This window comes from Mycetocola sp. Y442, assembly GCF_056898615.1.
Window position 1 is genome coordinate 1 of record NZ_JBXHBV010000002.1, and the last position, 57,671, is coordinate 57,671.

52 protein-coding genes, 3 tRNA genes and 1 rRNA gene are annotated in these 57,671 nt (G+C 63.7%); 35 read left to right on the top strand and 21 right to left on the bottom strand.

Going from position 1 to position 57,671, the window contains the following annotated elements; all coding sequences use genetic code 11:
- The first annotated feature begins 2 nt into the window (after nt 1-2).
- A 5S ribosomal RNA gene (gene rrf / locus AC1X6S_RS06685) occupies nt 3-119 on the top strand.
- Between the two features lie 472 nt (nt 120-591).
- Here the strand turns inward: rrf and AC1X6S_RS06690 are convergent.
- Nucleotides 592-2,010: an MFS transporter gene (locus AC1X6S_RS06690; protein ID WP_483404991.1), complete on the bottom strand. Its 1,419-nt coding sequence runs from the start codon at nt 2,008-2,010 to the stop codon at nt 592-594.
- Nucleotides 2,011-2,015: 5 nt separating this feature from the next.
- Nucleotides 2,016-2,441, bottom strand: coding sequence for a MarR family winged helix-turn-helix transcriptional regulator (locus AC1X6S_RS06695; protein WP_483404992.1), 426 nt, complete (start codon nt 2,439-2,441; stop codon nt 2,016-2,018).
- 96 nt (nt 2,442-2,537) lie between these two features.
- Between AC1X6S_RS06695 and AC1X6S_RS06700 the strand changes: the two genes are divergently transcribed.
- A complete protein-coding gene (locus tag AC1X6S_RS06700) occupies nt 2,538-3,428 on the top strand; it encodes an alpha/beta hydrolase (protein ID WP_483404993.1) in 891 nt (296 codons plus the stop codon).
- On the opposite strand, the gene AC1X6S_RS06705 is transcribed toward AC1X6S_RS06700, so the two are convergent.
- On the bottom strand, nt 3,422-4,045 hold the full coding sequence (locus tag AC1X6S_RS06705) for a histidine phosphatase family protein (RefSeq protein WP_483404994.1): 624 nt from the start codon (nt 4,043-4,045) through the stop codon (nt 3,422-3,424). The two genes, AC1X6S_RS06700 and AC1X6S_RS06705, sit on opposite strands and share 7 nt — an antisense overlap.
- Nucleotides 4,046-4,117: 72 nt before the next feature.
- Between AC1X6S_RS06705 and lplAB the strand changes: the two genes are divergently transcribed.
- From lplAB to AC1X6S_RS06720, 3 genes are all read left to right on the top strand, one after another.
- Nucleotides 4,118-5,167, top strand: coding sequence for a lipoate-protein ligase LplAB (gene lplAB, locus AC1X6S_RS06710; RefSeq protein ID WP_483404995.1), 1,050 nt, complete (start codon nt 4,118-4,120; stop codon nt 5,165-5,167).
- 80 nt (nt 5,168-5,247) lie between these two features.
- Complete coding sequence (locus AC1X6S_RS06715) at nt 5,248-6,093, top strand: DNA-methyltransferase (RefSeq protein WP_483405875.1); 846 nt, start codon at nt 5,248-5,250, stop codon at nt 6,091-6,093.
- Nucleotides 6,090-7,016: an LLM class F420-dependent oxidoreductase gene (locus tag AC1X6S_RS06720; protein WP_483404996.1), complete on the top strand. Its 927-nt coding sequence runs from the start codon at nt 6,090-6,092 to the stop codon at nt 7,014-7,016. Before AC1X6S_RS06715 ends, AC1X6S_RS06720 begins: the two co-directional genes overlap by 4 nt.
- 22 nt (nt 7,017-7,038) lie before the next feature.
- Here AC1X6S_RS06720 and sufU read toward each other — a convergent pair whose 3' ends face one another.
- The 7 genes from sufU to AC1X6S_RS06755 all read right to left on the bottom strand — a co-directional run bounded on the left by sufU (nt 7,039) and on the right by AC1X6S_RS06755 (nt 14,867).
- The gene (sufU, locus tag AC1X6S_RS06725) at nt 7,039-7,482 is read right to left on the bottom strand and encodes a Fe-S cluster assembly sulfur transfer protein SufU (RefSeq protein WP_483404997.1); all 444 of its coding nucleotides are present in this window, start codon (nt 7,480-7,482) and stop codon (nt 7,039-7,041) included.
- Nucleotides 7,482-8,792: a cysteine desulfurase gene (locus AC1X6S_RS06730; protein WP_483404998.1), complete on the bottom strand. Its 1,311-nt coding sequence runs from the start codon at nt 8,790-8,792 to the stop codon at nt 7,482-7,484. Before AC1X6S_RS06730 ends, sufU begins: the two co-directional genes overlap by 1 nt.
- Nucleotides 8,793-8,968: 176 nt before the next feature.
- Nucleotides 8,969-10,012: a LacI family DNA-binding transcriptional regulator gene (locus tag AC1X6S_RS06735; protein WP_483404999.1), complete on the bottom strand. Its 1,044-nt coding sequence runs from the start codon at nt 10,010-10,012 to the stop codon at nt 8,969-8,971.
- Between the two features lie 27 nt (nt 10,013-10,039).
- Nucleotides 10,040-11,446: a GH1 family beta-glucosidase gene (locus AC1X6S_RS06740; protein WP_483405000.1), complete on the bottom strand. Its 1,407-nt coding sequence runs from the start codon at nt 11,444-11,446 to the stop codon at nt 10,040-10,042.
- On the bottom strand, nt 11,446-12,342 hold the full coding sequence (locus tag AC1X6S_RS06745; RefSeq protein ID WP_108389933.1) for a carbohydrate ABC transporter permease: 897 nt from the start codon (nt 12,340-12,342) through the stop codon (nt 11,446-11,448). The genes AC1X6S_RS06740 and AC1X6S_RS06745 overlap by 1 nt, the downstream gene beginning before the upstream one ends.
- Nucleotides 12,339-13,490: a carbohydrate ABC transporter permease gene (locus AC1X6S_RS06750; protein ID WP_483405001.1), complete on the bottom strand. Its 1,152-nt coding sequence runs from the start codon at nt 13,488-13,490 to the stop codon at nt 12,339-12,341. Before AC1X6S_RS06750 ends, AC1X6S_RS06745 begins: the two co-directional genes overlap by 4 nt.
- Nucleotides 13,491-13,550: 60 nt before the next feature.
- Nucleotides 13,551-14,867 carry an ABC transporter substrate-binding protein gene (locus tag AC1X6S_RS06755; protein WP_483405002.1) on the bottom strand — a complete coding sequence of 439 codons (1,317 nt, stop codon included), beginning with the start codon at nt 14,865-14,867 and terminating at the stop codon, nt 13,551-13,553.
- Between the two features lie 222 nt (nt 14,868-15,089).
- Here AC1X6S_RS06755 and AC1X6S_RS06760 point away from each other — a divergent pair, with 222 nt between their 5' ends.
- Nucleotides 15,090-16,010 carry an amidase domain-containing protein gene (locus tag AC1X6S_RS06760; protein ID WP_483405003.1) on the top strand — a complete coding sequence of 307 codons (921 nt, stop codon included), beginning with the start codon at nt 15,090-15,092 and terminating at the stop codon, nt 16,008-16,010.
- A 25-nt stretch (nt 16,011-16,035) separates the two neighbouring features.
- Nucleotides 16,036-16,710: an SGNH/GDSL hydrolase family protein gene (locus AC1X6S_RS06765; protein ID WP_483405004.1), complete on the top strand. Its 675-nt coding sequence runs from the start codon at nt 16,036-16,038 to the stop codon at nt 16,708-16,710.
- 85 nt (nt 16,711-16,795) lie between these two features.
- On the opposite strand, the gene pgm is transcribed toward AC1X6S_RS06765, so the two are convergent.
- On the bottom strand, nt 16,796-18,415 hold the full coding sequence (gene pgm / locus AC1X6S_RS06770; protein ID WP_483405005.1) for a phosphoglucomutase (alpha-D-glucose-1,6-bisphosphate-dependent): 1,620 nt from the start codon (nt 18,413-18,415) through the stop codon (nt 16,796-16,798).
- Nucleotides 18,416-18,447: 32 nt separating this feature from the next.
- Nucleotides 18,448-19,842: an alpha/beta hydrolase gene (locus tag AC1X6S_RS06775; protein WP_483405006.1), complete on the bottom strand. Its 1,395-nt coding sequence runs from the start codon at nt 19,840-19,842 to the stop codon at nt 18,448-18,450.
- Nucleotides 19,843-20,022: 180 nt separating this feature from the next.
- Between AC1X6S_RS06775 and pheA the strand changes: the two genes are divergently transcribed.
- From pheA to gdhA, 4 genes are all read left to right on the top strand, one after another.
- Nucleotides 20,023-21,006 (top strand): prephenate dehydratase, encoded by a 984-nt coding sequence (pheA, locus tag AC1X6S_RS06780; RefSeq protein WP_483405007.1) that lies wholly within the window; start codon nt 20,023-20,025, stop codon nt 21,004-21,006.
- Nucleotides 21,007-21,042: 36 nt separating this feature from the next.
- Entirely contained in the window at nt 21,043-21,588 is a 546-nt protein-coding gene (locus AC1X6S_RS06785; protein WP_483405008.1) for a hypothetical protein, read from the top strand.
- A gap of 7 nt (nt 21,589-21,595) precedes the next feature.
- Entirely contained in the window at nt 21,596-22,051 is a 456-nt protein-coding gene (locus AC1X6S_RS06790) for a hypothetical protein (RefSeq protein WP_483405009.1), read from the top strand.
- 176 nt (nt 22,052-22,227) lie between these two features.
- Complete coding sequence (gene gdhA, locus AC1X6S_RS06795; protein ID WP_483405876.1) at nt 22,228-23,553, top strand: NADP-specific glutamate dehydrogenase; 1,326 nt, start codon at nt 22,228-22,230, stop codon at nt 23,551-23,553.
- Nucleotides 23,554-23,743: 190 nt separating this feature from the next.
- Here the strand turns inward: gdhA and AC1X6S_RS06800 are convergent, their stop codons facing one another.
- Both AC1X6S_RS06800 and AC1X6S_RS06805 read right to left on the bottom strand, forming a co-directional pair.
- Nucleotides 23,744-24,646: a hypothetical protein gene (locus AC1X6S_RS06800; protein ID WP_483405010.1), complete on the bottom strand. Its 903-nt coding sequence runs from the start codon at nt 24,644-24,646 to the stop codon at nt 23,744-23,746.
- A 261-nt stretch (nt 24,647-24,907) separates the two neighbouring features.
- Nucleotides 24,908-25,879: a diacylglycerol/lipid kinase family protein gene (locus tag AC1X6S_RS06805; RefSeq protein ID WP_483405011.1), complete on the bottom strand. Its 972-nt coding sequence runs from the start codon at nt 25,877-25,879 to the stop codon at nt 24,908-24,910.
- A 37-nt stretch (nt 25,880-25,916) separates the two neighbouring features.
- Here AC1X6S_RS06805 and serS point away from each other — a divergent pair, with 37 nt between their 5' ends.
- The 11 genes from serS (at nt 25,917) to AC1X6S_RS06860 (ending at nt 37,253) form a co-directional block, all read left to right on the top strand.
- The gene (gene serS / locus AC1X6S_RS06810) at nt 25,917-27,179 is read left to right on the top strand and encodes a serine--tRNA ligase (RefSeq protein ID WP_483405012.1); all 1,263 of its coding nucleotides are present in this window, start codon (nt 25,917-25,919) and stop codon (nt 27,177-27,179) included.
- Entirely contained in the window at nt 27,176-27,976 is an 801-nt protein-coding gene (locus AC1X6S_RS06815; RefSeq protein WP_483405013.1) for an HAD family hydrolase, read from the top strand. Before serS ends, AC1X6S_RS06815 begins: the two co-directional genes overlap by 4 nt.
- A 123-nt stretch (nt 27,977-28,099) precedes the next feature.
- A tRNA-Ser gene (locus AC1X6S_RS06820) sits at nt 28,100-28,187 on the top strand.
- 29 nt (nt 28,188-28,216) lie between these two features.
- A complete protein-coding gene (locus AC1X6S_RS06825; RefSeq protein WP_483405014.1) occupies nt 28,217-29,506 on the top strand; it encodes an LCP family protein in 1,290 nt (429 codons plus the stop codon).
- Nucleotides 29,507-29,560: 54 nt separating this feature from the next.
- On the top strand, nt 29,561-30,847 hold the full coding sequence (locus AC1X6S_RS06830) for an LCP family protein (RefSeq protein WP_483405015.1): 1,287 nt from the start codon (nt 29,561-29,563) through the stop codon (nt 30,845-30,847).
- Nucleotides 30,848-30,936: 89 nt separating this feature from the next.
- Nucleotides 30,937-31,028, top strand: a tRNA-Ser gene (locus tag AC1X6S_RS06835).
- Between the two features lie 142 nt (nt 31,029-31,170).
- A complete protein-coding gene (locus AC1X6S_RS06840) occupies nt 31,171-31,911 on the top strand; it encodes a DedA family protein (protein ID WP_483405016.1) in 741 nt (246 codons plus the stop codon).
- 146 nt (nt 31,912-32,057) lie between these two features.
- Complete coding sequence (locus AC1X6S_RS06845) at nt 32,058-33,134, top strand: extracellular solute-binding protein (RefSeq protein ID WP_483405017.1); 1,077 nt, start codon at nt 32,058-32,060, stop codon at nt 33,132-33,134.
- 103 nt (nt 33,135-33,237) lie between these two features.
- Nucleotides 33,238-34,251: an ABC transporter ATP-binding protein gene (locus AC1X6S_RS06850; protein ID WP_483405018.1), complete on the top strand. Its 1,014-nt coding sequence runs from the start codon at nt 33,238-33,240 to the stop codon at nt 34,249-34,251.
- A 9-nt stretch (nt 34,252-34,260) separates the two neighbouring features.
- Nucleotides 34,261-36,084 carry an ABC transporter permease gene (locus AC1X6S_RS06855; RefSeq protein WP_483405019.1) on the top strand — a complete coding sequence of 608 codons (1,824 nt, stop codon included), beginning with the start codon at nt 34,261-34,263 and terminating at the stop codon, nt 36,082-36,084.
- Between the two features lie 275 nt (nt 36,085-36,359).
- Entirely contained in the window at nt 36,360-37,253 is an 894-nt protein-coding gene (locus tag AC1X6S_RS06860) for an LPXTG cell wall anchor domain-containing protein (RefSeq protein WP_483405020.1), read from the top strand.
- Between the two features lie 173 nt (nt 37,254-37,426).
- Here the strand turns inward: AC1X6S_RS06860 and AC1X6S_RS06865 are convergent, their stop codons facing one another.
- A complete protein-coding gene (locus AC1X6S_RS06865; RefSeq protein ID WP_483405021.1) occupies nt 37,427-37,843 on the bottom strand; it encodes a DUF5997 family protein in 417 nt (138 codons plus the stop codon).
- Nucleotides 37,844-37,949: 106 nt separating this feature from the next.
- On the opposite strand from AC1X6S_RS06865, the gene AC1X6S_RS06870 reads away from it, so the two are divergent.
- Nucleotides 37,950-38,717: a LysR family substrate-binding domain-containing protein gene (locus AC1X6S_RS06870; protein ID WP_483405022.1), complete on the top strand. Its 768-nt coding sequence runs from the start codon at nt 37,950-37,952 to the stop codon at nt 38,715-38,717.
- Nucleotides 38,718-38,723: 6 nt separating this feature from the next.
- On the opposite strand, the gene AC1X6S_RS06875 is transcribed toward AC1X6S_RS06870, so the two are convergent.
- Complete coding sequence (locus AC1X6S_RS06875) at nt 38,724-39,809, bottom strand: VIT1/CCC1 transporter family protein (RefSeq protein ID WP_483405023.1); 1,086 nt, start codon at nt 39,807-39,809, stop codon at nt 38,724-38,726.
- A gap of 273 nt (nt 39,810-40,082) precedes the next feature.
- Between AC1X6S_RS06875 and AC1X6S_RS06880 the strand changes: the two genes are divergently transcribed.
- Together AC1X6S_RS06880 and AC1X6S_RS06885 are read left to right on the top strand one after the other, a co-directional pair.
- Entirely contained in the window at nt 40,083-40,334 is a 252-nt protein-coding gene (locus tag AC1X6S_RS06880) for a hypothetical protein (protein WP_483405024.1), read from the top strand.
- 10 nt (nt 40,335-40,344) lie between these two features.
- The gene (locus AC1X6S_RS06885; protein ID WP_483405025.1) at nt 40,345-40,731 is read left to right on the top strand and encodes an MmcQ/YjbR family DNA-binding protein; all 387 of its coding nucleotides are present in this window, start codon (nt 40,345-40,347) and stop codon (nt 40,729-40,731) included.
- An 82-nt stretch (nt 40,732-40,813) separates the two neighbouring features.
- On the opposite strand, the gene AC1X6S_RS06890 is transcribed toward AC1X6S_RS06885, so the two are convergent.
- Nucleotides 40,814-41,314 carry a MarR family winged helix-turn-helix transcriptional regulator gene (locus AC1X6S_RS06890; RefSeq protein WP_483405026.1) on the bottom strand — a complete coding sequence of 167 codons (501 nt, stop codon included), beginning with the start codon at nt 41,312-41,314 and terminating at the stop codon, nt 40,814-40,816.
- Complete coding sequence (locus AC1X6S_RS06895) at nt 41,311-42,993, bottom strand: MDR family MFS transporter (RefSeq protein ID WP_483405027.1); 1,683 nt, start codon at nt 42,991-42,993, stop codon at nt 41,311-41,313. Before AC1X6S_RS06895 ends, AC1X6S_RS06890 begins: the two co-directional genes overlap by 4 nt.
- Before the next feature lie 254 nt (nt 42,994-43,247).
- Here AC1X6S_RS06895 and AC1X6S_RS06900 point away from each other — a divergent pair.
- Nucleotides 43,248-43,320 (top strand) — tRNA-Arg (locus AC1X6S_RS06900).
- Between the two features lie 189 nt (nt 43,321-43,509).
- Here the strand turns inward: AC1X6S_RS06900 and AC1X6S_RS06905 are convergent.
- The gene (locus AC1X6S_RS06905) at nt 43,510-44,289 is read right to left on the bottom strand and encodes an SDR family oxidoreductase (protein WP_483405028.1); all 780 of its coding nucleotides are present in this window, start codon (nt 44,287-44,289) and stop codon (nt 43,510-43,512) included.
- 475 nt (nt 44,290-44,764) lie between these two features.
- Between AC1X6S_RS06905 and AC1X6S_RS06910 the strand changes: the two genes are divergently transcribed.
- Nucleotides 44,765-45,352 carry a TetR/AcrR family transcriptional regulator gene (locus AC1X6S_RS06910; protein ID WP_483405029.1) on the top strand — a complete coding sequence of 196 codons (588 nt, stop codon included), beginning with the start codon at nt 44,765-44,767 and terminating at the stop codon, nt 45,350-45,352.
- A gap of 319 nt (nt 45,353-45,671) precedes the next feature.
- Here AC1X6S_RS06910 and AC1X6S_RS06915 read toward each other — a convergent pair whose 3' ends face one another.
- The gene (locus tag AC1X6S_RS06915) at nt 45,672-46,703 is read right to left on the bottom strand and encodes an NAD(P)-dependent alcohol dehydrogenase (RefSeq protein ID WP_483405030.1); all 1,032 of its coding nucleotides are present in this window, start codon (nt 46,701-46,703) and stop codon (nt 45,672-45,674) included.
- 1,727 nt (nt 46,704-48,430) lie between these two features.
- On the opposite strand from AC1X6S_RS06915, the gene AC1X6S_RS06920 reads away from it, so the two are divergent.
- From AC1X6S_RS06920 to AC1X6S_RS06950, 7 genes are all read left to right on the top strand, one after another.
- The gene (locus AC1X6S_RS06920) at nt 48,431-49,435 is read left to right on the top strand and encodes a LacI family DNA-binding transcriptional regulator (protein ID WP_483405877.1); all 1,005 of its coding nucleotides are present in this window, start codon (nt 48,431-48,433) and stop codon (nt 49,433-49,435) included.
- 155 nt (nt 49,436-49,590) lie between these two features.
- Nucleotides 49,591-50,400, top strand: a complete 810-nt coding sequence (locus AC1X6S_RS06925; protein WP_483405031.1) for an ABC transporter permease — start codon at nt 49,591-49,593, stop codon at nt 50,398-50,400.
- A 7-nt stretch (nt 50,401-50,407) separates the two neighbouring features.
- Nucleotides 50,408-51,388, top strand: coding sequence for a carbohydrate ABC transporter permease (locus AC1X6S_RS06930; RefSeq protein ID WP_483405032.1), 981 nt, complete (start codon nt 50,408-50,410; stop codon nt 51,386-51,388).
- Between the two features lie 43 nt (nt 51,389-51,431).
- Nucleotides 51,432-53,045, top strand: coding sequence for an ABC transporter substrate-binding protein (locus AC1X6S_RS06935; protein WP_483405033.1), 1,614 nt, complete (start codon nt 51,432-51,434; stop codon nt 53,043-53,045).
- Between the two features lie 90 nt (nt 53,046-53,135).
- Nucleotides 53,136-54,539 (top strand): glycoside hydrolase family 32 protein, encoded by a 1,404-nt coding sequence (locus AC1X6S_RS06940; protein WP_483405034.1) that lies wholly within the window; start codon nt 53,136-53,138, stop codon nt 54,537-54,539.
- 28 nt (nt 54,540-54,567) lie between these two features.
- The gene (locus tag AC1X6S_RS06945; RefSeq protein WP_483405035.1) at nt 54,568-55,488 is read left to right on the top strand and encodes a carbohydrate kinase family protein; all 921 of its coding nucleotides are present in this window, start codon (nt 54,568-54,570) and stop codon (nt 55,486-55,488) included.
- 261 nt (nt 55,489-55,749) lie between these two features.
- The gene (locus AC1X6S_RS06950; RefSeq protein WP_483405036.1) at nt 55,750-56,418 is read left to right on the top strand and encodes a DUF4166 domain-containing protein; all 669 of its coding nucleotides are present in this window, start codon (nt 55,750-55,752) and stop codon (nt 56,416-56,418) included.
- A gap of 146 nt (nt 56,419-56,564) precedes the next feature.
- Here the strand turns inward: AC1X6S_RS06950 and AC1X6S_RS06955 are convergent, their stop codons facing one another.
- Nucleotides 56,565-56,840 (bottom strand): hypothetical protein, encoded by a 276-nt coding sequence (locus tag AC1X6S_RS06955; RefSeq protein WP_483405037.1) that lies wholly within the window; start codon nt 56,838-56,840, stop codon nt 56,565-56,567.
- A gap of 85 nt (nt 56,841-56,925) precedes the next feature.
- Here AC1X6S_RS06955 and AC1X6S_RS06960 point away from each other — a divergent pair, with 85 nt between their 5' ends.
- Nucleotides 56,926-57,555: a MerR family transcriptional regulator gene (locus tag AC1X6S_RS06960; RefSeq protein WP_483405038.1), complete on the top strand. Its 630-nt coding sequence runs from the start codon at nt 56,926-56,928 to the stop codon at nt 57,553-57,555.
- Nucleotides 57,556-57,671: the final 116 nt, after the last annotated feature.

Here is a 57,671-nt window from a genome sequence, read left to right on the forward strand (position 1 = left end):
GTTTCGGCGGCCATAGCAAGAGGGAAACGCCCGGTCACATTCCGAACCCGGAAGCTAAGACTCTTTGCGCCGATGGTACTGCAGGGGGGACCCTGTGGGAGAGTAGGACACCGCCGGACTTAACTCAGAAGAGCCCACCCCTCGGGGTGGGCTCTTCGTCTTTAACCCACACCCCGCGAAGAACAGCCGCCACGCAATACCCGACCACCAGAGCCACCCACCGGGTGGCTTTTTCTCGTTAACCCAGCTGCCCGGACAGAAATGGCTGCTCGGCCGCTGCCCGGGCAGAAACGGCTGCACAATCGCGCGAACTCCCGCCATTCCTGGCCGAGCAACGTCCTGGGGCACCGCGACCCGCCATTTCCGGCCGAGCAATGCGCCCACACACCCAGCCCAGAGGACGACGCCGCACCGCTCCCAACACGACGGCTGCCCGGACAGAAACGCCCGCTCGGCCGCTGCCCGGGCAGAAACGGCTGCACAACCGCGCGAACTCCGGCCATTTCTGGCCGAGCAACGCCCTGGAGGCACCGCGACCCGCCAATTCTGCCCGAGCAGCCCCGCCAGCACCGATAGCTGCCCGCGGGGTGGCTAGCGCCGGCTGCTCGTCGCCGGGGTGGCGCGTTCGGCCGCGGAGCTCTTGTCGCCCGGCCGCTTTGACTCGCGCCGCGGCGTACCGGTGAGGTCGGGCAGTGAGATCGGTGAGGTGAGCGCGACCTCCTCCGAAAAGTCCTCTGGCACGATCGACGACACGGGGAGTGGGCGACCGGCGTGCGTGACGACGAGGCGCCAGCGAGAGTCTGGGTGCACGCGCAACCTCAGCTGCCGTGCCGCCACCGCCCAGGTCAGCGCGAACGTGCAGGCGATCAGCGCCGCAACTCCGGCTGCGGCAAGTGCCCATCGAGGGCCCCACGCGTTGGCGATGCCGCCCACGATCGGGGCTCCGAGCGGAGTGCCACCCATCAGGACCGCCATGTACAGCGCCATCACGCGGCCGCGCACCGCGGCATTCGTCGTGGTCTGTACGAATGCGTTTGCCGTCGTCAGCATGGTGACCGTCGCGAAGCCGATGAAAATGAGGGCGAACGCGAAGGTCCAGAACGTGGGCATAACGGATGCCGTAAACGCGGCGACCGAGAACAACCCGACGGCGGCGATGATGACACGCATCCGGGCGCGGTCGCGGCGCGCGGCGAGCAGGGCCCCGGTGAGCGAGCCGATAGCGAGGATCGACGACAGCAAACCGTAGTCGCCGGCGCCGCCGCCGAGCTCGACCGCCATCGTTGACGCGAAGATCGGGAAGTTCATGCCGAACGCACCCATGATGAACACGATGACGAAGATGACGCCGAGGTCGGGTCGGCTCAGAACGTAGCGGAAGCCCTCGGCGAGCTGTCCCCGCTGGCGCGGTGCGCGCGGGCGGGCGCGCAGCTGGCTCGAGCGCAGCTTGTAGAGCGCGAACAGCACAGCGAGGAACGTGGCGCCGTTGACGATGAACACCCAGCCGGAGCCGATCACGACGATAAGGAGACCGGCGAGGGCGGGGCCGATCATGCGCGCGGCATTGAATGACGCGGAGTTGAGGGCGACGGCGTTCGACATGTTGTGCTCGTCGACGAGGTCGGACACGAAGGTCTGGCGCGCCGGCCCGTCGACGGCGTTCACGATGCCGAGGAGGAGTGCGAAGACGTAGAGGTGCCAGAGCTCGGCGTGACCGAGGATGAGTAAGAGCCCGAGACCAACACCGAGAAGCATCAGTGCGCTCTGCGTGATCATGAGGATCTTGCGCCGGTCGAACCGGTCGGCGATGAGGCCGGTGATGGGCACGAGCAGCAGTTGCGGCCCGAACTGCAGGGCCATGGTGATTCCGACGGCCACGGCGTCGTTGTCGGTCAGTACCGTGAGAACGACCCAGCTCTGGGTGGTGGACTGCATCCACGCACCGATGTTGGACACGAGGGCGCCAATGAACCACAGGCGGTAGTTATAGCTCGAAAGCGATCGGAACATTGCACTCACTGGGTGGCGAGTCTCCTCATCAGGTCTGCGGCCTTGGCCAGGGTTTCTCTGTCGGCGGGATCGAGGGCGCGCATCTGGTGGTTAAGCCAGGCATCCCTCTTGGTGACTGTTGCTTTGACGATCGCGACGCCGGCATCCGTCAATTGGATGTTGGCTTTACGTTTATCGGTGGCGTCGGGAACCCTCGTCAGGTAGCCCGACTCTTCGAGGCAATTCACCGTGCGGTTCATCGACGGCGCAGACACGTGCTCACGTTCGGCCAGCTCGCCGAGGGTGTGGGTGCCCGCCGCGCGCAAGCCGAAGAGAACAGACAGTTGCCCGTCGCTCAGCTCGTTCTCTGCACGTTCGGCGCGAAGTCGACGCGCCAGTCGGAAGGTTGCCATTCGCAGGTCGGAGGCCTGCTCAGCGATAGTTTTTGCCACGAGAGTCCATGATAGCAAAGTAGTTAGCCAAGGTAAAGACCTCGTTAGTACTGCTAATAACCCCCTGGTGCGGTTCGCGACGGTTACAGTATGGAAATGACCGATGAGGATAAAACGCGAACGGATGCCACGGCGCCCGAGTCAAGGACGCTGGTCGACGCCGACGGCGTCACCATTTACTACTACACCTGGTCGGTGCCGAATCCGAAGGGCGTCATTCACCTGAGCCATGGAGTGGGTGAACACGCCCGCCGCTATGCGCCGCTCGCCAGGGAACTCAACGCGGCCGGCTACACAGTCATCGCTCACGATCAGCGCGGACACGGCCAGACCGGAATTCATCACCTCGGAATGGGCAAACTCGGCGATCGCAATATACGAGCCGCAATCGACACCGCACAGTTTGTCGGCGAGCGGATTCGGGATGAGCACTCAGAGTTGCCCCTGGTGCTGCTCGCGCACAGCTGGGGCTCGATGATGGCGCAAAAGATCATCAATCGTGCGAACATTTACGACGCTGTTGTTCTGTCCGGATCGTCGCTCGCCATCCCTGGCGTTGTCGGAGCCGGCAACTACAACCGCAGGTGGAAATCACCGACGGCGACCGGGCTGGAGTGGCTCAGTCGGGACGAGTCCGTGTGGGAGGGGTTCTCTGCCGACGAGTTCAACTTCGACATTGCCGTGACCCCGGTGTGGACGCCGGCGCAGGCCTTTTTTGTACTTGTCGGACTCCCGCCGAAAAAGATGCCCCGTGACATCCCGATGCTGATCCAGGGCGGTTCGGATGATCCCCTCGGCGGCACGCGGGGACTGACCCTGTTGCGCGACGCGTACGTCAAACGGGCGAAACTCAGCGACGTCACGCTGAAGATCTACCAGGGTGCCAGGCACGAGATCTACAACGAGACGAACCGGGACGAGATCATTGCAGACCTCGTGGGCTGGCTCAACGCGCACACCGGTGACGTCCTGTCCGGGCCTCAGTAGCGGTGGGCAGCAGCGCTCGCGGGGACGTTGAACGCATAGAGCCGCGCCTTCCCCGCTGTGTATTCGAGCGTGGTGACCGCGCCATTCTGAACGACAGGCATGAGCTCGCGGTAGCGGTTCGGGTCGATCCCCATCAGTGAACACAGTGTCAGCCGGAGCGCCGTGCCGTGGCAGCTGACGAGCACGCGGCCCTGGGGGAACGCGGCCTCGATCCGGTCGAACGCGCGAAGGTACCGGGTGATGCCGTGAAGGCCCTGCTCGCCGCCCAGCAGCACCGCCTCGGCGGGCCTGGCGACGAAAGCGTCCACCTCCGCGGCATACGTCGGTCGCAACTCGTCGAGCGTGCGTCCCTCGCCGACCCCGAACCCGACCTCGAGGAGATCCGGGTCTGTCTCGACGATCTGTCCGGTAACCCGGGCGCTCGGCTCGGCCGTGAGGATCGCGCGGCTCAGCGGCGACGAGTAAATCGCGTCGAGGCGGGCATCCTTCGCCCAGTCCGCGAGGGTCTCGGCCTCGCGCAACCCGTTTTCGTTGAGCTGCACATCGGCGGTGCCGGCGTATCGGTGGTCAGCATGCCAGACCGTCTCGCCGTGGCGGGCCAAAAACAGAGTAGTCATAGCCCCATTGTCACCCACGGTGCGCGATTCGGCGCCCTCTCCTCGTGCGCCTGCCACGGCTAGGCTGGACACATGCATGGTGAGTACAAGGTTCCCGGCGGCAAGCTCGTCGTTGTCGACCTCGATGTCGACGAGGGCCGGATCGCCAATTTCCGTCTCGCCGGCGACTTCTTTCTCGAGCCAGACAGTGCTCTCGAAGACATTAACAGGGCCGTCAACGGCCTTCCGGTCGAGACGGATGCCACGGCGCTGGCATCCGCAATCCGCCGCGGCCTTCCGGAAGGGGCGACGCTCCTCGGCTTCAGTCCTGAAGCCGTAGCGACAGCGATTCGCCGCTCACTCTCCGGGGCCGCAGACTGGCGTGACTTCCCGTGGGAGCTGATCCACTCGAAACCGGTTTCGCCACGGATGCACCTCGCCCTGGACGAGGTGCTCACCGCCGAGGTTGGCGCCGGGCGCCGAGGCCCGACACTCCGGATCTGGGAGTGGGAGGAGTCGGCCGTTGTTCTTGGCAGCTTCCAGTCGGTCAGGAACGAGGTCGACCTGGAACAGGCCAGGGCCAACGGATTCGACGTGGTTCGTCGCATCTCCGGCGGCGGCGCGATGCTCATGGGCAAGGGCCAGATCATCACGTACTCGCTCTACGTGCCTGCGGAACTGGTTAAGGGGATGACGTTCGCGGACAGTTACGCCTATCTCGACGACTGGGTGCTCAGCGCACTCCGCTCCGTCGGCATCGAGGCGACGTACCAGCCACTCAACGACATCACGAGCCCGAGCGGCAAGATCGGCGGGGCCGCCCAGAAGCGACTCGGCAACGGAGCTGTACTCCACCACGTCACCATGAGCTACGACATGGACGGTGAACTCATGGCGAAGGTGCTCCGCATCGGGCGCGAGAAGCTCAGCGACAAGGGCACGAAGTCGGCCGCGAAGCGCGTCGACCCGCTGCGCAGCCAGACCGGACTCAGCCGCGCCGAGATCATCGAGCGCATGAAGGCCACCTTCGTCAGTCTCACCGACGCGGTTCCCGGCGACATAACGCCCGAGGAATATGCCGAGGCCGAGGCTCTCGTCGAGTCCAAGTTCGCCACTGACGCGTGGCTGAATCGGGTGCCGTGACCGTGACCGCCGACGAGACGGCTGACGTCTCCGTCGTGAACGACCCGTCCGTCGTGAACGACCCCGCTCCAATGGCGAACATGGTCATCGAGGGCGACAATCTCCAGATCCTGCCCACCCTGCCTGACGCATCCGTCACCCTCGTCTACATCGACCCGCCATTCAACACAGGGCGGGAGCAACAGCGCCACGTGACCTCGAGCGTTCGCGTGGAGAACGGTGGCAGCACGGGGTTCAAGGGCAAGAGCTACGAACGCATCCGCGGAGAACTGCGCCGTTACGACGACACGTTCGACGACTACTGGACCTTCCTCGAGCCAAGGCTCCTCGAGGCATGGCGACTGCTCGCCGACGACGGCACCCTGTACCTGCACCTCGACTATCGTGAGGCGCACTACGCAAAGGTGCTGCTCGATGCCATCTTCGGCCGCGACTGTTTCCTCAACGAGCTGATCTGGGCTTACGACTACGGAGCGAAGTCCAAGAGCAAGTGGCCGACGAAACACGACACGATCCTCGTCTACGTGAAGAATCCGAAAGCGTACTACTTCAACTCGGATGCCGTCGATCGCGAACCGTACATGGCTCCAGGACTCGTCACGCCAGAGAAGGTGGAGCGCGGCAAGCTCCCCACCGACGTCTGGTGGCACACGATCGTCTCGCCCACCGGCAGGGAGAAGACCGGGTATCCGACCCAAAAGCCCGTCGGGATACTGCGCCGCATCATCCAGGCATCCAGCAGGGAAGGCGACGTCGTCCTCGACTTCTTCGCCGGCAGCGGCACGACGGGTGCGGTTGCGTCGACCCTGGGCCGGCGCTTCATCATGATCGACCAGAACCCCGAAGCGATCGCCGTCATGCGAGCCAGACTCGCGGCCGCTGACGTCGACTGGCGCACATTCAACGACAAGAAAGGCGATTTGTGAAGTTCAGGATTTTCACCGAACCGCAGCAGGGAGCAACCTACGACGACCAGCTCGCGGTGGCACAGGCCGCTGAGCGCCTCGGTTTCGACGCGTACTTCCGCAGCGACCACTACCTGAAGATGGGCGACCACTTCTCGGGGCTTCCCGGACCAACCGACGCCTGGACCACTCTCGCCGGATTGGCTCGCGAGACCTCGCGGATTCGCCTCGGCACCCTCGTGTCGAGCGTGACGTACCGACCGCCGGGCATCCTCGCCATCCAGGTGGCCCAGGTCGACCAGATGTCAGGCGGCAGGGTCGAGCTCGGCCTCGGAACGGGCTGGTACAAGGAAGAGCATGCTGCGTACGGAATACCCTTCCCGCCGAAGCGGTTCGGCATGCTCGAGGAGCAACTCGAGATCGTGACGGGGCTGTTCGGCACGCCGGTCGGCGAGAGCTATTCGTTCAGCGGCGAGCACTACTCACTCGAGAACTCGCCGGCCCTGCCGAAGCCAGTGCAGGACCGCGTGCCCGTGATCGTCGGCGGTGGAGGGCCCAGGCGCACCCCGGCGATGGCCGCTCGATTCGCTACAGAGTTCAACGCGCCGTTTGTGCCATTCGACAAGATCGCCGCCACGTTTGCCGGTGTTCGCGGGGCCTGCGAAGCCATCGAACGCGACCCCGACGACCTCACCTACTCCGCGGCGTTTGTCGCCGCCGTCGCGTCAGACGAAGCGGGGTACGCCGGGCGGGCTGCCGCAATCGGCCGGGAGACCGGTGAGCTGCGCGAAAACGGCCTGGCCGGAACCCCGTCCGAGGTCATCGACCGGCTCGGCGCGCTGCAGGACGACGGCGTCGAAACCGTGTACCTGCAGATTCTCGATCTGTCGGACCTCGATCACCTCGAGCTGATCGCCGCCGAGGTCACGCCGCACTTCGCGTAAGCCCTGAGTACCTCGCCCGGTTCTACTTCTGGAGCTGGGCGAGGTCGGCCTCGAGGGCAACCCACGCGAGCATGGCGCACTTGACTCGCGCCATGTACTTGGAGACGCCCTCGAGCACGACGGCGTCTCCGAGCGGCTCATCGTTGTCCACTCCAGCGCCCTTCGAGTGCATGAGTTCACGGAACAGCTCGATCCGTGATCGCATCTCGTCGACGGAGAGCCCCGGCGCCAGGTCGTGCAGCAGCGAGGCAGATGCCATTGAGATGGAGCAGCCCGCACCCTCCCAGCTGAGCGAACGAACCACGTCGCCGTCGAGGTGAAGCTGCATCGTCAGTTCGTCACCGCAGGTGGGGTTCAACTGGTGGCTCGAGGCATCCGCTTCTGGCTCCAGGCCGAAGCCGTGCTTCTCGCGCGAGTGCTCGAGAATGACCTGCTGGTACATCCCTGCCAGATCTCCGGATGCCATTACTTCACTCCGAAGAATGCGCGGACGGATGCCATGGCGTCGATGGCCGCGTCGACATCGGCGGTCGTGTTGTAGAGATACGCGCTCGCACGGGTTGACGCTGTCACGCCGAACCGGCGGTGCAGCGGCTGGGCGCAGTGGTGCCCGACCCGAACGGCGATGCCGCGGTCATCGAGGAACTGGCCGACGTCGTGGGCGTGGACCCCTTCGACGTCAACGCTCGCGAGGCCGGCGCGGTGTACGCCGGCGGCGGGCCCGAGCACGCGCACGCCGGGCAGCGTGCCGAATCCCTCGACGAGTCGTGCTCCGAGGGATGATTCCCACCGCTCGATCCGGTCCATGCCCACCGCCGTGAGGTAGTCGACGGCGGCGGCGAGTGCGATGGCCTGTGAGACTTTCTGCGTGCCTGCCTCGAACCGCTGGGGAGCGGGCAGGTAACCGGATGCCTCCATGGTCACCGTCGTGATCATCGATCCGCCGGTGAGGAATGGTGGCATCGCATCGAGCAACTCTGCCCGGCCGTAAAGCACACCGATCCCCGTCGGCGCGAGCATCTTGTGTCCGGAGAACACGGCGAAGTCCACGTCGAGGGCGGCGAGGTCGAGCGTGCGGTGCGGCACGGACTGGCAGGCGTCGAGTACGACCAGCGCGCCGACGGTGTGCGCCAGCCGGACCAGGGCGTCGACCGGGTTGATCACGCCGGTGACGTTGGAGACGTGGGTGAACGTGACGATCTTCGTGCGGTCGGTGATCAGGCGCTCCGCCTCCTCCATCCTGAGTGTGCCGTCATCGTTCACCGGGATGTAGCGCAGCGTCGCACCGGTGCGGGCGGCGAGTTCCTGCCACGGCACGAGGTTGGCGTGGTGTTCACCCTCTGTGGTCAGGATTTCGTCGCCGGCCTTCAGAACGAAGCGCGCGGCATCCGCACCGCCACGACCGAGGCTGGCGTTGGAGAAAGCGTAGGCGAGGAGGTTGATGCCCTCCGTCGCGTTGGAGGTCCAGATGATTTCGTTATCGCGCGCGCCGACGAAGCGGGCGACTGTGGCACGGGCGTTCTCGAACAGCTCGGTGGCGTTCGCGGCGAGGGTGTGCGCACCGCGGTGCACCGCTGAGTTGTCGTGCTCGTAGAAGGAGCGTTCGGCGTCGAGCACGCTCGCCGGCTTCTGTGAGGTGGCCCCCGAGTCGAGGTAGACGAGGTCGTTGCCGTTGACCTTCTGGTTCAGCGCGGGGAAATCGCGGCGGAGAACGAGCACCTCATCGTCGGTCAGAGAGCCGGTGAGCTCCGTCGTCGCTGCGAGAGGGTGGGACATGCGGAACTCACGATCTTGGGTTGGATTACGAAGGAGGCGAGGTAACGCGGTGCCTCGAGGCCTCTTTCAGTCAAGCGCAAACGGCGCCGGGCTATTCCTTCTATTGTGCTCCCCCGGGCCAGGAACAGCCACACCACCGGAAACGTGATCGCGCTGGGCGCTGGCGCTGTTCCCCGTCAGGCGGAGTCGCGTACGACAAGCTTCGTCGGCATGGTCGTCGCGGTGTCGATCTTTTCGCCGTCGATCAGCCGCACGACGATTTCTGCCATCTTTGCTCCCATCGCTGCAGGCGCCTGGTTAACCGTCGTGAGCGGCGGGTCGATGGTGCTTGCGTAGCGGTCGTCGTCATAACCGACGACCGCGATATCGCCGGGTATCGTCAGCCCTGCCTCGCGGATCACCGAGTACGCCCCTGCGGCGAGCTGGTCGCTGAATGAGAAGAGCCCGTCGATCGGCACGCCCCGTGCGAGCAGCCGTCGCATCGCTTCGGCGCCGTCATCCGGCGAGTAGTCGCCGTACTCGATGAGCGAGTCATCAAGGCCGGCGGAGGTGAGAGCCTCGCGCCACCCGGCAAGCCGGTCGATGCCGGGCGGCATGTCCTGCGGACCGGCGATCGTCGCGATCGAGCGACATCCCCGATCGATGAGCCGTTGGGTGGCGACACGGGCACCGGCGACGTTGTCGACGTCGACGTAGTGCCCCTCCGCGGTCTCGGGGTTGATCGGCCGGCCACCGAAAACGATCGGCAACTGCTGCCCAAGGCGGGTGTACGAGTGGTCACCTGAGTGGTGCGAAACCACGAGGGCGCCATCGACGTTTCCGCCGAGAAGGTAGCGTCTCGTCTTGTCTGACTTGGTCTCCGACGCGATCAGCAGGTTGAGCGTGTAGTCGGTGTCGGCGAGGTACAGCGCAACGCCCTGAACCACCGATGCAAAGAACGGGTCGTCGAAGACCTTCGCGGCCGACTCCGGAACCACGAGGGCGATGACCTGGGTCTTTCGACTGGCCAGCGACCTCGCGGCCCGGTTCGGCACGTAATTGAGCTCGGCAATCGCGTTCTGGACGAGCGCGACCACCTCCGCTGTCACCTTGGGGGATGAGTTGACGACGCGTGACACCGTCGCGCGCGACACCCCGGCGCGGGCGGCAACCATTTCGAGCGTCGGTGACTGCCCGGCGGATGCCGGCGCGCGTGTCGGTTCGATGTCTTGCGTTGTCATCCGCGTCACCCCCTCGGTCGTCCTACTCTAGTGCGCGAGCTCCGCCGTCTTGGCAGTAGCGATCATCTCTGCGTAGGCCAGTCCCGAGTCCTTGATCGTCCGCTCCTGGCTTGCATAATCGACGCGGACGATCCCGAATCGCTTGTCGTATCCCCATGACCACTCGAAGTTGTCGAGGAGGGACCAGACGAAGTACCCGCGAACATCCGCGCCGTCGGCGATGGCGTCCGACACGGCCTGCACGTGGTCAACGATGTATTGCGTACGCTCGGTGTCGTGCACGCGCCCGCCCTCGAGAACGTCCTGGTATGCCGAGCCGTTCTCGGTGACGAAGAGCGGTGGCATGTTCGGGTATTCGCGGCCCAGCCGAACCAGCAGCTTGTGCAGCCCGGAGGGGTTCACCTCCCAGTTCATGGCCGTACGCGGCAGGCCGCGGCTCGGGAACGTGATGTACTCGGAGCCGATCCAGCACGACTTGATGTCGCGCTCGGTCGCGCCGGAGTGACCGTCTGTTCCTGAATCGTCCGGGTGGCCCGAGACCTGATCGTCGTGGTAGTGGTTGACGCCGAGGAAGTCGATCTTCGTTCCGATGATCTCCATGTCGCCCGGCTGGATGATGTCGCGAAGACCGAACTGCTCGAGGTCGTTGAGCGTGTCATCGGCGTATGCGCCGGTGACGATGGGGTCGAGGAACACCCGGTTCTGGAGTACGTCGAACCGGCGAGCTGCTTCGACATCGACCGGGTCGTTGGCGTCGAGGGGGATCGCGTTCGACAGGTTGAGCGTGATGCCGATCTGCTCTGCACCGAGTTCACGCAGCCGGTTCACGGCGAGACCGTGGGCCAGGTGCTGGTGGTGAATCGCTGAAACGGCGTCCGTCGGGTTCTGTCGGCCGGGTGCGTGCACGCCCGAGGCGTACCCGAGCAGGGAGGAGCAGAACGGCTCGTTGAACGTCGTCCAGTTCTTCACCCGGTCGCCCAGGGTGCCATAGACGGTCGCGGCGTAGTCGGCGAAGCGCTCGGCTGTGTCGCGGTTGGCCCATCCGCCCTTTTCTTCGAGGGCCTGCGGCAGGTCCCAGTGGTAGAGGGTCAGCCAGGGCAGGATTCCGGCGCCGAGAAGTTCATCGACGAGCCTGGAGTAGAAGTCGAGGCCGGCCTGGTTCGGCTCGCGGTCGCCCGGCACAACGCGCGCCCAGCTGGTGGAGAACCTGTACGAGTCGAGGCCGAGCTTTTTCATGATTGCGACGTCACCGGCATAGCGGTGGTAGTGGTCGACGGCGACCTCGAGGTCATCGCCACCGGCGATCGCTCCCGGAACGCGAGCGAAAGCATCCCAGATCGAGTCTTCCTTGCCGTCCTCGTGGCCTGCCCCTTCGACCTGGGCCGCAGCTGTTGCCGACCCCCAGATAAAGGTGGGGGGAAAGTTGAGTGCCATTAACCTTTCACTGCTCCTTGCATGATGCCTGAAATGAGTTGTTTGCCCGCCACGATAAAGAGGATGAGCAATGGGACTGTAGCCATAATGGCCCCAGCGAGCACTATCGAGTAATCGACGTACCGCGCCGACTGTAGCTGGCTGAGTGCCGTCTGCAGTGTGGGGTTGCTCGCGTTGAGGACGAGGAGCGGCCAGAGGAAGTCGGTCCACGCCGTCATGAAGGTGAACAGGCCAAGGATCGCCATTGCAGGCCTGGCCGCGGGGACGGCGACGTGCCAGAAGGTCGAGATCATGCTCGCGCCATCCATGCGGGCCGCTTCGATGAGTTCATCCGGGATCACGTCCACCAGATACTGGCGCATGAAGAAGACGCCGAACGCCGTGACGAGGGTCGGGATGATCACCGCACCGATCTCTCCGGTCCAGCCGAGCGTCCTCATCACCATGAACAGGGGGATGATGCCGAGCTGGGTGGGAATCGCCATCGTCGCGATGACGAAGAGCATCAAGCCATCGCGGCCCTTGAAGCGGAGTTTGGCGAACGCATAACCGGCGAGCGTCGAGAAGGTGACGACGGACACCGTGATGATGCTCGAGATGAGCACGCTGTTGCCGAGCGCGAGCCAGAACGGCACCGTGTCGAAGACCTCACCGACGTTCTTCCAGAAGTTTCCTCCTGGCAGGAGCGGGGGCCAGGTCGAGCCGAACGCGGCGTTGCTCCGAGTGCCCATGACGAACGACCACCACAGGGGGTAGGCCGAGGAGAGGAAAAACACCCCGAGCAGGGTGTAGGTCAGCCACCCGGGACGCTTGTCGATTCCGAAGAACTTCGCTTTGCGTCGCGTTGGCAGGCTCGGAGGAGTCTCCGTCTGGCGGGTGAGGGTGTTCGCGCTCATCGGTTACCCCTCTCTTCTGTCGGTGCTGGTGGGTCTGTCGGATTGGCGGGGCCAGGCGCGGGGAGCGTCTCCGCCACGACCGAGGTCGCAGCGCCGCGCTTCACGGCGTCCCGCGCTTCGCGCTGGCGGACCTTGAGCAGCCGGCGCTGTGCTCGTGCTTTCGCACCTCTACCCTCTGCCGTCGCGATGCTGCGGGACAGGAGGAAGTTGATCAGGCCGAAGATCACGATGAGCAGGAACAGCAGCCAGGCAATGGCCGAGGCCTTGCCGAAGTTCTGGCGGAAGAAGGCCATTTCCCAGAGGTAGAGCACCGTGGTCTGGAACTGCCGCTGTGATCCGCCGGCGGTGACCGGGTCGAAGAGGCGGGGTTCCGTGAAGATCTGCAGGCCGCCGATTGTCGCCGTGATGATGACGAAGATCATCGTCGGGCGAATGGAGGGAAGGGTGATGCTGAAGAACCGGCGGAGAGCCCCGGCGCCGTCGAGAGCGGCAGATTCGTGGATGTCGCGGGGTACCGACTGCATCGCTGCGAGCAGGATCAACGCGTTGTATCCCGTCCACCGCCAGTTGACCATCGTCGCTATTGCGATGTGGCTTGGCAGCGTCTCGTTGCGCCACATGATCGGGTCAATGCCGAAGCTCTCGAGGATGTTGTTGATCAGTCCGTATTCCTCGCCGAAGACGTTCGAGAAGATCATGGCGACGGCGACCGGAGTGACGACGTACGGCAGGAGCACGCTCATCCGCCAGAACGTCTTACCCCGCAGGTTCTGATCCAGCACCGCGGCGATGATGACGGCGGCGGTGAGCTGCGGAATCGAGGAGAGGAAGAAGATGCTCACCGTGTTGAACAGCGAGTTCCAGAAGAAACGGTCTCCGAGGACCGCCGTGAAGTTTCCCAGCCCCACGAACTCGCCCTGCCCCTTGAGCAGGTGCCAGTCGTACAGCGATACAACGAACGTATAGACCAGAGGGAAGAGACCGACGATGGCGAAGAGGATGAAGAAGGGGGCGACGTACAGGTAGGGGGAGGCCTTCACATCGAGGGCACTCAACCGGTGCTTCATCGACATGGGCGCCTTCTTGGGGGTGCGCGACGCGCGGGGAGATGGACTCTCGACCGGCGGCCGGTTCAGTGTGCTTGTCATGTTCTCGCGTCCAGGTGGAGGCCCCCGGACGGATCCGGGGGCCTCTTGGTCGGGTGCTTGCTAGTTGTTGACTACCAGGTCGTTGAGGAGCGAGATGGCTTCATCCCATGCCTCGTCGGCGCTCGTGGTCTTGCCCGTGTCGAGCAACTTCAGTGCGGGGCCGAAGACGTTCTCCTGGATGAGCGAGTCGTCAGGTCCCTTGAACTGGGCTTCAACTCCCTCGGCGCGTGACGCGAGGATCGCTCCGGTCGGGGCGTTGTTGAACAGCTCGTTCGGAGTGGCCTCTTCTGCGAGCTTCTTCTGGGCCTCGATGGTGCTGGGGAAGTTACCGGCTGCTGCGGACTGCTTCACCTGCTGCTCGGGTGCGGTCAGCCATTCGGCGAGGGCCGCCGCTTCCTTGGGGTGTTCCGATGAGGTTGGGACCGAGAGGAAGGCGCCGCCCCAGTTGGACGCTCCGCCGGGGAAGACGTCGGCGAAGTCCCAGCCGGTCGAGGCGTCGCCGCCACCGGACTCGAGTGATCCCTTGATGGTGCCGAGCATCCAGCCCGGGCAGACGAACGTGGCGAAGGAGCCATCAACGAATGCCTTGCCCTTGCCCCAGTCCCACGCGGTCTGGTTGGCCGAGAGGCCGTTCGCCGTGCCGGCAGCGAGCTGGTCGAAACGCTCGCGCATTTCGGCGTTGTCCTCGATGTTGAGGTCGCCGTCCCTGGTGTAGTAACCCTCATCCATCTGGTTCACCATGGAGTTCCAGACGAAGCCCGAGTGGTCGTACCAGGCTTTGCCGGTTGCAGCCTTGTACTGCTCACCGAGTTCGAAGTACCGTTCCCAGGTCGCTTCGTCGCCTCCGAAGAGTTCCGCGACGGCTTCACGGTCGCTCGGCAGTCCGGCGGCTTCGAAGAGCTTGCCGTTGTAGCAGAGACCCTGCGGGCCGATGTCGGTGCCGTAGCCGATGACACGGCCATCGGGGTCTGTGCCCTGATCGAACTTCCAGGGCACCCAGTTGTCCTTGATGTCGGCTGCGCCGTACTCGTTGAGGTCGACGAACTGGTCGGAGACCCCCATGATCTGTCCGAGCCAGCCCTCCTCGATCGCGACAATGTCGGTGAGGCCGGAACCGGCGGAGATCTTGGTGAAGGCGTCCGTGCGGGCGTTTCCGCCGGTGTCGATGTTGTCGGCCTTGATCGTGATGTTCGGGTTGGCTTTCTCGTACTCCTTGTAGAGCTCGTCGTACCCGAAGGTGCCGAACGTGGTGATGGACAGTTCGATCTTGCCGTCAGGGGAGTCGGCGCCTCCTGAGGCGCAGCCGGTGGCGATGAGTGCAAAGGCTGCGGCGCCGGCGATGCCGGACGCGAGCCTGGTGCGGCGTGAGAGGTTCACGATCACTCCTTTGTGTGTGTGTGGACTGGTGCATCTGAGAGCGCTCTCATTTGCAGTGCTGAGAGCGCTCTCACGGATTAGTGGACAAGCTACGCGACCCTGCGCGCACGTGTCAAGCCTTTCTTTCGGGAGCACGGTCGGCCGACGTACGGGGGAGTGTCACGGTCTTCTTTCGACCGCGTCGATTACCATGGGAATCAGCTCTCAACCAAAGGATTTTTCGTGCAAAACCCGTTCCAGTCCGTCAGCCCCCGCGTCAGGAAGCGCCGCATCGCGGTGCTGGCGGGCATCGTGGCGATGGGAACTGTCGTTGCCGGATGCGCAACAGAGACGGGGTCCACCGGGGCAACGGGAGATCGCCCGCAACCGTCTGTCTCCGCGACCCCCGACGTGGTCAGCCAGGTGAGCGCAGTGGAGCCGGCGACCGGATCGGTCACCGGTGGCACGACGGTTTCCGTTTCCGGCACCGGCCTCAAGAGCGCAACGGCCGTGACGGTGGGAGGCGTCCCCGCGTCGGATGTGACGGTGAAGGATGACACGTCGCTGAGTTTCGTGGCTCCCGCGGCCGTCAACTTCCAGCCTGTTGCCGCTGATGTCGTCGTTCTCGACGGGGAGACGCCGATCGGATCACCCGTGCCGCTGACGTATGCGGTGGAGACCGGTATCGACGCCCAGATGTCATACGCGATGACTCACTGGAGCACGTACAACGAGGCCGAGTGGGGCAACCTCAACCCGGTCGGCGGTGACTGTGCCAACTTCGTCAGCCAGACGCTGATCGAACGCGGCTGGGAGCAGACGGATGCCTGGCACAACAAGCGGGCCGGTGCCGACTGGACCCCGGCGTGGGGATACGTCCCCGCCATGGACGACTGGTTCGCCAGTTCCGACGCGCCCGAGGCCACCCGGCTGTCCCTCGATGAACGCGACAAGGTCAAGGTCGGCGACGTCGCCATGTTCGACTGGAACCTCAACGACACTCCTGACCACGTGATGATCGTGTCGAAGGTGTTCGTCGAGGGGGATAAGACCGTGATTCAGCTCGTCGGCCACAACAAGGACTTCGACTACAGGGACCTCGACACCACCATCACCGTCGAGCACCCGGGCGGAACCGCGTGGTTCTGGAGTATTCCCGCCTAACCGCCCCCTCTGGATCGGACCGCGCATGCACCGCACGAACCGGACGCCTCACGTGCTCCTCGCGCTCGCGCTTCTGGGCGTTGGAGCAGGGCTCGTCGCGTGTTCTGCGACAGGTCCAGGGCAGCGGTCCCCGGATCCCGATCAGCCGGTAGCTGCCTTTTACGGTGATTCGTACACGCAAGGGGTTGGCGCCAGCGATCCATCACTCCGATGGTCGACGCTTATCGCTGCCGACCGGAACTGGACCGAGTTCAACCCCAGCGTGAGCGGGCTCGGCTTCGTGAACAATCGCGACGCTCTGGCCGACGACCTCGTCGGGCTCATCGTCGATGAGAAACCCGACATCGTCATCGTCACGATGGGGCTCAACGACAACTTTGCTCCGCCGAGTGCGGCCGACGGCCTCAGGCAGGCCATCGGGGACGACCTGGAAACTTTCGCCGAGGAGCTTCCCGACGCCCGCCTCGTGGTCGTCGAGCCGTTCTGGTACACCGACGAGAGGCCCGAAACGGTCGGCACCATCATCGGCTGGGTGCGGGATGCCGCCACCGCCGTCGACGCGGACTACATTGAGGGAGCCTCGCGGTGGCTGGAAGGCCACCCGGAATGGATGTCGGCCGACGGCATCCACCCCAACGACGCGGGATACGCCGAGATCGCCGAGCGCATGGACGAGGAACTGACCGCACTCGGTCTGTAGTCAGTTGCCGAGAGCATCAGTTCCGGCCCAAAGCATCAGTTGCGCCGGGTGTTCTCGACCGCAACTGATGCTCTCGGGGTAGGAGCTATCCGCCGAGCGCCGCGTCGACGATGAGCTTCGCCTCGGCCTGGACCTGCTTCAGGTGCTCGGCACCCCGGAACGACTCAGCGTAGATCTTGTAGACATCTTCGGTCCCGCTCGGCCTCGCGGCGAACCAGGCGTTCTCGGTCACGACCTTCACCCCGCCAACGGGCGCGCCGTTGCCTGGCGCTGTGCTGAGCTTCGCGACGATGGGATCGCCGGCCAGCTCGGTCGCCGTGATCGCCGCTCCATCCAGCTTGCCGAGTGCCGCTTTCTGGGCTTTCGTGGCAGCGGCATCGACGCGCTCGTACACCGGGTCGCCGTACTTGTCGGTGAGTTCCCGGTACAGCTCCGATGGGGTCTTGCCGGTCACCGCGAGGATCTCCGCTGCGAGCAGGCACAGCAGGATGCCGTCCTTGTCTGTGGTCCACACGGTGCCGTCCATCCGCAGGAAGCTCGCGCCAGCACTCTCCTCGCCGCCGAAGCCGACAGAGCCGTCGATGAGTCCTGGGACAAACCACTTGAACCCGACCGGCACCTCCCACAGGGTGCGGCCGAGCGAGTCGGCCACCCGGTCGATGATGGAGCTGGAGACCAGGGTCTTGCCGATCTTCGCGCCCTGATCCCAGCCGGAACGGTTGCGGTAGAGGTAGTCGATGGCGACCGCGAGGAAGTGGTTCGGGTTCATCAGCCCGCCGTCCGGCGTCACGATGCCGTGCCTGTCGGCATCCGCGTCATTGCCGGTGAGGATGTCGTACTCATCCTTGTGCGCAAGGACGGATGCCATCGCGAACGAACTCGACGGATCCATCCGGATCTTGCCGTCCCAGTCGAGAGTCATGAACCGCCAAGTCGGGTCGACGTGCGGGTTCACCACTGTGAGGTTGAGGTTGTACTTGTCTGCGATCGCCTGCCAGTAGCTCACGCTCGCCCCGCCGAGCGGATCGGCGCCGATCTTGATTCCGGACTCACGAATCGCGTCCATGTTGATGATCGTCGCGAGGTCATCGACGTAGTTTGTGCGGAAGTCGTAGGTTTCGACGGCGCTCGGTTCGGCCATCTGGACATCGATCATTCCGTTCGCGATGATTTCGTTCGCACGGTTGGCGATCCAGCTCGTCGCATCGCTGTCGGCTGGCCCGCCGTGCGGCGGGTTGTACTTGAAGCCGCCGTCTGCCGGAGGGTTGTGGCTCGGCGTGACGACGATGCCGTCCGCCTGTTCCTCGGCGCCGGAGTTGTTGTACTTGAGGATCGCGTGGCTGAGCGACGGGGTTGGGACGAAGTCGTCGAACTCGTCGACCAGGACGCGCACGTCGTTGCCCACAAGCACCTTGAGTGCCGTGGTCTGCGCAGGGTGGCTCAGCGCGTGGGTGTCTGACCCGATGAACAGCGGACCGGTGATGCCCTGGTCTGCCCGGTATTCGACGATCGCCTGTGTGGTCGCGGCGATGTGATGCTCGTTGAAGGCCGTGTTGAGGGATGACCCCCTGTGCCCGCTGGTTCCGAAGACCACGCGTTGCTCCGGAATCGACACGTCGGGCTGCAGCTCGAAGTACGCCTCGAGAAGCGCCGTGACGTCGACGAGATCGGATTCAGCTGCTGGGGTGCCTGCTCGCTCATTCATGAGCCCATTGTGGCATCAGCGCCCCCTGCTCGTCAGGGCCTTGCGCCGGAGCCCTCGGCGAGGAGGGTGGTATCGGCCGCAAGAGTTCCCGAGCCAGGCGTGATGCCGTGGCGCTCCCCGGTGATGATCTTCCGGATGTCGTAGAGGCTCTCTGTGCCGTCGCCGAGGTACTTGTCATGGTCGAAGTGGTGGGATGCTCCAACCGCGTCGTGCGCTTTCACCGCTGCCAGGATGGTTCCGTCTGCGAGCGTTGTGCCGTCGCTGCCGAAGAACTGAGCGCCCCATCCCGGTTCTGCTGGATTGGCTCGGCCTGACCAGAACCGCCCGGTGTCAGCGAGCGCGTCCTCGCGTGCCTGGGAGACGTACACCCGTTCGGGCTGCACGTGGAGGTCGGTGATCGTCAACCCGGCAGGAACGCCGGCGGAACCGATGATGACGAACGAATTCACCCCGTAGTTGCCCGTAGCGAGAGCGAGGGCCGCGGTCGTCGAGCCGTAGGAGTGGCCGATGACCGTCACCTCGGCAAGCGGGTCGGCTTCGTCCCGCACGGCGTCATACCCGGCGAGGGCGGCGGCGAGCCGCACAGACCCCGCCTCGGCGTGTTCGGTCGAAACCGTGTCGACGGGTCCCGGGCTCGCGTAACCGAGCCAGAGCACGGCGGCGCTGTCGGCCGATGCCTCCTGCATCCGTTCGACGCCACGCAGGTAGTCCGACAGCTGGAGCACGCTCGAGTCCATGCCCGGCACGAAGAAGCTCGCGAACTTCGCACTGTCGAGATCTCCGACCGCAACGGCAGCGAGCGGGGGGCCGGCCACCGTTCCATCGAGCTCGATGAGGTAGTGCGGCACCGAGTCGGACAGATCGGCCCCGGACCCGAATCGTTGAACGAGGAGATCGACGCCGCGCAGCCTGTCGGTCGCCTCCATGGTGCTGTGAGCGCTCTCGGCGTCGCCCGAAGAAAGGCTGTGCCCAAGCGCGAGCCGCAGGTCCGCTTCCGCCTGGTCTTTTAGATCGGCGAGCCGCGCCACGTTTGCGCTGCTGCGGTCGACATACGAAACCCCGCCGAGGTTGCCGATTGCGTCCGGCCGATCCTCGACCAGGCGGTTCCGGAAGTCGTCGGGCAGGTCGGTCCAGAGCGCTGCGACCTGGCGCGGCTTGAGCGCCTGCAGTGCACCGACGGCGGCGTCGAGATCGCCGGAGAACTCGGTGGCGAAACCGAGGCCGGACAGGGAGCCGATGACGCTCATGGACGGGGAGTCGGATGCCTGTGACCTGGCATCCTGACCGGTGAACGAATGGTGAACCTGGCTGGCGAGCCCCGGGCCGGTGATGAGCAGCGCGAGTGCCGTTGTCGCACCACCGAGGCGGGACAGTCGGGACGCGCCACGAAGCGCCGACTTACCACTGTTGACCGCGGATGCGACCACCCTCAACGAATACAACCGACTACTCCCCGCACAACGACCGGAATGTCGCTCCCCCTGGTACGCGCGCGTAGCCAGCGTCGAAAGCATATCGATTCGTGCAGGCCGTGCACAGTCCCACATTCGGGGCGTTTCACCGATACTCCACCGTTGGTGGAGAGACTGGCCGGTAGGCTCGATTCTATGGCACAGACCCGCGACCCGGTTTCGCTCCGCACGTACAGCTACCTGGGGCCCCGCGGAACGTTTACCGAAGCCGCCCTCGCGCAGGTGCCTGAGGCGGTCGGCCAGAACTGGCGGTCGGTCAACAATGTTGGTGAAGCGCTCGGAGATGTCATCGCCGGGCGAAGCGATGGAGCGGTCATCGCCATCGAGAACTCCATCGAGGGTGGTGTTTCCGTCGCCCAGGACGCCCTCGCAACAATGCCGGGGCTCCGCATCGTCGGCGAGTACCTCGTGTCGGTGAATTTCGTCCTCGTCGCCCGACGCGGAACGCGGCTCGAGGATGTCAGGGTTGTCAATGCGCACCCGGTTGCTTACGCGCAGTGTCACCAGTGGATGGACGCAACGCTCCCTGATCACGGGCACATTCCCGCCACGAGCAACGTGGCCGCAGCATCCGCCCTGTTCGAAACCGAACTGGCAGACGCCGCCATTGCGCCGCCAGGAATCGTGGACTCGTACGACGTCGACGTGCTCGCCGAGGCGATCGGTGACAACCCGAACGCCGTCACGCGGTTCCTCCACGTGAGCAGGACAACCCGGATTCCCGACGCAACCGGGGCAGACAAGACAAGCCTCGTCGCCGAGCTTCCCGTCGACCGTGCCGGTGCCCTGCTCGAGCTGCTGCAGCAGTTTTCGACGCGCGGTGTAAACATGAGCCTCATCGAATCGAGGCCGATCGGCGATGAGCTGGGCAGGTACCGATTCATCATCGACGCCGACGGTCACATCAGCGACGAGCGGGTTGCGGATGCTCTTCTCGGCGTCAGGCGGTTCAGTCCCGGTGTCATGTTCCTCGGTTCGTACCCTCGTGCGGACAAGTCCCCGATCGTCTTCGATGAGAAGTACTCGGACGAGGTCTTCGTCGACGCACGCGAATGGTTGCGGGAACTTCTCGCCGGTGAGTCCGACGGAACCGCGGCGGCGGCTTCGTTCGCTGGCTAGAATCCGAGTCAGGCATTCCGCGCGAAGGAGCATCGGATGAGCGACGAAGGCGGGTTCGACCCCAGGTACAGTCCGGAGTTCCAGCGTGGCTACGAGCCCAGCCGACGCGATCGGGCCGGTGAGTCGCCGCAGGCCCCAGCCCGGGTAGCGCCGATGCCCGTTGCCCCGGTTCCCGACCTGGTTGTTCGGCCAGCCGACGGGCCGGACCGGATCGAAACGTTGCTTTCCGGCGGCACGGATGCTGCGGGCGATGCCGAGGACGTGGCCCCACCCGCTGAACCGCGCCCGTGGCGAAACCCCTACCTGATCAGCCTCGCCGTCATCGGGGCCGCGATGACGATCGCAGGGCTGGCGCTCTATCGCTGGGCGGTCACCCAGATGTACTCCGGGCAGATCGGCGGGGGACAAACCACTGAAGAAGCGCGCTTGGACTGGATTTGGGTCCAGGTCGCGTGGGGCATTGCCCCGCTCCTGTGTATCGCCGGAGTCCTGACCGTGATCGGCGTTGTTTTCTTCCTGGCGACCAGGTGGACGCCCGTGAGACACAAAACCAGCGGTTCGGACGGCGAGCTGGACGGATAGCTCGCTCATGGCATCCGTTCGGCACCGTCGTCGACGTCATCGGGCCCGCTGGATCGCCGGCGCGGGAGCCCTGCTGGTGATCAGCGGCCTTGGCCTGCTGCTTGGCGACGCGCAGTCAAGGCTGGACGCTGCTGAGCGGGTTATCTCGCTGACCGCGGAAGAGCGTGAATTTTTCGGCGAGGATGCGGACGCGATGGTCGGGTCATTTGTGGTGTCATCGCTCATTCAGAGTCTGGTGTCTGGCTCTGGCACGCCCACGTTCGACGTGACGGTGACGGAGGCGGGAATCGAGGGTCGTGAGGTCTCGATCATGCAGTCGTCATCGTCGATGGTCTCAGTCTTCGACGGGAGCTGGCACGCCGCTCCTGCCGCGATCCCGGTGATCGCCGGGATCGCGTTGCTCGTCGTCGCGCTCTTCGAGCGAGCGGACAGGTGGCGACCGCAGCCCGATGCTGAGCGGTGAAATTGACTGGCGCGCCCGGCGCGATCAAACTGTTCTCGGTCGAACAACGACCTTTCTCGCGCGTCGCACCCCTCCTCATCCGGAATCTGGCTGCCGTGCGTCGCCCGGGCGGTGTTGCCCGTTTTCCTGATCAGAAAGTTCTCCCCTTGTTCCAAACCTCACCCAGTTCAGAAGCCATTTCCGAGGTGTATGAGACCGCCGTCGCCCGCAACGCAGGGGAGCCGGAATTCCACCAGGCCATGCACGAGGTGCTCGAGTCGATAGCGCCAGCGCTTGACGATCACCCCGAGTTCCTCGAGGCGGGAATCCTCCAGCGGATCGTCGAGCCCGAGCGTCAGGTCATGTTCCGCGTGCCGTGGACCGACGACCAGAATCGCGTGCAGGTCAACCGGGGTTTCCGGGTGCAATTCAACTCAGCGCTCGGTCCGTACAAGGGCGGTCTCCGGTTCCACCCGACGGTGAACTTGTCGATCATCAAATTCCTCGGTTTCGAGCAGATCTTCAAGAACGCGCTCACCGCGCAGGGGATCGGCGGTGCCAAGGGCGGAAGCGACTTCAACCCGCAGGGCAAGAGCGACGCCGAAATCATGCGGTTCTGTCAGAGCTTCATGAACGAGCTCTACCGCCACCTCGGCGAGCACACCGATGTGCCGGCCGGTGACATCGGCGTCGGCGGCCGCGAGATCGGCTACCTCTTCGGCCAGTACCGCAAGATCACCAACCGCCACGAGTCCGGCATGTTCACCGGGAAGGGCACCGGATGGGGCGGCGCCGAAGTCCGTACGGAGGCCACGGGCTACGGCGCGGTGTTCTTCACCGAGGAGATGCTCGCGACCAGGGGTGAATCCATCGAGGGCAAGACCGCCGTCGTGTCCGGCTCCGGCAACGTCGCGATCTACGCCATCGAGAAAGTGCAGCAGCTCGGCGGACGTGCGATCACGGCATCCGACTCTTCCGGTTACATCGTGGACGAGGCCGGAATCGACGTTGACCTGCTCAAGCAGATCAAGGAAGTCGAGCGGCTGCGCATCGCCGAATACGCCGAGCGGCGCACGAGTGCACGGTTCATTTCGGGTGGAAGCGTGTGGGATGTGCCTGGCCAGATCGCCCTGCCGTGCGCCACGCAGAACGAGCTCTCGTTGCGAGACGCCGAGGCGCTCATCGCCAACGGCGTCGAGGCTGTCGCGGAGGGCGCAAACATGCCGTGCCTGCCAGACGCCGTACACGCTTTCCAGCAGGCCGGTGTGCTGTTCGGTCCCGGTAAGGCGGCAAACGCCGGCGGCGTGGCCACGAGCGCACTCGAGATGAGCCAGAACGCATCGCGTCAGCGCTGGAACTTCAGCGACAGCGAGGACCGCCTGCACAACATCATGCGCGGGGTTCACGCTGCGGCCTTCGAGGCTGCCGACCGTTATGGTCGCCCCGGCGACTATGTCGTCGGCGCCAACACGGCGGCGTTCGTGAAGGTCGCTGACGCGATGCTCGCGCAGGGCGTTATCTAGCGGCGGATGCCTGCGGGGCCGGCCGACGGCATCCGACCGTCCGCGGGGACGCGGACGCGCCCACCTTGCTCGGCCAGAAACGGCTGGTGACCCGGTTGCTCGGCCACAAACGGCTGGAGTTAATCGCGAGAAGCAACCGTTTTTGTCCGGGCAGAACGGGTGTGACCGTTTGTGGCTGAGCGCGCTGGGCCTAGCCGATCCAGCCGAGCATCCGCAGTCGTCGCTCGACTCGACGCCGCAGCCCGGGCAGGTCGGCGAGGTCGTCCCCGGTGAATTGCAGTGTCTGCCAGCCTTCGTCGCCGATGTCGTTGGCCCGGCGCACGTCACTTCGCCATTGGCGGATGTCGGTGCGGTGCTGATCGCCGTGGTACTCCAGCTCGAGCTTCTGTTCGGGGAACGCGAGGTCGAGATATACCGTGCGGCGCGCCAGTGTGAGGAACACTTCGTGGTTCGCGAGGGGAGTGGGAAGCCCGCTCAGCGCCAGGTCGACGCGAACCAGTGATTCGGGGCGAGACCGAGAGTGGTCGGAGGTGAGGGCGAGCGCTCGCCGCAGCACCCGGCGTCCTGCTCGCGAGGGGTATGCGTCGACAGCACTGGCGAGCTGCGCGGCGGTCGTGCGTTGTGCCTCGTGCCAGAGGAGGAAATCCGCCGCCGCGACCAGATCGGGCAGATCCAGCATGGCAGCGAGGTCGCACCAGGTGCGCTCAACGGTTGTGACGGGTAGGCCGGCGAGCGTGGTGACGTCGCCCGGTTTGATTACGGCGCTGTGCCCGTGGACCCCACGCCGACGCAGAGCGCGTCCTGGCGATCGGACCGTGACGTGGATCGCTGCGTCGGGTGACAGTGGCAGGGGCATGCCGTGGAGGAGCGCGGCGGTTCGGTGGCTGAGGGCCGCACCCGACGGCATCCGTGTTGCCATCGCCCGGCATGCCAGTTCGAGGCTGAGACTCGGCGTGGCGAGCACCCGGGTGCCGTGAAACGGCGCGACGAGCGACTTGTTCCGCATCTGTGCGCGCGTGAACCCGTGCTCGTATGCGTCTGCCACGGAGAACGCGGAGGGCAACGCGCACGGCAGTGGTTTACGGAAGGTCACGGCTCGAGGATGCCCCACGGCGCGGAGGCGCGGCGGTTTCGATCCGCGCGTGTGGGGGCCGAGGCTCACCCGACGGCCGGTTGAGGGATGGACGGGTTGCGCGGATCCCCCTTTGCTCGGCCAGAAAGGGCTGGCCGCGCGCTGCTCGGCCAGAAACGGCGGGAGCTTTCGCGAAAGTTCGACCATTTTCGACCGAGCAACGGGCGCAGCGCGTACGACCGCTTGCGGCTGAGCAACAGCTGCGGCGGCGGATGCCTGCGGCTAACGCACCCGGACGGCCAGCGCCCCCGGGTCGGTCGCGAACCGCACCCCGGCCACGATGCCGAACCCGTCGCCATCGAGCTCGATGGCGCGGGGTTTCTCGAGCGACACGGTGATGCCGGCGCTCCGCAGGTAGGTGATCGTCGACGAGTTTCCCGACGTCGCCTTGATGATGCGGCGGCCGATGACCGACTTGCGGAGCGGACCATTGTCGACCCGCAGCCTGCGCGCCACGTCGAGCCAGCCCACCGTTCCGCGGGGCTGCAACACGGCGACGTCGAGCAGTCCGTCATCGACGACGGCGTCCGGCATCATCTCGAGCCCGCCGGTCAGCGTTCCGCAGTTGCCGAACAGGATCGTCGAGACGTGGGCGCTGTGCACGGGCTTGCCCTCGAGCTGGTACCGAATACGGAACGGCTTTGCCCCCGGCAGCACCCGGATGCCGGCGTCGACGTAGGCAAGCCAGCCAAACGATTTCTTGAGCGCGTCGCTCGTGTTCGCCATGATGTCGGCGTCGATTCCCATGCCGGCCATCACGAGGAAGCCGTGCTCTTCGATGCTGCCGTCGGTGCGGCTGAGCGTCGCTATGCCGAGGTCTATGTGACGTGTGTTTCCCTCGAAAGCGATGCGGATGGCATCCGCTGTGTTGGTGATCGGCACGCCGATGTTGCGCGCGAGGACGTTGCCAGTGCCGCGGGGGAGGAGCGCGAGCGGAACGCCGGAATCGCGGAGGCCCTCTGCAACGCTTCGCACTGTGCCGTCTCCGCCTGCAGCGAGCACCATGGCCGCGCCGGCGTCGACCGCCTGCTGGGCGATGCCGCGCCCCGGGTCTTCGATGCTCGTCTCGAACCACAGCGACTCGCCCCACCCGGCGGCGGTGGCTGCCGCGTCGATCTGGCGACGCAACTCCTGGATGCGGCCCTTGGTCGGGTTGAAGATCACAGCGGCGCGAGGGGACTCTGTGCTCGTCATATCTTCAACGGTACCCCGCGCGGCTAGACTTGCCAGCGTGATTGATCCAGTGCTCCTCCGCGAAAACCCAGACCTCATCCGGCGTTCGCAGGAGGCGAGGCGATCGCCCGTCGACCTCGTCGACCAGGCCCTCGATGCCGACCGTGAACGCCGCACGGCGATCACCACCTTCGAGGAGCTGCGCGCCGAGCAGAATGCGTTTGGCAAGACCGTGGCGCAGGCGCCCAAAGACGAGAAGGCGGCGCTCGTCGCCCAGGTCAAGGGCCTGTCCGAGCGGGTCAAGCTCGCGCAGCAGCAGGTGACGGATGCCGAGACTCGCTTTAACGAGATCGTCGGCGCGATTCAGAACCCGATTATCGACGGCGTGCCCGCCGGCGGAGAAGACGACTTCGTCACGCTCCGCGAGGTCGGTGAGAAGCCGACGTTCGACTTCGAGCCGAAAGACCACCTCGAACTCGGCGAACTCCTCGGCGCCATCGACATGCAGCGTGGCACCAAGGTCTCCGGCGCGCGCTTCTACTACCTCCGCGGCATCGGTGCCCGCCTCGAACTCGCCATCATGAACATGGCACTCGATCGCGCGCTGACCGAGGGGTTCATCCCGCTCATCACGCCGACGCTCGTGAAGCCCGAGATCATGGCCGGAACCGGGTTCCTCGGTGCCCACGCCGACGAGGTTTACTACCTTCCCGCCGACGACCTCTACCTCACCGGTACGAGCGAGGTGGCGCTCGCCGGATACCACTCCGACGAGATCATCGACGTGGCGGATGCCCCGATCCGCTATGCGGGCTGGTCCACCTGCTACCGCCGCGAGGCCGGCTCGTACGGTCGGGACACCCGCGGAATCATCCGCGTGCACCAGTTCAACAAGCTCGAGATGTTCGTGTACACGACACCGGAAGAGGCAGAGGCAGAGCACCTCCGTCTGCTCGGCTGGCAGGAAGGCATGCTTCAGGCTCTTGGCCTGAGCTACCGCGTGATCGACACCGCCGCCGGCGACCTCGGCTCGAGCGCGGCACGCAAGTACGACGTGGAAGCCTGGGTTCCGACGCAGGACGCGTTCCGCGAACTGACCTCGACCTCCAACTGCACGACGTACCAGGCGCGCCGCCTCAACATCCGTTACCGCGGTGAGAGCGGCAAGACCAGTCCCGTCGCGACCCTCAACGGCACCCTTGCAACGACCCGCTGGCTCGTCGCGCTCCTTGAGACCCACCAGCAGGCCGACGGCTCGGTCGTTGTTCCCGAAGCGCTCCGCCCGTACCTCGGCGGGCTCGATGTGATCCGGCCGCTGTGAGCGAAGCCGGTCTCCTCGTCGCGCTCGACGTTGACGGCACCCTGCTCCACGAAGATGGATCGATGTCGGATGCCGTCATCGAGGCCGCTCGCGCGGCATCCGCCCGCGGTCACCGGCTGATGCTCGCAACGGGGCGCAGCTGGGAAACAACCCTGCCTGTCGTCGAGCAGCTGGGAATCGACCCGGAGTACGTCGTCTGCGCGAACGGCGCACTCGTCATGAAACGTGACCAGGGAGCGGTCGGTGGATACCACCGGCATCTCATCGAAACCTTCGATCCGAGCGACGTGCTGAAGACCATCCGATCCCACCTCGCCGACGGCCGATACATGGTCGAGTACCCGAGCGGATACCGCAGATACACGGTCGGAATGACCGACTGGAATCTCGAGAACGCCGAAGAGGTCGAGTTCGAGGGGCTGTTGAGCGAGCCGGTGACGCGAGTGGTGGTCGTCTCTCCAGAGCATGATGAACTCGAGTTCCTCAAGATCGTGGAGAGCATGGGCCTGCACCAGGTCGCGTATGCCATCGGCTGGACCGCGTGGCTTGACATCGCTCCGCTTGGCGTCAACAAGTCGACCGCCCTCGAGAGGGTACGTGGATGGCTCGACGTGCCGCGGGATCGCGTCGTCGCCGTTGGTGACGGCCGCAACGACGTCGAAATGTTCGAGTGGGCGGGAGCCCAGGGGCGAGCGATCGCCATGGGGCAGGCGCCGGACGAGGTCAAAGCGGCGGCAACCGAGGCGACCGGGTCGGTTGCCGATGACGGACTCGTGGCCGTTCTTGAGTCGCTCTGAAGCCCGGATTAGGGCTGCGGGTACTCGGTTCTCACTCAGGGACCGTCCAGAATGCCCTGTGAGTATGGACTTGCCCTGATCCGCTAGGATCGAGTGTTGCGTGCTGTCCCGACAGTGCGGCATGGAGGGCTGTCCGAGCGGCCGATGGAGCCAGTCTTGAAAACTGGTGGGCAGAAATGTCTCGTGGGTTCGAATCCCACGCCCTCCGCCAAAGCCCTGCCGACCCGAAAGGACCGTCGAGTGAGTGAGCCTTCACGCCGTACCCGGCGGACCGAACCGGTCTCAACGATCGCCAGGCACGGCCGGCTGAAGAAGTCACACCCGATCCGGACCATCATCAAGGTTCTCTCCGGCGCGCTTGCCGTTCTGCTCGTCAGCGGTACCGCCGTTTCGGCGTATGCGCTCTGGGACATCGCGAAAGACGTTCAGCCGTCCGTGACGCTCGCGAACGAGACGCCGGGAGTGACGCTCCCGAACATCGACGCGATCGAGGGCGGCGTCAATCTGCTTCTTGTCGGCAGCGACAGCAGGGCTGGCCAGGACGGCGTGTTCGGTGATCCGAACAAGGAAACCAGTGTTCTCAACGACGTCACGATGCTCATGCACATCTCGGAGGATCACACGGCGGCGACCGTCATCAGTTTCCCGCGGGATATGTTCGTCCCCATCCCCGCGTGCCCGAAAGAGGGCGGCGGCACGTATGACGCCAGAGCCTCGCAGAAGATCAACTCCACCCTGCAGTACGGCGGACTCGCCTGCACCGTGCTCACCGTTGAAAAGCTGACGGGCATGAGCATTCCATTCGCCGCCGAAGTTCAGTTCAACGGCGTTATCGAGCTGTCGAACGCCGTCGGGGGAGTCGATGTCTGTGTCGCCGAACCGATCGACGACGACTACACCCAGACCTACCTCGACGAGGGTACCCACACGCTTCAGGGCATGGCGGCGCTTCAGTTCCTTCGAACGCGCCACGGCGTTGGCGATGGATCGGACCTTGGACGGATCAGCAACCAGCAGGTGTTCCTCTCCTCGCTCGTGCGCCAGTTGAAGAGCAGCGAGACGCTCACTGACCCGACGAAGCTCTTCAGCATCGCCAAGGCAGCCGCCGGCAACATGACCCTCTCGAACAGCCTCTCCAACGTCAACACGATGGTGTCGATTGCCATGGCTCTCAAGAACATCCCGCTCGAGCAGGTCGTGTTCGTTCAGTACCCGAATGCGGAGGGCACGAGCGGCGGCCAGAGTGGGGTGCTCCCGCTTAAAGCTCCAGCGAAGCAGTTGTTCGATGCGCTTGCCTCCGATCAGCCGATCACGCTGACGGGTGACACCGGGGCGGGCTCTGTTCTCGACCCGAATGCACCGGTCGCCGAAGCTCCGCCTGCGGAGGCGCCGGTTCCCGACGCGCCTGCTCCGGATGCCACTCAGTCGGCATCCCCGGAGACCCCGGCCGCGCCCGATGTCGTCGAGCTCCCCGAGACTGTGCAGGGTCAGACCGCTGGCGATTACACATGCTCCAAGGGAAATAACTGACCCACCGGCTCCGGACGCTGTCGGCTCGAGTTGACGGCGGTTTAGAGTGGTGCTGTGAGCCCACGACCCGCACCCACGATGAAGCATGGGCAGCAATCTCGACGAGGTGCGACGGCGACGTTTTTCAAGACGACGGCCATCGCCCTCGCTGTGCTTCTCGTCAGTGGCGCGTCCGTCGCGGCCTGGGTCGTCTATGACCTGGCAACCAACGTTTCGTCCAACGCAGTTGACATCACGCAGCCGGGTGGTGCCGGCGGCTCTGCCCCAGCGGTGCCCAACATCGACGCCTTCGAGGGCGGGTTCAACATGCTCGTCGTTGGGGCTGACAATGACGAGAGTCAGGATAAGAACGCATACGGGAAGCGCGACGTCACTCTCAATGACGTCAACATGCTGCTGCATGTCTCCGAGGACCACTCCACGGCGGTCGTGGTCAGTTTCCCTCGCGACCTCGTTATCGCGCAGCCCAAATGTGTTGATCCGGAGACGGAGGAGACCGAGCGCGCCGTTTCGGCTCAGCCGCTTAACGTTTCCTTCGAGCGGGGCGGGTTGTCCTGTGTCGTCGCCACGATCTCGGAGCTGACGGGTCTCGAAATCGAGTACGCCGCCTTGATGTCATTCGACGCTGTCGTGCAGATGACCAATGCCGTCGGCGGGGTACCGGTGTGCCTTTCTGAGCGGGTGCGCGACAAGTATTCCGGTCTCGATCTGCCCGCTGGCACCACCACTATCTCCGGAGCGACGGCGCTTGCATTCCTGCGCACCCGGCATGGCGTCGGCGACGGTAGTGACCTTGCGCGCATCGCCTCGCAGCAGCAGTACATCTCGTCGCTTCTGCGCACGATCAAGAGCGATGACACGCTCACCGACATCACCAAGCTGTACGGGCTCGCCCAGGTGGCGGCCAAGCATGTAAAGCTGTCCACGTCGCTCACGAACGTGACGCAGATGGTCGCTATGGCCCGAACCTTCCAGACCATCGACCTCGACAAGCTCGCGCTTGTGCAGTATCCCGTTCAGGCTGATCCCGACAACCCCAACTGGGTCGTTCCGGACAAAACCGTCGCCAAAACACTGGTCGAGGCGATCGCCTCTGACGCCTCGTTCGTGCCGGACCCCACCGTGGAAAGGAACGGTGTTGAGGCTGACCCGAACGCGCCGGTGCCGCCTCCTGTAGCAGGTCCGCCCGCGACAGAATCGCCGGCTCCTCAGCCGCCGACGTCCACCCCATCGGCTCCGGGCACGGGTGCTACACCGACGCCGACGCCGACCTCGAACGTGATCGAAGGGCTTTCGGGTCAGACAGCCCTCGAACAGACCTGTTCCGTCGCGAATCGATAGCGGTCAGCTGTCGTTTTCGCCCGCGATTCGGAACACGGCAGATCACCCGTTATGATTGAGCCTGTGCATCCGCCCGTCGGCATGCACATGGAGACGTCGCATAGTTCGGCCTAGTGCACCACCCTGCTAAGGTGGAGTCCTCGTAAGGGGACCGCGGGTTCAAATCCCGCCGTCTCCGCCACCACCCCCACTCTTCGAGTGGGGGTTTTGTGTTGTCCGGCTCGCGCTCAGGAACCCCCCACGGCCGCTGTGACAGACTGGGCGGGAACCTTTGGCATCGCCGACGTGGTCGTTGCCGCAGTCCAAACCACTGTGGAGACTCTATGCATTCGCTTTCCCACGCCGCCAGTGTCATCGCGGCCTCGGCTGATTCGTCGTCGGCTGGCGTCGCAGACGGAATCGCCGGATGGGCGATCTCGGTCATGGAGGCCCTCGGCCCGATCGGCGCGGGAATCATCGTTTTCCTCGAGAGTGTGTTCCCTCCGATCCCCAGCGAGATCATTCTTCCGCTGGCCGGTTTCACCGCGAGCCAGGGAAACTTCAGCATTGTCGAGGCGATCGTGTGGACGACCGTCGGCTCGGTTCTCGGTGCTTTCCTGCTCTACGGGCTCGGCCGATTGCTCGGCCATGACCGCACGATGTGGCTCGCTGCCCGCATCCCGTTCGTCGACCCGGACGACATCACGAGAACCGTCGAGTGGTTCGGGCGGCACGGAAAGAAAGCCGTGTTCTTCGGACGGATGCTGCCCATCTTTCGGAGCCTGATCTCCATTCCCGCGGGCATCGAGAGGATGAACCTCGCCGTGTTCGCGGTTCTCACGCTCGCGGGATCATTGATCTGGAACAGTATTTTCGTGATCGCCGGATTCCTGCTCGGTGAGAACTGGAGCGCGGTCCTGCAGTACGCAGACATCCTCAAGTACCTCGTCGTTGCGGGTGTTGCCTGCCTCGTTGCCTGGTGGGTCGTGCGCACCGTCCTGCGATACCGTGCGCGCCGGGCAGCACTCGCCGAACAGCCCGAGGAGATGCCAGCGCCTGATCTGGACCAAACGCAGCAGCGATAGAGTCCTCGTCCTCCGTGCGCGGCTAACCTCTGGTGAACATTTCTCGCTGAGCACCCCTTTGGGGCGCGCTGTCCCCTAGGTTGGAGTGGTCAACCACATGCCAGCAGGACGCGACCCGGGGTCTGTCCTGCTCGAAAGGACTGAACGTGAACAACCGCACCGTGCGATCGACGTCGATTGCCGCACTTCTCATCGGCGCCGTCGCCCTCACCGGCTGCTCCGCGGATCCGGAAGCATCCTCATCGGAAGCTCCGGCGGAATCCGGCGGAACGCTCATTGTCTACACGAACTCCAACTCGGACGGTCGCGGCGAATGGGTCACAGAGAAGGCGGCAGAGGCGGGCATCGAAATCGAGATCGTTGGTCTCGGTGGAGCCGACCTCGCCAACCGGATCGTCGCGGAGAAGAACAACCCGGTCGGCGATGTTGTCTACGGGCTCAACAACATGTACTTCGAGACACTCAAGGAAGAAGAGGCGATCACCGCCTACGAGCCGGCCTGGGCAGCAGAGGTCGACCAGGAGTCCGGTGACCCCGACGATGGCGCATTCTGGCCGCTCGTTGAGCAGGCGATCGTCACGGTCTATGACACGAACACCGTGAGCGAATCTGACGCACCGACCGAAACCAGCGACCTGTGGAGCGACAGCTCCTATGAGGGGCGCTACGAGGTCAACACGGTCCTCGGCCAGGCGACACCGCAGCTGATCCTCGCTGGTCTGCTGACGCAGTACGTCGACGAGGACGGAGATCTTGGAATTTCTGACGAGGGCTGGGAAGAGGTCGAGAAGTACTTCGCCAACGGTTCGCCCGCTGTCGAGGGAACCGATCTCTACGCTCGCCTGACTCGCGGCGAGGTTGACTACGGTGTCATTCCCTCGAGCGGAATCACGGCGCGTGACGCCGAGTATGGAACGAAGACCGGCGTCATCTCGCCCAAGATCGGCGTGCCGTACGTCACCGAGCAGATCTCCGTCATCGCCGGTACGTCGAAGGAAGCACAGGCAGAGGAGTTCATCGACTGGTTCGGCAGCGCCGAAGTCCAGGGCGAGTTCGCCGCCGAGTTCTCGGCCTACCCGGTCAATGAGAAGGCCCGTGCCTCGGCTCTCCCCGAGGTCATCGAGCTGATCGACTCCCTCGAGAAGCAGGACATTGACTACGGATTCGTGCGCGAGAACATCAGCGCGTGGGTCGAGAAGACCGAACTCGAGTACCTGCCCTAACCGCTCGTCCTTCCCGTCTCTGGGGTGAGGCGGCCGCGGGTAGTCCGCGGCCGCCTTTCCCCCTCAACCGCCGTTCATCGTGGAACGGTCTGCTGGAGCCCAGATGATCACGTACGACAACGTCGAAGTCCGGTTCGGTGAGCACGTCGCCATTCCTGACCTCAACCTCGAAATCGTCGAGGGCGAGTTCTTCACTCTCCTTGGCCCATCGGGCTGCGGCAAGACAACGGCACTCCGAACCCTCGCGGGCTTCATCGAGCCGTCACGCGGCAGGATTTTTATCGACGGTAAGGATGCCACTCGGCTGCCGAGTGAGAAACGCCGCGTCGGTATGGTGTTCCAGAACTACGCACTCTTCCCCAGCATGAGCGTCGGTGAGAATATCGCCTTCGGACTGGCCGTTCGTAAGACCAAGAGGGCGGAAGCCGATCGACTCGTCGCTGAGATCGCCGACCAAGTCGAACTCACGCGTGAGCAGCTCGACAAGAACGTCGCCGAGCTCTCGGGTGGTCAGCAGCAGCGAGTGGCCATCGCACGAGCGCTCGTGCTCAAGCCCCGCATCCTGCTGCTCGACGAGCCGCTCTCCAACCTCGACGCCAAACTGCGTGTCCAGTTGCGCGAACAGTTGAAGAACCTCCAGAGCGAACTCGGGATCACCACGGTCTACGTCACCCATGACCAGGAAGAGGCCCTGACGATGAGCGATCGGATCGCCGTCTTCAACAAGGGCGTCGTCGAACAGGTGGGCACCCCGGAGGAGATCTACGACCGGTCGCGAACGGAATTCGTGTGCACCTTCGTTGGCGCCATCAACGCCCTGTCACCTGACTTCGTCCAGCGTCTCGTCTCAGCCGGCGCGTCTGGGCTCGACCCGGCGAAGCCGTCGTACCTTCGCCGGGAAAAGGTGTCTCTGTACCCGCCGCGAACAGGGGAAAACAGCATCCGTCTGGATGGCATTGTCGCGGCGCGCACCTACCACGGTGCGTACAGCACCTACGCGATCGAGTCGGGTGCAACAACGCTGCTCGCGATGGTGACGGAGAACGGCGACGCTGTGTTGGAGCCGGGTTCGACGGCCGACCTCTACGTCGACCCGACCTCGATCCTGCAGTACTGAGGAGTCGACATGCGGAACTCATCGCTCGGGGCCATGCTCCGCTCACCGCTCGTGATCGTTGTCTCGGTGGTGCTCGTGTGGTTCATCGTCACCTTCCTGCTGTTCCCGAACATCAACCTGCTGGTGTCGACGTTCTTCCCCGGCGGCGAGTTCAGCGCCCGCGCGGTGGAAAAGCTCGTCAGCTCCGAGCGCGCCATGAAGAGCCTGTGGCACAGCTTCCTGCTCGCGATCACTCTTTCGGTGACGGTCAACGTTGTCGGCATCTTCATCGTGCTCGTCACGAAGTACTTCCAGATCCGGGGCGCCCGCGTGCTCTGGCTTGGCTACGCCACCACACTGATTTACGGCGGCATCGTGCTCGCCGCCGGCTACAACTTCATCTACGGCCGGTACGGGTTCATCACCAACGCCGTTCGCAACGTCTGGCCAGAGGTCGATCCGAACTGGTTCTCCGGCTTCTTTGCCGTTGTGCTCGTGATGACGTTCGCGACGACAACGAACCACATGCTGTTCCTGTCCTCGGCACTCGCGAAGGTCGACTACCAGACCATCGAAGCGGCACGGAACATGGGAGCGTCGACCTGGCGCATCCTGTGGAAGATCGTTTTGCCCGCCCTCCGTCCGATGATTTTCGCCGTCACGGTGCTGACCTTCCTCACCGGTCTCGGCGCGCTCACCGCACCGATCGTGCTCGGTGGTCCTGACTTCCAGACCATCGCACCGATGATCGTCACGTTCTCGAAGAGCACCAGTTCCCGTGACCTCGCCGCGCTCCTGGCGATCATCCTCGGCGTCGCTACGATCATCCTTCTCGCGGTCATGAACCGCGTCGAGAAGTCGGGCGTCTACTTCTCCGTCGCGAAGGTCGCGACCCCGCTGCAAAAACAGCGAATCCCGAACCGCGCGGCGAACGTGATCGTCCACATCATCGCCTATGTCCTCTTCGTCATCTACGCGGCGCCGGTGCTGCTCATCGTCCTGTTCTCCTTCGTCGATTCGACCGCGGTGCTCACCGGGTCGATCACGCTCGGTTCGTTCACCCTCGACAATTACGCGACGGTCTTCGGTACTCCTGCCGTGCTCCGGCCGTTCGTCGTCAGCGTCGTCTACAGCGCGCTCGCAGCACTCATCGTCGTCGGTGGGCTGCTGTTCGTCTCGCGGGTGATCCAGAAATATCGGAACCCTGTGACATCCGTTCTCGAATATCTCCTGCACATTCCGTGGATTCTGCCGACGATTCTCATTGCGCTCGCACTCGTGATGACGTTCGACCGGCCCAACCCGCTCATCGGTGGCCAGGTGCTCACGGGTACCGCCGTGCTGCTGCTCGTCGCGTACATCATCGTGAAGATCCCGTTCACGCTGCGGCTGCTCAAGGCGGCGTTCGCGTCGATTCCCGATTCACTCGAGGATGCCGCTCGCATCCTCGGTGCGAAGTCACTGTTCACCTTCCGCAAGGTGTTGTTCCCGCTCGTGATCCCGACGGCCGCCGCGATCACCGCGCTCAACTTCAACAGCCTGCTCGACGATTACGACGCCGCCGTCTTCCTCTATCACCCGCTGTACGAACCGCTCGGCATCGCCATCAAGGCAAGCACCGAGGGTGAGAACAACCTCGATGCGATGTCGATCACCTTCGTCTACACGGTGCTGCTCATGATCATCATGGGCCTCACGATGTATCTCGTGTATGGCCGCTCTGCCGGCACGAAGAAGCGCCGTTCTCGGTTCAGCGTCGTCGGCGGGCCGTCTGCGGCCGGTCCGGGTGCAGCGGGCACGGATGCAGCAGGCACGGATGCCGTGGCAACCGCGGGGGCAAATCCTCGTTCCTGAGTGATGCGTGCCTTCCTGACCGAAGATCGGCGCGGGCTTTTTGCATCCTGCGCAAATATTGCGGTTTTCTTACCCCGTTCCGGGGTCAATCCTGACGCAGCTGCCGGAGGGTAGTCCTTGCAAGGGGAGAAACCCCTTGTCGTGTTGCCAGGCCGCCCGAGGTCGGCACGCGGAGCGACCGTTCTGCGCTGCTGCGCTTACCCGATCGCGCAGCTCAGACCGGAATGATGACGCACTCCCGAAGATAAGCCGGGCGTGCGTTCAGGAAGGTTATTGTGAAGACTCACACCAAACTACTCGCCGGCTTCAATGCCAGCGTTCTCGTGGGAGCCGCCCTAGTGCTCTTCGCGGGAGCAGCACCGGCGTCCGCGCACACACCGAAGGTAGTTGCGACGTGCGACAGCCTGACCGTGACACTCAAGAACTATGGCGCGACCGCCAAAAACTCCGCCAAGGTGACCATCGACGGCAAGACCGTCGAGAACGCAACCTTCGGTAAGGAATTCGTCAAGGCATACAAGTTCGACGACCGGACAGTTGCCCACAGCTACACCGTCGTCGTGGACGCACCTGGCACCACTTACGACGTCACCGAATCGAAGAAAAGCGAGCCGTGTCCAGCGCCAGCGAAGCCTCCGGTAGTCAAGCCTCCGGTGGTTAAGCCTCCGGTAAAGCCTCCAGTCGTTACACCTCCGGTAGTCACACCGCCGGTCGAGGAACCGCCGGTTGTTGTTCCGGAGAAGCCCAAGCCGCTCGAGAGCGCCAAGTCGGTTGAGGATGTCAATTGCGAGAGCAAGACGGTCAAGACCACCACCACGACCGTAACCACCGGTTGGACGCTCGATGAGAAGTCCAACACCTGGGTCAAGGACGCACCGAAGACCACGGTGAAGGAAACCGTACGGGACGCCACAGCCGGTGAGTGCCCTGTCGAGACTCCTCCGACGAAGGTAACACCGCCGGTCACCGACACGCCTCCGACGGCCGTTACGCCTCCGGTCACCCCTCCGGCGCCTGCGTCGACCACTCCTCCGGTTGCCGACACCACTCCGGTTGCTGATGCCCTGCCGTCAACGGGTGCGGATGCCGCCTGGGCGCTCCCGCTCGCGGGTGCCCTGCTCCTCGCTGGTGGCGCACTGATGCTCGTGCGTCGTACACGCCGCGCTTAAGCACACAGCTGAACACAGGAACGGCCCGGAGAATTCTCCGGGCCGTTCTTCTGTCGCGGGTGCCGCCTGGCTCTCGGCGCCGCTCGCTCCTGCGGCGCCCGTCACGGGGTAGGTGCCGAACGCAGCACGGCCCGGGAAGCGAGAGCTGCCCGGGCCGTGCTGTCGGTGAAACGTTACTTCTGCTGACGTGCCTTCTCGTCGGCGAGGGCGCGCTGCCCGGCCTTCTTGTCGTTGATGCGGCTGTTCTCGGCACGCACCTCGGCCTGGGTGGCGCGCTCGGCCACGAGCCACGCCGGGGGAGCCTCGAGGAGTGCGGTGATCTCGGCCGTCGTGAGCGCGGCGTCGTTCATCTCGGCGCGTGCGAGACCGGACACAGAGACGCCGAGCTTGCGGGCAACCTCGATGCGGGGGTGCGGGCCGTTCTTGCGCAACTCGACCAGCCATTCCGGCGGCGAGCTCAGCAGCTCATTGAGCTGTTCGCGGGTGACCGGGTTCGAGCGGAATTCTTCGGGAGTTGCCGGCAGGTAGACGCCCAGCTTCTTAGCGGCCGTCTCCGGCTTCATCGTTTGGGGGGTCTTGTTCGTTGCCATGTTCCCAGCTTAACTGCCAACCGGCACCGTGGAGCGCGGGAGGAGGCATCCGTAATACCCTGAACAGACCGCCGCACACCGATGCGGTGGGGATGGAAGAGGACCGATGGATACTGCCGAGACGCCAGGACCGTCGTTCACCATAGCTTTTGTGCCCGGGGTGACGCTCGCCAAGTGGGCAACCGTCTGGCAGGAACGCCGCAAGGATCTGCCGCTGGCCTTCGCGCCGACCACCGAAACGGATGCCGTGAGCGTGCTTCACGAAGGAACCGCTGACGTCAGTTTCGTGCGGCTTCCCGTCGACGACACTGACCTCAGTTTGATCCCGCTGTACAGCGAGATCGCCGTCGTTGTTGTGCCCAAGGACCACGACATCGCAAAACTCGAATCGGTGACGGTTGCTGAGCTCGCCGACGAACACCTGCTGCAGGACCCTGACGAGGTGCCCGAGTGGCGCGACGTCGCGGCCGAGGTGCGCGATGGATCGCGTCGGCCGTTGCCCGAACTGCGGTCGGTCGAGGACGCGATCGAGCTCGTTGCGGCCGGAGTGGGAATCGTCATTGTGCCGCAGTCCGTTGCGCGGTTGTATGGGCGTAAGGATGTCGTCGCTCGGCCCGTCACAGACGTCGCCGAGACCCGGATCGGGCTGGCCTGGGTCGCCGAGGAGACGACTCCGGATATCGAGGACTTCGTCGGTGTGGTGCGGGGGAGGACCGCGCGGTCGTCCCGTGCTCCACAGGAAGAGCCGGAGAAGGCGCCACCGAAGGAGCGCAAACCCCAGCAGAAGCCGAAGGCGAAGCCGTTCACTCCGCGCCAGGGCCGCGCCCCGAAGAAGCTGGGCAAGGGCCGCAACCGGGGTCGCGGGCGCTCCTAGCCAGCGCTACGCAATGGTCGTGCCGAATGCGAGCCCGAGCAGATAGGTGATGGCGGCAGCGCCGTAGCCGATCGCGAGTTGACGCAGCGCACGTTTGAGCGGTGACGCTCCCGACAGCACACCAACGACAGCGCCGGTCATCAGCAGGGCGATGCCAACGAGGATGGCGGCGACCGCAACGGCACCGAGCCCGCTCATGCCGAACAGGTACGGCAGCACGGGGATGATCGCGCCGGACGCGAAGAACAGGAAGCTTGAGAGCGCGGCGCCCCGTGCGGAGCCGATCGAATCGCCTGTCTGGGCAGACAGGGTGCCGGTGTCGAGCCCGACGTGCACGCAGTCGAGGTTGTTGAGCACCTCGCGGGCATGCTCGGCGGCCTGCTGGGGCGCCATCCCGCGCACCCGATAGACGTACTGCAGTTCGTTCGCGTTGACGTCGAGCTGGGGGAGCACCTGCCTGGCGGTTGGGTCTGGCGTGGTCGAGTCGAGCAGTTCGCGCTGCGAGCGGACGGACACATACTCACCCGCGGCCATCGACAGGGCACCGGCGAGCAACCCGGCAACACCCGCGGCGAGGACAACACCGGTGCCGACGCCGGTCGCACTCATGCCGAGCACGAGCGCGAGGTTGGAGACCAGGCCGTCGTTGGCTCCGAAGACAGCGGCGCGGAACGTTCCCGACATGTTGTTGCGGCCGCGTGCTGCCAAGCCGCGCACGATCTCGGTGTGCAGGCGTTCGTCGGCCGCCATCGCGTCTGTCGCGTCGGCATCCGCTTCGTACGGAGATCGCGATTCAGTCCGCTGCATCAAGGCGAGTACGAAGACCGAGCCGAAGCGTTTCGCGAAGAAGCCGAGCAGTCGGGTGCGCAGCGCCGTACGGGTGGGCTCGTTCGCGTGCTCGCCGAGCAGGTCGATCCAGTGAGCTTCGTGGCGGCGTTCCGCCTCGACGAGGCCGAGAAGGATCGCGCGTTCCTCGCCGGTACGCCGACGGGCGAGTTCGCTGTAGACGGATGCTTCGGCGCGTTCGTCGGCAAGGTACTGTCGCCAGCGTTTGATGTCGGATGCCGTCGGCGATGTGCGGGGTTCGGTCACGGTACTGCTCCTGAATCGGGTGACCGACGATTCCGGGGTGCGGAAACTTCGGCCATCGTTGAGATGTGGCCGAAGGTCTCGCTCGCCCGCAGTGCGCGGGTGGGCTGCCGGGTCGAAAGACCAGTGTGTCGACAGACCGCGTCGCCGTTTCTGGAGTGAAGCGGCGGTGGGAACTACTCCCCTTCGCTGGGAGAGAGTCTACCCCAGCGAGTTCTGCTGGATCGGGGTTGGCCGGGCATCACCTGAGCGCACTTTCAACGTACGCTCATAGGTATGGCACGAAGCAATAAGAAGCGGCCGAGCATCAGGGAGTCAGGTGGCTTCACCAACTGGCTCAACAACTCGCTGCGGCCGTACATTGGCCCACCTCCGCTCGGGCCATACAACGAGGAGCCGTTGCCGCCCGCCTCGGCGTCGGCGTGCCCCCTCTGCGGTCAGCTCATGTCTCTGCACATCGTCGACCGCAGTGGTGAGCGCACCCAGCTGTACTGCCCGACCGGTGACGACACGGCGGCCAGCGCGTAGGATCACCCGCGTGGAGCATCCGCGACTGTTCGAACCGGGTGACGCGGTCGTCGACCGCGTGCGGCAGATCTGTGCCGAGTATCCGGAGTTCGCTGAGGTCGAGGCGTGGGGCCGACCCACATTCCGTGCGGGCAAGAAGCTCTTCGCGGTGATGGGGTCGTCGATGGATCGCCCGCATACCCTGGTGTTCAAACCTGATCCCGACGAGCGGCCGGCTCTTCTCGAAGACCCGCGGTTCTTCGTGCCTCCCTATTTCGGGCCGGGTGGCTGGCTCGGCGTCGACCTCGTCGAGGCTGATGTCGATTGGGAAATTCTGGCGGAACTCATTGACGAGTCGTATCGGCAGATCGCGCTCAAGCGCCAGATCGCAGCGCTCGATGCGCGCGGATTGCGTTAGGGGATTAACGAAACGGATGCCGTCCCGCGTGCGTGCGGGACGGCATCCGTGTGAAAAATGGTGGCGTTCGGAGCGCCGCGGGTCAGTCGGTTGCGGTGAACTCGTCGTTACGCCGGTCGATCGCCTCGGTGAGGCGCTCGAGCTGTGCCGCGAAGCTCTCGAGTTCGTCGACCTCCCAGTCGGTCAGCAGCGGATACATAACGGACCTGCCCGACGGATTGACCGAGCGCATACGACGGGTGCCTTCCTCGGTCAGCACGAGGAAACGGGCCCTGCCGTCGGACGGGTCTGTGCGCGTCTCGACCAGGCCGAGCTCTTCGAGCTGCCGGATATGCCTGCTCACAACGCTCCGATCGACCACCAGGCGTTCGGCCGCGACACTGGCCTGCACCGAACCGCATCGCTGGATCAGCCGGAGCAACTGAAAGCCAGCAGGCGGAAGGGTGGGGTCGATCGCCGCTGCCGCGTTCTTCAGGATGAGCTGAAGCTTGCGCGACAGGGCACCCATGTTGACCTCGACGCCCACGATGGCCGCTGAATGCCGGTCGGAGTCGGGAGAGACGTTCGTCGCATCCGTGGTCATGGCATCCTCGTCGGATTCGATGTCGCGCCATCATCTTCCGGCTTCACGGTCGGGATCTGACCGGTTGGATTTGCGAGGCCGACCGGGGGGAGCGCAACACTCGCCGTCGAGACATCGATGAGGATGTCGCTGGCGTCGCGGTCGTGCGACGTGTCGACGGGCTGCTTCTTCAACTGCACGGCGTTGAGCTTACCGAGCGGTGCGTTCGGAATGAAGATCGTCGCGATGAGAGTGACGAGGGTGAGCGGAACGGCGCAAAGGAAGACGAAGCCAACCCCACTGCCGTACGCACTCTCGACGACGCTCTGCAACACCTCGGGCAGCTCGTGGATCTGCGGGATCGTTCCGCTGCCGAGGTACTTCCCAGCGAGGGCCTGGTCCGTCGGCGCGAGGGCACCGACGTTCTCCTTGATGCTCTGCGCGACGACGGTGCCGAGCACCGATCCGAGTACGGAGACGCCGATGGTGCCGCCGAGGCTCCGGAAGAAGGTGACGGCGCTGGTGGCGACGCCGAGGTTGCGCACCTCGATCGTGTTCTGAACCACCAGCACGAGGTTCTGCATCAGCATGCCGAGACCCGCACCCAGGACGGCCATGTAGATGCCCACGAGGACGAGGTTGGTGTCGTAGTGGAGAGTGCCGAGGAGGACAGAGCCGATGACCGTGAGGACTGCGCCGGTCACCATGATTGCCTTCCACTTGCCGCGACGGCTGATCATGCCACCGAAGATCGTCGAGGAGATGAGCAGACCGGCCATCATCGGAATGGTGAGCAGCCCGGACTCTGTCGGCGTGGCTCCGCGGGCGAGCTGCATGTACTGCGCGAGGAAGACTGACGTGCCGAACATGGAGACACCGACTGAGATGCTGGCGATCACGGAGAGCGTGAACGTGCGGTTCTTGAACATGCCGAGAGGGATGATCGGTTCAGGCGACTTGAGTTCAACGACGACAGCGCCGACCAGAAGGATGACAGACCCGAGCACCATCAGGAGGCTCGGTAGTGAAATCCAGTCGAACTGCGTGCCGGCGAGCGACACCCAGATCAGGAGGAGCGAAACACCGGCGGCGATGAGGATCGCGCCGAGGTAATCGATGTGAACCTTGCGCTTCGGCTGTTTGGGCAGGTGGAGCGTGCGCTGCAGCAGGACGATCGCGATGATCGCAATCGGCAACGCGATGAAGAAGTTCCAGCGCCAGCCGAGGGAATCCGTCACCAGGCCACCGAGGAGCGGTCCACCCACGGTCCCGACGGCCATGACGCCGCCGAAGAGGCCGGCGTACTTGCCACGGTCGCGGGGGCTGATGATGTCCGCCATGATGATCTGGCTGAGCGCGGCGAGCCCGCCGCCACCGAGGCCCTGAAGCACGCGGAAGAGGATCAGGGTGTCGGTGTTCTGCGAGAAACCGGCGGCAGCCGAGCCGATGACGAAGAGGCCGAGCGCAAGCTGGATGAGCAGCTTGCGGTTGAAGAGGTCAGCGAACTTTCCCCACAGCGGGGTGGAGACGGTTGTTGCCAGGAGGGTCGAGGTCACGACCCAGGTGTATGCGGACTGGTCGCCCTCGAGCTCGGAGATGATGAGGGGGAGGGATGTCGCGACGACGGTTCCGGCGAGGATCGACACGAACATGCCGAGAAGCAGACCCGAGAGGGCTTCGAGCACCTGACGGTGGGTCATGGTGCCGTCGGCGGAAGCGGTCCGTTGTGGTTTTATCGGTGCGGATGACCGTGAAGCTCGAGGCATGTGACTCCTGATGACGCGGGGAAGCTTTATTGACAAATGTCAACTATAACATTGACAAACATCAATTATAACCCACGCTAAGGGTTCTGTCACGTGACCGTCGCTGCCTCGATTGGCGCGGAGCCGCCGGGTCATGTAGTCTCTAATACGGCCTGCGGAGCGAGAGATTGTCTCCCGGCCAAGCCCATGCGCCCGTAGCTCAACGGATAGAGCATCTGACTACGGATCAGAAGGTTGGGGGTTCGAATCCCTTCGGGCGCACGGTATGCCCCGGAAAGACGCCGATTACGGCTGTCTCTCCGGGGCTTTTTCGTTGGTGCCCCACACTATCCCCACACTTTGAATTGCTGACCGGGTTCTGTGCCCGCGTTCCCTGGGCTTGTTCTGGGAGCGCGGTATACCGCGGGTTCGGGTCTGTCGGTCCGTTACAAGAGCACGGGTGCGTGCCACCTAGACGGTGATCTCCCACTCGGCGGCTTGCGCTTCTCGGGCCTCGCGTTCCGTCGACGGCGGGAAAACGTTGCGGTAGCTGGAAATCTCACCGGTGATGACCTTGACGATCACGTCCACCATTTCCTGCGGGTCGCCCTGCCCCGGGTAGGTAAACGTTGGTAGCTGCCAACCCGGCAGGACCGCCGTCTCCGGGTCGTACCAATAGGACGACGCTTCGATCGCGGTGTCGTTGAAGCCGGTTTGGAAGGGCCCGGGCTCCACAGTCGCCACGGTGACGCCGAGGGGCTTCAGCTCCTCCCGCAACGTGGCGGCGATCGCCTCGATCGCGTACTTCACCGCGGTGTATGCGCCGCCGAAGGGCTGAGCCAGCAGGCCGGCAATGGAAGAGTTGAACACGATCTTGCCGCTGCCGCGAGCGGCCATCTGACGGATGAAGCTCTTCGTCAACTCCAGGGGAGCAAACACGTCCGACTCGAAGTTCGCCCGAATGAGCGACATCGGCATGTCGGTCAGATTTCCGATGTAAGCCACGGCCGCGTTATTGAACAGCACGTCGACGTCATAGCGGAGCGCGTGCGCAACGTCGACCTCGTCGAAAAGGTCGAGCTTGATGACCTCGATGTTCTCCAAGCCGGCGGCCGCGATCTCTTGGCGCAACTGCGTCGCCTGCGGCCAGATCTGCACCCCCGCGATAACCCGATACCCGAGACGGGCCAAATCGAAGGCGGCGAGTCGGCCGAAGCCAGTACCTGCGCCGGTAATAAGAACGGTATTCATGTCGGCCTTCTTTCGTTGGTAACTAACTGGTTGGTATTTAAGGTAAGGGCGCCGTGTGTGAATGTCAACTAGCTAGTTAGTTATTGATGCGCATGACGGCGCCGAAGGGGTGAACCGACGACGAGGATCGAGCGCCACAGCCGAGGTCGCCCAGCATGAGCTGGAGGCTAACGAGGCCAAAACTTCCGCCGCCTTGCGACGAACCGGTGCGGACTTGCCAAAGCGGGCAGGCCGAGCACGAACACGAACGGGTTGGAGATCAGGGGTAAGGGGCAGGCCGCACACGCCCATGGCGGATTCATGAAACTTGGAAACGCCACGCGCGAACGGATACTCGATGCAGTGACCGCTGAGTTCGCGCAGTTCGGGATTGAAGCCATCGAAGGCCCCGCCTCGCCCACTCCGGCATCTCGGACGGGCGCGTCAGTGCGCGACACCAAGCAGGCACCAACTAGTTGGTTCTATCATGGTCACCATGAGAAAAAGTGGGGAAGCGAGCCGAGCCAAGATCCTTGAGGCGGCGAAGACCGAGTTCGCGCAGTACGGTATTGCCGGAGCTCGCGTGGCTCGAATCGCGGACAACGCAGGGGTCAACAAAGCACAGTTGTATGCCTACTTCGTCAGCAAGGAATTGCTGTTTGACGCTGTCTTCGCTGAGGCAATCAACTCGATCATGGACGCCGTCCCCTTCACTCCGGAGGACCTGCCCGGGTACGCGGTCGCGCTCTACGACGACCACCTCGAGCACCCGGAGTTGGTGCGGCTGGCGACGTGGTCTCGGCTCGAGCGGCGGCCCACGGGGCATCTCAGTAGTGAGCTATCGACCGAATATGGCAACAAGGAAATCGCTATCGCGGCGGCGCAGGATGCCGGTCTCGTCGACGAAAAGTTCGATCCCTTCGACATCATCGCGAGCGTTGTCGCCATCTCGATGGCCTGGTCGCCAACGAGCACTGTATTCGCCGCTAGTCCGACGGATCCTGCCGCTGAGCACGAGCGCCGCCGGGATGCCTTGCGAACAATCGTCGCGCGAGGATTCGCGCCGTCGACTCAGCAGATCTGAGCAACTGACTACCGAGGGTCTCGTGAGCGAGTCCATCAATCCACTCGGTGCATACCCTGTGGCAGAGCTGGCCGGCATCGTTGGTGGCGGCACGCGTCATGTGCCGGGGTTACGAACTGCCAGACGGACGAACGAGCAGGCCCGACCCTATGCTCCCGCCGGCCTCGACGACGACGATCGACAGTGCGATCGCCCCGAGCATCCCGGTGAGAAGCAGCGGGTGGGCGCGCCGAAAGCTCGCATGAAGAGGCGTTGAGCGTGAAAACGACGAGCAGGGACACACGGAGCGGCACGGCAACCGACGCGAGCCAGAGGCGTTTCACAGCTCCTTCATGTCGAGGACGAATCGGAACCGGACGTCGTTGCGTTCGAGTCGCTCGAGTGCTGTGTTGACGTCGCGCGCGGGCAGGACCTCGACGTCGGCGGTGATGCCGTGCTCATTGCAGAAGTCCAACATCGCCTGTGTTCCCGTGGTTCCTCCGCCGCCTGCTGAGGCGATGCTCCTTCTCCCGAAGAGCAACGCGAAGGGGTCGAATTGCAGGGAACCGAGCGCGCCGAGAGCGCACAGTGTCCCGTCGAGCGCGAGGGTGTGAAGGTACGGGGTGAGGTCGTGTGGCGCCGAGGCGGTGTCGACGATGAGGTCGAACCGGTTCGCTTGCTCCTGCATGGCCGCCTCATCTCTTGACATGATCACTTCGTCCGCTCCCAAGAGTTCCGCACCGGCGGCCTTCTGCGCGGATGTGGTGAACAGGACGACGTGGGCGCCGAGTGCATGGGCGAACTTCACGGCGAGGTGTCCGAGGCCGCCGAGTCCCACGATTCCGACGGTCTTGCCCGGTCCGGCGCCCCAGGCGATGAGGGGCTCCCAGACCGTGACTCCCGCGCACATGAGGGGAGCGACGCCGGCGGGGTCGAGCTTGTCGGGGAGGGCGTAGACGAACTTCTCCTTCGCTACGTATTCAGTCGAGTACCCGCCTTGAGTCACGGTTCCGTCGATGCGGTCGGTGCTGCCGTAGGTGAGGGTGGGGTATTCCAAGCAGTAATTCTCTTGGTTGGCAAGACACATGTAGCAGGCGCCGCACGAATCGGCGAGGGTTCCGACCGCGACGGGGTCTCCCAGCCGGAATCGAGTGACATCGGTTCCTATCGCCGTGACGAGGCCGACGAATTCGTGCCCTGGGACGAGGGGCTTGTTCCCGTGGCGGTGGATCTCGTTGAGGTCGGAGTGGCAGACTCCACAGAAAGTCACGTCGATGGCGACATCGTCTCCACGCAGATCGCGCCTCTGAATGGTCTGAGCAGTGAGGGGCTGGCCGTCCGTGACAGCGACGAGTGCAGTGGTTTCTCGCATGGGATCTCTTCTTTCGTAGTGGAGTGCGGTTGGTGATGAGGAGCGGACGGATGCGTTTCGGGGAGGCCGGTGCGGAGCTGTGACGGTGACGCCTCTGCGCCGCACCCTGCTGGTCGGAGTCCGATGACGACGGTGTTCTTCTCGTGCGTCTTGGGGTTGGGGTCGATCGTGTGGAGCGCGCCCCCGGACGCGGCGGGCACCCAGAAGCCACTGACGAAGAGCTGGTTCGCGACACCGGCGATGAAGACCGGTCCCGGACGCGTCCCAGGGTCGAGGCGAAGAGAGAGGAACATGGTCAGTTCTACTAACAAACTAGTCGGTTACTGATTTGTCAATAACGTAAGGCCTGCCCGTCCGAAAGTCAACCAACCAGTTAGTCAAACCAGCCGCGGAGGTAGTCTCGCTTCACGCGCCGGACGGCGATGATGTCACCGACACAAGGATCCTGGCGATCGCTCTCGCTCAAGATCCCGAGCTCCGCAGCGGGTTGAGGCGCGCGCAGCTGAGCTGGTGCCGTCCTGGCTGCAGCGCTACCACTCCGCCACCACCCGGCTCTCAGAGGCGGCCCGGGAGGAGTTCGACCGCGTCCGACGTCAGTCCAGCTCGCCCGAACGAACTAATTTCACAATCCCGCCGGGCGCGAACGGTGACCGGCGAGGGGCGACCCATAAGTGGCATGTCCTCTCCGATGAGTTCGGCAACTACCGAGCTGACCTGCAGTCACTCGAGCAGTACGTGCTCGAGACGGAGCTCTGCCATGCAGCTGTCGTTTGGTACCGCAACCCATCGAATCGGGCCAAGATCGCTCTCGTCATTCCCTGGCAGAAGCGGGACGGCTGGCACAGTCTGTACATCGACTTCCTCTTCGTCCACGCATCCGCGGGAGTGCTAAGGCCTTCGATTGTTGACCTGCACGGTGCGTTCATTACGAAGCCGTCGGCAAGCTCAGGGGCCTTGCCGCATACGTCGAGAAGCACCCAGATGTGTTTCACCGTGTGCAGGTCGTTGACCAGCTCGAGGGCCGGTACCGAAATGCTGGATCTGCTCGACGATGGTGTGCGTGCCGCTCCTCACGTACAAGGGCAAGGACACCGACGATGCCGCTGAGCTTTGATGCGCTCAAACCGGTACTGATCGCATCTGCAATGCCCGCCGGAACCCCTCCGGCCGTGCCTCGCTGAGTCATTACTCACGTCGCCGAACCGCTTCGGCGCCGACCGTGATCCGAACCCAGCAACTGCCCAAGTGCTGGGCGGCCCGGTCGGCTGTGGGACGGTTCGAGATGGTCCCGCTTGCTTCGTCACGTTCGTCCGCTCTCTCTACGGATCAAAAGGGCTGGGGGTTCGAATCCCTTCGGGCGCACGGTATGCCCCGGAAAGACGTCGATTACGGCTGTCTCTCCGGGCTTTTTTGTTGGCGCCCTGCGCCGGTCTGGCTCGCCGCTGGCCTGGCAGCGGGATCTCGACTCAGCGCTGTGTCGCTGCACTGCCATGGTCGTCGCCAGCCTGAGTTGATTGAACTCCGAGATTACGGATGCTCAAGGCGCAGGCGATTTGGGATGGCCGTTCACGGGGCGCGCAGGTTGGAGTGGCAGCAATTGCTTACTTCAGCTGAACGCAAATGTCTTTGTTGACGCCGGGGGTGCGAGCGGGTTACTCTGTGTGAGTTATACGAATAACTGGCTTACGAGGAGGTGAGACATGGTACCCAAACGCAATAGCCCGACAATGTGGGAAGTGGCCGAGCGCGCCGGAGTGTCTCAGGCGACGGTCTCCCTCGTGCTCAATAACGTTGGCGGAAGTCGAGTAGCTGACGCGACCAAGGCCCGTGTCCTCGACGCGGTCGAGGAACTTGGTTTCCGCACAAACGCTTTCGCCAGGTCCCTTCGAAGCGGCAAGTCGGGAATGATCGGTTTCATCTCAGACGAAGTCGCAAGCGCCCCCTTCGCCGGCAAACTCCTCAAAGGAAGCCAGCTCTGCGCCTGGGAATCGGGAAACGTTATCCTCAGCGTCGATACGTTCAACGAACCCGAGCTCGAAGCGGCCGCGATCGAAATGATGCTGTCCTACCGCGTTCAAGGCGTCGTTTACGCCTCGATGTACCACCGCGTTCTCGATGTGCCAGCAGCCTTGGCGGGAATACCTACCGTGGTCGTCAATGCGCAGGATCGCGCTCGCCTGGTGCCCAGCGTCTTCCCCGATGAGGAGCTGGGCGGATACACTGCCGCGAAGCATCTAATCGAAGCGGGCCATACGCGGATCGGGATGATCAACATTCAGTCATCTGATAGCGATTTGCCCGCAGGGATCGGTCGACTCGCGGGTTACCGCCGAGCCCTTAATGAAGCTGGCATCGGGGAGGACCCGCGTTTCGTCCGGTATGGTTCCGGAATCGTTGAAGACGGCTTCGACCTGACGCGAGCTCTCATGAAGGAGACTGAGCGACCGACTGCGATCTTTTGTGGCAACGACCGGACCGCGTGGGGCGCATACCGCGCCCTGGAGTCGCTTGACCTTCGCGTGCCGGACGACTGCTCGATCGTCGGCTTTGATAATCAAGACACCCTCGCGCCCTACCTTGACCCTGGGCTGACCACCGTTGCGCTGCCCTATGAGGAGATGGCCCGCCGGGCCGTCGAACTGCTTCTCGCCGCTGAGGAGCCGACCCAAAATCCCATCGAATGTTCATTGGTCCGTCGTGGATCAGTGGCGAGTGCAAAGGTGCCCGCATGACCACAGAAACATCGCCGCAGATAATCTCCCGAGCAAGGCCAGAACTCAAACGCAGTCGAGCGCGTTCGCGCCTACGGCGCGCACTTCAGTCATGGCAGTTATACGTATTACTAACCCCGGCAGTTGTCTACATTGTGCTGTTTAAGTACTGGCCGATGTATGGAGCCCAGATCGCCTTCCGCGACTACAACCCCGCTGACGGGTTCGCCGGCAGTCCGTGGGTCGGGTTGGAGCACTTCATCCGATTTGTCGAGTCGTTCCAATTCGAGCGACTTCTGGTGAACACTCTGACCGTGAACGCGCTGGGTTTGCTGCTCGCGTTCCCGGTGCCGATAATCCTCGCGCTCATCGTGAACCAGCTGCAGAGCGACCGATTCAAGAAGCTCACTCAGACTGTGCTGTACTCGCCGTCCTTCATTTCGGTCGTCGTTGTGGTCGGGATGATCCACCTGCTGTTCTCTCCGCGATCAGGAATCGTCAACAACGCGATCGTGACCTTTGGGGGCGACCCGATTTTCTTTATGGGGTCTCCGGACTGGTTCCGGCCGTTGTACATCGGGTCGGACATCTGGCAGAACGCCGGTTTCTCGATGATCGTTTACCTCGCGGCGCTCACTGCGATCGACCCTGCGCTGCACGAAGCCGCTCGAGTCGACGGAGCGAATAAGTGGCAGCGGATCCGGCACATCGACATCCCCGGCATCATGCCGGTAATCACGATCCTATTTATCCTCGCGATCGGCAACCTGTTCAACCTCGGCTTCGAGAAGGTCCTGCTGATGCAAACCGATCTCAACCTGCCCACGTCCGAAGTCATCCAAACCTATGTCTACAAAGCGGGCTTGCAACAAGCACAGTTCAGCTACTCAGCCGCAATTGGGCTGTTCAACTCCCTAATCAACCTCGTTCTGCTGCTGACCTTCAACTGGGTCGCCCGCCGTTCGGGCCAATCGAGCCTTTGGTGATGACGCCATGACCCACACACTTCCCAGTGCACCTGAACGACTTGTGAAGTCGTCGCCCTCCGCTGACGGCCTGGAGTACCCGCGGCCGAAAAAACGGGGCAGCGTCGGCAATCGTTTTGCAGACCCGGTTTTCAACACGATCGCGATTGGCACTCTCGTTCTGGCCATGGTCGCCATCATCTACCCGATGTACTTCATCGTCATCGCCTCCGTTAGCGAGCCGACCGAGATCCTCAACGGAAACGTGTGGTTATGGCCACAAGGGTTCACGATCGAGGGCTATACGCGGATCTTCTCCGACCCAACCATTCTCCGCGGGTTCGGCAACTCCGTCCTGTATACCGTGCTGGGAACGATCATCAGCGTCACGACGATTCTCTGTGCCGCATATGCGTTGTCCCGGAAAGATCTCTACGGGCGCACGTTCTTCATGCTGCTGTTCATCATCACGATGTTCATCGACGGTGGTCTCATCGCCCGCTACCTGGTCGTTCGCGACCTCGGCATGCTGGACACCATCTGGGCTGTTGTGCTGCCGGGAGCGGTCGGAGTGTGGAACCTCATCATCGCCAGGGCCTTCTTCGAGAACAACGTTCCTGGGGAGCTCCGCGACGCCGCGCAGATGGACGGAGCCAACGACTTTCGATTCTTCTTCAGCATCGTGCTGCCGCTGTCCAAACCACTGATTTTCCTTATGATCATGATCCACCTCGTGGCCAACTGGAACGCGTTCTTCGACGCCTTGATCTTCCTCGACGACGACAGCAAATACCCCCTTCAGCTAGTGCTCCGCAACGTGCTCATACAGTCCGAAGTGACTTCCGCAGGAGGCACCGGGGCACTGGATTCCTACGCTGCCGCACAACGCCTGGGAGAACTGATCAAGTACGGAATGATCGTCATCTCCACGATCCCGCTGCTGATCGTCCTTCCTTTCATGCAGAAGCACTTCACCAAGGGCGCACTGCTTGGCGCCGTCAAGAGCTAACCACCTTCCTCCCTCCACCACACCTCGAACAAAAGGAAAGAACATGAGACATCGCCGTTTCTACACTGCTACCGCGATCGCTATCGCGGGCAGCGTCCTCCTCGCCGGCTGCGCAGGCGGAGGGGACGCCAAGAAAATCGAAGACAAGTCAGCTGACTTCGGCTTCAACGAAGAAGGTCTCCCGATTGTCGACAAAACTCTCGCTCTCACCTTCGGCGGCACCAAATCAGCTCTCGCTCCCGACTACTCCGAGATGGAACTCGTCAAACAGTGGGAGAAAGACACCAACATCGCAATCACGTGGAAGAACCTCCCCGAGCAGGTGTATGCCGAGAAGAAGAACCTCATGTTAGCCAGCGATGAGCTGCCCGATGTCCTCTACAACTCAGGGCTCACGGACGCAGAGATCGTTGAGAATGGCGACAACGGGACTCTGTTGCCGCTCGAGGACCTCATCAAGGAACATGCACCAACGCTTTCCGGGATACTCAAGGATCGGCCCGACATTCGAGCTGCCATCACAGCTTCCGACGGCCACATCTACACCCTCCCGTCGGTGGAAGAGCTTGGCGTTCTGCAGTACCCGAACTTCCTCTACATCAACAAGTCCTGGCTCGACGCGCTCGGATTACCCATGCCCTCCACCATTGAGGACTACCGGGTGGCCCTTGAAGCTTTCAAGACCCAGGACCCAAACGGTAACGGGAAAGCAGATGAGATCCCGCTGTCATTCCGAACAGATTCTTTCTGTGCAAACCCTAATGACCTGATCGCTGCCCTCGGCGGGCAGCCGGAGAACAACGACCACCGGATCGTCCGGGACGACAAAGTCGAATTCACCGCGAACACCGATGGTTACAAAGCCGGCGTCGAAGCGCTGGCCGACTGGTACGCCGACGGCCTGATCGACCCCGAGTCCTTCTCCCAGGACGATGTCGCATACCTGTCCAAAGGCAAGTCAGCGACCCCGGTGCTCGGTTCCTTCTTCTGGTGGGAGCTGAAAGAGATGGTCGGCGACGACCGGGTGGGCGACTACGAAATGGTCGGCATTCTCGAAGGCGTCAACGGCGAGAAGCTGGCAAGCGTTGCCAACAACCAAGAAATTGGCCGCGGCGCAATGGTGATCACCCGTGCGAACGAATACCCCGCGGCCACGATGCGTTGGGCTGACCGGCTGTTCGACCCGGTGATGTCTGCGCAGGCCAACTGGGGGCCGATCGGCGTCACTCTTGAAGAAGACGAGAACGGCGTCCTTCAGCAGATCCCCGCAGCAGCAGGAGAATCCGAAGGTGAACGCCGCCAAAAGGTCGCCCCCGGTGGACCTAAGGTCACAACCAAAGAGGACTTCGAAAGCGTCGTCGCGCCCGAGCCCCGCGCCAAGGAACGACAGGACCTCGTCGCAGAGTACTACTCGCCATACAAGGCGAACGATGCTTACCCGCCCGTGATGTTGTCGAACGACGAGCTGAAGCAGGTGTCCTTCGCTGCCACCGATATCAACACTTTCGTCAAAGAGAAGTTCGCATCCTGGATCGTCAACGGCACCGTCGATGACGAATGGAAGGGATACGTCTCCCAGCTCGAGTCCATGGGCGTCGACGACGTCATCGCGACCTATCAGAGCGCCTATGACCGTTTCCAGCAAGGCGGGAAGTAACCGTTCGCCGGTGCGGGAGACACTCTCCCGCACCGGCGTCACAACCGTTTCGCCCGAGTATTGACCCCACCGATCCATCAGGAGTTCTTTGTGACCGCCCCCCGCCCCGAAGTAGCGACAGTCGCCGACCAAACCAACGGCGCCCCGGCGCGCCCGGCCGCACATTTCACCGCTGCCACGTCGTGGCTCAATGATCCCAACGGACTCCTCTATTACGCCGGTATCTATCACCTGTTCTTCCAGACCAACCCACACGCGAATGTGTGGGGGAACCTGTCGTGGGGGCATGCAACGTCCACTGATCTCGTCACCTGGGTCGAGCAGGACATTGCGATTTCGTACACGGCAGACGAAATGGTGTTCTCCGGTAGCGCCGTGGCCGATGTTCACAACACTGCTGGTTTCGCGAAGGAGGGCGAGACCGCGCTCGTCGCGATCTACACCAGCGCTCGTCCACCCCGCGACGACCTTCCCGGAAACCAGGCCCAGTCACTCGCATACAGCGTTGACAGCGGAGCAACGTGGACCCGCTACTCCGGTAACCCGGTGTTGGACATCGGATCTGACGAGTTCCGCGACCCCAAGGTGTTTTGGCACGGCGGCATCTACGGACACTGGGTCATGGTCGCGGTAGAAGCAGTCGCCCGCCAGGTCGTTATCTATACCTCCGCCAACCTCCGAAACTGGACCCTGCGATCACGCTTCGGCCCCGCTCACGCCGTAGAGGGCGTCTGGGAGTGCCCGGACCTGTTCCCCCTCCGCGTGGACGGCACGGACGAGACCCGTTGGGTGCTCGTCGTCAGCCTTAACCCCGGCGGCATCGCCGGTGGGTCCGGTTCTCAGTACTTTGTCGGCGACTTCGATGGGACGACCTTCACCCCGGAACGGCTCTCCAATTCTGTCGATCTGGCCGACTACGACTGGCTGGACTACGGCCGTGACTACTACGCGCCGGTCTCATTCAACGACGCTCCGGACGGACGTCGCCTGATGATCGGTTGGGCCAGCAACTGGCAATACGCTGGTCAAACGCCAACGCACCCGTGGCGTTCCGCCATGTCCTTGGTGCGCGAAGTCACACTCGTCCGCGACCACAGCGGCCGGTACCGAGTCCGACAACAGCCCGTGCTACCCGCCGGCACTTCTGGCGTCACCGTCTTCGACCTGTCCGTCCCGTGCGGGGCGGATGACAGAACGGCCGTGGTCCTTACCGGGGAGACCGGCACCGATCGCGTCGTCATCACGATCGACGGAGATGACAAGAGCATCACATTCGACCGCACCCAGAGCGGAAACGTGACGTTCCACCCTGAGTTCCCATCTGTGGACTGGGCGCCGATCCCTGCTGGGTACATGAGCGAGATTGACCTACTCGTCATCGTTGATTCCTCGATCGTCGAGGTCTACGCCGCCGGAGGTCTCGTCGCTTTCACCGAGCAGGTCTACCCGTCAGCGCCGTTAACCGAGCTCCACGTTGAACAGCTCACGCCCTAGCGACAACGAGCAGAGCGTCGGAGGAAAAGTGGCCAACAGAAACTACTCATCAGCGGAACGCGAGGTGCTCGTGGTGGGGGAGACGATCATAGACATCGTCGAACGCGACGGAACTCGTACCGAGCACGTCGGCGGGTCACCGGCGAACGTCGCCCTCAGCCTTGGCCGACTCGGCCACGAGGTGCGACTCGTGACCTACATCGCCGACGACGAGCGCGGGCGGCAGGCCAGGGCACACCTCAGCGAGTCACACGTGGATGTGATTTCGAGTGACGCCAAGCGAACACCGACGGCGCTTGCGCGTATACAAGCAGACGGCTCCGCGCAGTACACATTCGACATCATCTGGGAACCGGTCGTGCCAGAACTCGGACAAGCGGGTCACGTCCACATCGGTTCCATCGCCGCATTTCTCCTCCCGGGCGCTGATCAAGTCCGTGAACTTCTGCGATCGCTTCCGGCCGGGGTCACAAGCAGTCTCGACCCGAACATACGACCCTCGATTATCGGAGCAAAAGATGACGCTCTCGAACGGTTTGAAACGCTGGCTTCCCTCGCCGATGTCGTAAAGATGAGTGACGAAGACGCACAATGGCTCTACTCCGACCTACCTCCGGAGAATGTGATCGAACGACTGCTCGATCTCGGCGTCCGACTGGCCGTCATCACGCAGGGAAGCGACGGAATGGTTCTCGCTTCACGACACGCGAGCGTCCTCGTCCCGGCGGCTCGGATCACCGTCGCTGACACCATCGGGTCAGGGGACTCCGCAATGGGGGCAATCATCGACGACGTTCGACGATACGGGCTCGAAGACCTCACACCGTCTGCGCTTGGCCGTCTAGGAGCTTGGGCCGCCACTGTAGCGGGCATCACAACGTCCCGGACGGGTTCGAATCCACCGTATCGGGCTGAGCTCACAAGCGTTCGGTATGGCGACGGGGCCTGAGACGAAAATTCTCTTGATGACGCGCCTCAGATCGGCTCGTAGGAAATTGGTTTGAGGAAACGATCAAGCCAAATACTCGGGCGAGGCCTGCGTGCGACGTTCGGCCCGAGACACGCTTCGGGTTGCGGCCGTGGCGCCCGATGGTGCTGCAAGCTGATGTGATGGTGAACACAACCTGAAGCCGACGGGATGTGTGGGAGCTCCGCGACGCGGAAGCGGAATGACTCAGGCTCCGGCCACCAGGGGCGCTCTGGAGAACCCGTGACATCGATCTTCGAACAGGCCCTCGGCCCCGACTTTCAGCGGCTGCACCCGATGCTGCAACGGCGGTTTGGGGTCGGACTTGATGCGGGCTACGGATGTGTCGGCCGCGGCACGATGGCCCACATCAAGCGAGGGCCGTGGTGGACAGTCCCGTTCCTTCGTTTGGGTAAGTTTCGCAACATTCTGATTCCCGACCTCGGGGCCAACGTGCCGTTCACCATCGAAAATTACCCCTACCGCGATCCGTATGGGCGCGAGACCGTCACCTTCGTGCGCGAGTACCGCGTGCGCCGCACACCCAGCAGATTCGACGCGACGATGATCCTGAGCGACGGGAAGGTGGTCGACTACCTGGGGACGCATCAACACCTCGCGGTTGACCTGGACCTGTCCGTCGGACCAGACGGATCCTTGCGTCTGCGTTCTGATGCCCAACGCTTTTACGAGGGACCTGTCGCGTTCCGATTTCCCATGCTGTTCAGTGGGAGAGCCGAATTGCATGAGTCATTCGATGATGAGGCGAACGTCTACCGGATCCGCCTCGAGGTGAGGAATCGTGTCTTTGGATTCCTCTTCGGCTACGACGGTGAGTTCACCTGCGACTATGTTCCAGCCTCTGACGCCCCCGATCGGTTGAAGCCGCGGCGTCACGAGCGTCGAGTCTAGGCAGGCGAAGGGGACAGGCGGCATCCGTGATGCAGCCCCGGGCGACGCCGATCACGGCCGTCTCTCCGGGGCTGTTTCGTTGGTATGCATGGGCCGTTGGTTCGGCCTCATGGAACAGGCCAGACAAGGGTCGTTCCCGCCTCTGGCTAGTGATGTGCACGCATCCGGGCAACCTCTGCCTGGACCCGTTCCTCCGAGACGCCACCGTGCCGTCCAAAGAGGGGAATGCCCCAGGCGAGCGCGGCGATCAGCATTCCGATGATGGGCCAGACGGGCCAGAAGTAGCCTTCGGGAGTCGTGAGGTACCAGATGATCACCTGGACGGCGGCGATGGCCGCCAGCGCTGCGAACACCCATTTGTATGTCGTCTTCGCGATCACGCGTTGACGGGCGGCCTGGTAGAGATCAGTGGAATTGGACATTGTGCGACTTCCTTCGTTTGGTGGAACTCGATTGGATACTTGACTATCTAATGATAAGATACTCCTAATATCCAATGGGGGCAAGATGCAAATTTCAGAACTCGTTCGCCGGGCCGATGTGCCGCTGGCGACGGTCAAGTTCTACATCCGGGAGGGCATGCTGCCTCCCGGTCGCAGCACCAGCGCAACCCGCGCGGAGTACGACGAAAAGCACCTCGACAGGTTGCGACTGATCCGGTCGCTCACGATCGTTGCTGGGCTTCCCCTGAACCGGGTGAAGAAGATTCTCGCCGTGATCGATCACCCTGAAGGAACCATCTACGACATGCTCGGGCGGGCGGTCGAGGCTCTCGCGAGTAGCAATCCGAGCGACGAGTCAGCTGGCGATGAGACGGATCGCTACCCGCGCGCCGCTGCGGCGCTGGCTGCTCTGCCGCCGACCTACAACGCGTCGAACGAGCGCATGGCCGCGTTCGCTCAACTGGATGAGGCACTGCTCGCCGCCGAAGAGGCCGGGATTCCGGTTACTCCGGCCCGATTGCGGCTCTACGGCGACCACATCATGGCAATGGCGCGGGCGGAAATCGATGGGATGCCGACCGGCGACCCGGAGGCGGCTCTGCAGTATGCGGTACTGGGCACGGCTCTGTACGAGCCCATTTTGGCGGCGATCCGTCGGCTCGCGCATCAAAATCTCACCGTTAACGCACGCTAGAGGTCACCCGTGACCGTGCTACCGCGTTCTGCGATTGCAATACGGTCTACAGCCAACCGATGGTGCGCGGGAGGTGGCCTGTCCCACTGAATGAAACGTCCGCCGCCCTGCCCTGC

Coding starts and splice junctions, on each gene's coding strand:
- AC1X6S_RS06880 (WP_483405024.1), top strand. CDS start 40,083: ATGGCACGAAGCAATAAGAAGCGGCCGAGCATCAGGGAGTCAGGTGGC.
- AC1X6S_RS06750 (WP_483405001.1), bottom strand. CDS start 13,490: ATGACAAGCACACTGAACCGGCCGCCGGTCGAGAGTCCATCTCCCCGC.
- AC1X6S_RS06930 (WP_483405032.1), top strand. CDS start 50,408: ATGACCCACACACTTCCCAGTGCACCTGAACGACTTGTGAAGTCGTCG.
- AC1X6S_RS06745 (WP_108389933.1), bottom strand. CDS start 12,342: ATGAGCGCGAACACCCTCACCCGCCAGACGGAGACTCCTCCGAGCCTG.
- AC1X6S_RS06920 (WP_483405877.1), top strand. CDS start 48,431: ATGTGGGAAGTGGCCGAGCGCGCCGGAGTGTCTCAGGCGACGGTCTCC.
- AC1X6S_RS06915 (WP_483405030.1), bottom strand. CDS start 46,703: ATGCGAGAAACCACTGCACTCGTCGCTGTCACGGACGGCCAGCCCCTC.
- AC1X6S_RS06865 (WP_483405021.1), bottom strand. CDS start 37,843: ATGGCAACGAACAAGACCCCCCAAACGATGAAGCCGGAGACGGCCGCT.
- AC1X6S_RS06785 (WP_483405008.1), top strand. CDS start 21,043: ATGAGCGACGAAGGCGGGTTCGACCCCAGGTACAGTCCGGAGTTCCAG.
- AC1X6S_RS06740 (WP_483405000.1), bottom strand. CDS start 11,446: ATGGCACTCAACTTTCCCCCCACCTTTATCTGGGGGTCGGCAACAGCT.
- AC1X6S_RS06910 (WP_483405029.1), top strand. CDS start 44,765: ATGAGAAAAAGTGGGGAAGCGAGCCGAGCCAAGATCCTTGAGGCGGCG.
- AC1X6S_RS06850 (WP_483405018.1), top strand. CDS start 33,238: ATGATCACGTACGACAACGTCGAAGTCCGGTTCGGTGAGCACGTCGCC.
- AC1X6S_RS06925 (WP_483405031.1), top strand. CDS start 49,591: ATGTATGGAGCCCAGATCGCCTTCCGCGACTACAACCCCGCTGACGGG.
- AC1X6S_RS06765 (WP_483405004.1), top strand. CDS start 16,036: ATGCACCGCACGAACCGGACGCCTCACGTGCTCCTCGCGCTCGCGCTT.
- AC1X6S_RS06870 (WP_483405022.1), top strand. CDS start 37,950: ATGGATACTGCCGAGACGCCAGGACCGTCGTTCACCATAGCTTTTGTG.
- AC1X6S_RS06905 (WP_483405028.1), bottom strand. CDS start 44,289: ATGAATACCGTTCTTATTACCGGCGCAGGTACTGGCTTCGGCCGACTC.
- AC1X6S_RS06790 (WP_483405009.1), top strand. CDS start 21,596: ATGGCATCCGTTCGGCACCGTCGTCGACGTCATCGGGCCCGCTGGATC.
- lplAB (WP_483404995.1), top strand. CDS start 4,118: ATGCATGGTGAGTACAAGGTTCCCGGCGGCAAGCTCGTCGTTGTCGAC.
- pheA (WP_483405007.1), top strand. CDS start 20,023: ATGGCACAGACCCGCGACCCGGTTTCGCTCCGCACGTACAGCTACCTG.
- AC1X6S_RS06690 (WP_483404991.1), bottom strand. CDS start 2,010: ATGTTCCGATCGCTTTCGAGCTATAACTACCGCCTGTGGTTCATTGGC.
- AC1X6S_RS06840 (WP_483405016.1), top strand. CDS start 31,171: ATGCATTCGCTTTCCCACGCCGCCAGTGTCATCGCGGCCTCGGCTGAT.
- pgm (WP_483405005.1), bottom strand. CDS start 18,415: ATGAATGAGCGAGCAGGCACCCCAGCAGCTGAATCCGATCTCGTCGAC.
- AC1X6S_RS06935 (WP_483405033.1), top strand. CDS start 51,432: ATGAGACATCGCCGTTTCTACACTGCTACCGCGATCGCTATCGCGGGC.
- AC1X6S_RS06700 (WP_483404993.1), top strand. CDS start 2,538: ATGACCGATGAGGATAAAACGCGAACGGATGCCACGGCGCCCGAGTCA.
- AC1X6S_RS06855 (WP_483405019.1), top strand. CDS start 34,261: ATGCGGAACTCATCGCTCGGGGCCATGCTCCGCTCACCGCTCGTGATC.
- AC1X6S_RS06895 (WP_483405027.1), bottom strand. CDS start 42,993: ATGACCCACCGTCAGGTGCTCGAAGCCCTCTCGGGTCTGCTTCTCGGC.
- AC1X6S_RS06705 (WP_483404994.1), bottom strand. CDS start 4,045: ATGACTACTCTGTTTTTGGCCCGCCACGGCGAGACGGTCTGGCATGCT.
- AC1X6S_RS06730 (WP_483404998.1), bottom strand. CDS start 8,792: ATGTCCCACCCTCTCGCAGCGACGACGGAGCTCACCGGCTCTCTGACC.
- AC1X6S_RS06960 (WP_483405038.1), top strand. CDS start 56,926: ATGCAAATTTCAGAACTCGTTCGCCGGGCCGATGTGCCGCTGGCGACG.
- AC1X6S_RS06715 (WP_483405875.1), top strand. CDS start 5,248: ATGGTCATCGAGGGCGACAATCTCCAGATCCTGCCCACCCTGCCTGAC.
- AC1X6S_RS06805 (WP_483405011.1), bottom strand. CDS start 25,879: ATGACGAGCACAGAGTCCCCTCGCGCCGCTGTGATCTTCAACCCGACC.
- AC1X6S_RS06955 (WP_483405037.1), bottom strand. CDS start 56,840: ATGTCCAATTCCACTGATCTCTACCAGGCCGCCCGTCAACGCGTGATC.
- sufU (WP_483404997.1), bottom strand. CDS start 7,482: ATGGCATCCGGAGATCTGGCAGGGATGTACCAGCAGGTCATTCTCGAG.
- AC1X6S_RS06735 (WP_483404999.1), bottom strand. CDS start 10,012: ATGACAACGCAAGACATCGAACCGACACGCGCGCCGGCATCCGCCGGG.
- AC1X6S_RS06890 (WP_483405026.1), bottom strand. CDS start 41,314: ATGACCACGGATGCGACGAACGTCTCTCCCGACTCCGACCGGCATTCA.